Raw genomic sequence first — 57,671 nt, 5'->3', positions numbered from 1 at the left:
GAAATAAATAGTGTCCAGTCGGAACGTCCGGGCGGCATCCTGAACATCCTGCACCTTGACTGCCTCCACCTGACTCAGCAGCTCATCTACCGTCCGCTCTTTACCGGAAAGCTGTCTGTTAAAATCATAGGCGATCATTTCAAAAGCGGAATCCTGCATCTCCTTCAGCAAGTTGCGAATCATCGCCTGCGTTTGGGTCATTTCCAGCTCGGTAATCGCTCCATTTTGCGTATCTTCCAGTTGCTTGCGGATAATAGTAACCGCTTTTTCATAATTAGGAATTTCGATACCAGATTGAATCGTACCAATCCCTTTATGCCCGTCATACCGCGATGAAGCGTAATACGCCAAACTTTCCTTTTCTCTTACATTAACGAACAGCTTTGAATGCGGATACCCGCCCAAAATGCCATTGTACATCAGAGCGGAAGCATAGCGATCATCTCCATACGTAATAGGGGTGCGCAACCCCATGTTGAGCTTGCCCTGGTTCACATCAAGACGCTCTACAACGGTTTGAACCTCACGCTCTACCGATTTGGGCTGTTCAGGAACATACCCTGTTTCCGCTGAACGGTTCAATTGAAAATAGCGATCAACAAATTTCTCAACTTCTTCCAGCGTCGTATCTCCCACAACGTATAAATCCATGCTGGCATTATTCAGCCATTCTCCATAAGCCTGATACAAACTCTGTGCATCTATGCTGTCCAGATCGGATCGTTGACCAAGAGGGTGCAGACGATAAGGCTCATCTTTGCACATTTCCTCCATACAGCGCTCACCAGCATAACGTATTTTATCGTTAACTATAGATTCCAGCTTTTTACGCACATTTTCTCGTTCCTGCTGGACGTATCCCGTTTGAAATGCACCATTTTCCAATGCAGGCTTCGTCAGCACTTCTCCGAGAAAAGCAAACGAACGATCCAGCAAACTATCCGGACTGTTTACAAAGCTGTCATTAATCGTATCCATGCGAAATTGCACGATCTGATAATCTCCACGTTTGTATACATCGAATCCGAAACCCGCGCCATACAATTGTTCTAACTGTTCTCTGAATTGTGTAGTCTGCGGATACGATTCTGTACCCCGTCGCAGAACGAAAGGTACCAGCCCCACTCGGGTTACGGTTTCCTCACGTAGCGGAGTACCTACATACAACGATATGGCAAACGTCTTAAAGCGCTTGGTCGGCAGTACATGAATCCTCAGTTGTCTGCGTGTGCCACGCTCGAAACCTGTTTTGTTCAAGTCCAAAACTCCTTTGTGACGTCAATTTGCGTCTAGCCTTTGATTAGCATTAGCTGCTGTAAATCATCCTCCTGTAAAGAGGTAAAGTGTACCAATCTTTATTCTAACCATGCAAAAGCCAAGAAGCAACCGGAGACAAGCTCCCGGCTGCTTCGGCGTTTTACATGCAGAAAATATGCTCCCCGATGGTTTTCACCTGCGGACGGGACCAAATCCATTTGGAGGTAGCTGTTTTTGGGTTAAAATAATAAAGACATCCTCCGCTTGGGTCCCAGCCGTTCAGGGCTTGGCGTACCGCCTTTTGTGCAGTCTCATTCGGTGTGAGCCAGATTTGGCCGTCTGCTACAGCTGTGAAAGCTCCTGGCTGAAAGATCACTCCAGATGGTGAGTTGGGAAAGCTGGGTGACTTAACCCTGTTCAAAATAACAGCCGCGACGGCAACTTGTCCTTCAAATGGCTCGCCGCGGGATTCACCGTAGACCGCGTTGGCCATAATTTTAAGATCATTTTCAGATAGTCCCATGGTGTTGGCCGATCCCATCGTTTCATCGTTTTGATCCGCTTTATCGTTATTGTCCGCTGTCTGTCCCTGAGCAGAACCTTGATTGTTACGATGCATAGGAGTTTCCGTTGGCTTCCAGTTAGGAGTAGCGTTCACCAGCTTTAATTTCGTCTTTGCTCCGACCACTCCATCGGGACGGATGCCAAATTCCTTTTGAAAACCCTTGACAGCTTTTAGTGTACTGCTGCCAAAATGGCTGTCCACTTTCCCGCCAAAAAAGCCCAGCAACTTCAAACGTGATTGCAACTCATATACATCCTGACCGTAAGTTCCAAAATCAACTGCTCCCGAGCTGAATGTCGGCTGGGAAGGTTGCGCCGCTTGTACTTTCTGCTGTGTGCTCAGCGGCTCTGCTTGCTGCTGTGCAGAGTCATTTTTAAAAAGTCCTGTGTACGTAATAGCCGAGGCTGCGAGGATACCCGTGCAAATCCAGACCATTGTCTTTTTCATATGCTGCGCTCTACCTTTCTTTTGTGGGATTAACAGGATGGCTACGTTTATTATGACAAGCTCCGCTTAAAGCTATTCACCCTTTTAATCTTCTTTCAGCAGGTAGTCGCCACACCTCAAAAAAACATCACAAAAAAACGCTGTTTGTTCACTTGGAGTTGTCATATTAGAACAACCACCATGCGAACAAACAGCGTTTTAATGTAGTGCTGGATAGAGATAATGCTTAGGAACTAACTTTATTTTGCTGATATTGCTCCATTGAGATAAGGACCTCACGGGGCTTGCTGCCCTCGTAAGGGCCGATGACTCCGCGAGCTTCCATGGAGTCAATCAGTCGAGCAGCACGTGTATAACCGATCCGCATACGGCGCTGAAGCAGCGAAACGGAAGCTTGTTTAGCCTCTAAAATGATGTTGACAGCCTGATCGTACAGCTCATCCAGCATTTCATCTGCATCACCCGATACCTCTTCCACCTCCGGCACTAGCGTTTCATCATACTGCGCTTCACCCTGTTCACGTACATAGTTAACAATATTTTCGACTTCTTGATCGCTCATGAACGCTCCCTGAACGCGGACTGGTTTAGAAGCACCCATCGGCATGAAAAGCATATCACCACGTCCGAGTAGCTTCTCGGCTCCGCCCATGTCCAATATGGTACGGGAGTCTACCTGCGAGGAAACGCCGAAGGCAATACGTGAAGGAATATTGGCTTTAATCACCCCGGTAATTACGTCAACCGAAGGTCTTTGTGTTGCAATGATAAGGTGGATGCCTGCTGCACGTGCCATTTGGGCAAGTCGCGCAATCGCATCCTCCACATCTCCAGCAGCTACCATCATTAGATCTGCCAACTCGTCCACAATAACGACGATGTAAGGCAGAAATGCATCCGGGTTATCTTTCATCAGATTATTATAGCCCTCAATATTACGGGTTCCTGATTTGGAAAATAACTCATATCTTTTTTCCATTTCAACTACAATTTTCTTCAATGCAAGTGAGGCACGCTTTGGATCAGTCACGACCGGAGCCAACAAATGCGGGATTCCGTTGTACACGTTCAACTCCACCATTTTAGGATCGACCATCAAAAATTTGACCTCATCCGGCTTTGCTTTGTACAAAATACTCGTGATGATCCCATTGATACACACTGATTTACCCGAACCTGTTGCCCCAGCCACAAGCAGATGGGGCATCTTGGCCAAATTACCAACAATCGTCTGTCCTGCAATATCGCGTCCGAATGCAATGGATAAATTGGAAGTTGACTCCTGGAAAACGGTTGTCTCCATTACCTCACGCATCGTGACAATAGAAACTTCATTATTCGGAACCTCAATTCCGATAGCAGATTTGCCAGGAATCGGAGCCTCCATACGGATATCCTTGGCAGCAAGCGCAAGCGCAATGTCATCCGTCAGACTCACAATGCGGCTGACCTTCACTCCAATGTCCGGCTGAATTTCATAACGCGTTACGGCAGGGCCACGGACAACCTCCAGCACCTTCGCACGCACACCAAAGCTTTCCAGCGTTGCTTCCAGCTTGCGTGCTGTTTGCATGTAATCCTTTTGTCCCATACCTTTGCCTGTGTTTTGTGGTTTAGCAAGCAAACGAAACGATGGGAGCTTGTACGGTTTAGGAGGCGGCGGAGCCGGAATAGCTGTATGGGTACCTTCAGCCTCTTCGCCTGCAACCCCAGTTGCAATCGTCTGAGCTTGTCCCTGAGCACCTTCTAATGTCCCCTGGATCGTTGTCGAATCATCCATACCCGTATTGGTATTGGCATCCACAAAGTCATCATCCAGGGATTCATCAATAATGGAAGTTGTCTGCTCTACCCCTGTCAGGGACTCTCCAAATTCAGCTTCCGGTCTTCTTTCCTCATGCTTTACTTGTTCGAAGAAATCCCTAATAATGGGCGACCTCTTTACCGGAATTGCAGCTTCCTGCTCAGCGTGTTCGACTACGTCAGACAGCTCTTCACTCTGGTTTCCGTTTCTCCACTGGGCCTGCGCGTCCTCAGCTTCATATGGAAGATCATGATCATCCTTATCCGTATTGACGGAATGCTCCCCCTTGTCCGCTTTATCTGAATTTTTGAGACCAAACAACTGAAAGAAAATCGGTTGTTTGCGTGCAGGAGGCTGCATTTCGTCAAAGTCATCATCCATGTCTTCCTCATAGGCAGGAATCGGCTCAGACTTGATTTTTCTATTTCCACTACCTTTGCTAGATGCCGAAAGCGGAGTAGCTTTACCAGTCCATTTTTTGCGCACGCTTCCCCCGACTGTCAGGAGCTTGGTCTTTACAATCCGTACCAAATCCACATAGGACAGTTGGGTCATCAGCATGAAACAAATGACGAACATAACAATCATGATCAGTTTAGCTCCTGTGAGACCAAACAGCCACAACAGAACAGTAAGCTGCAATGCGCCTACATACCCCCCGCTGATATCCTTGTTCAGCATTGAGGTATGGCCCTGCTGGTCAGGCGACAGCAACTGCTCACGCATATCTATATGTATTTGGGTCATCACTCCGCCCGGCTGAAGCGCGTTGATCGGCCCCAAACGCTGCTCCATAGATGAAATAGAACTCATAAGTGTAAAGGCAAATACCAACAGGAGCAAACCCGTTTTACGCGAGTTCCACTGGTTCGGCCACTTGCGGTGAATCATCACCATCAGACCATAATAAATGCCAATGAGAGGGATAACAAAATAGAATTTCCCCAGTACGAGCCCAAACATCTTGGATAGCGACCGACCAACTGCCGCTTCACCCGACAACGCAATGACCGCTAATGTAATCAGCACAATGCCGTAAATTTCAAATTTTAGAACTCCGCCAAATGCGGCTTTCTTTTTTCTTTTTCTTCTTCTGGACATACAAGGTCACCCCCCAGAAGAATATTATACCACGTCACCCGGTATCCGCACATATGTTCTTTTTCAGCAGTAAATGACCTATTTCTATACTATTCGACACCTTCTACGACCACTCGATGACTTGACCTGGTCCATAACGCGGATTCAGGTAGGTTTCCAGCGGACAGTCCAACAACCGTACAATGATCCCCCGACGACTTTCAAGCGGCTGTACCTGCATAAGTAGACCGTCTACCCGAACCTCTGCAAGCTCCTCAGCCTCTTTCCACATCCCTTGCCATACCATTTCCATTGGCATCACAGTATATAGTGTCATTGAGGTAGCTCCCCGCTATGCTCCCCTGACAGTGTCTCTGTAGGAGCTCCTGTGGCACTGGGAGAAAAAGGAGCATACGGAGCCTGCTGTTGAATCCCAGCGATCCCGTTTTGCTGACGCCGCGTTTCAATAATGGCGTTCAGCTGTTTTAAAGCCTCTCCGATACCTCCAACCGCGTCCATCAATCCATACTTCACTGCATCGGCTCCCCCAACCGCTGTACCAATATCGCGGTTTAACTCACCGGTTTTAAACATCAGTTCCTTAAACTGCTCTTCTGTAATACGAGAATGAGAAACGACGAAGCGTACAACACGTTCCTGCATTTTTTCCATGTATTCAAAAGTTTGTGGTACTCCAATGACCAGACCGTTCATACGAATGGGATGGATAGTCATCGTCGCACTCTCCGCAATGTAGGAATAAGTGGAAGACACAGCAATCGGCACACCGATGCTATGCCCCCCACCTATGACAATAGTCACCGTTGGTTTACTCATCGATGCGATCATTTCAGCAATAGCCAGTCCTGCCTCTACATCACCACCAACTGTATTCAGCAAAATCATTAATCCTTCAATACGAGGATTTTGTTCTGCCGCTACCAACTGGGGAATAATGTGCTCATATTTTGTCGTTTTGTTTTGAGGCGGTAAAATGAGATGGCCTTCAATCTGACCGATAATCGTCATGCAAAAAATATTGGACTCGCCTCCAGGCATGGAGGTTTGACCCAGTTGCTGCAAAGCCTCCATAGCAGGTAAAGCGGGTCTTTGCCCAATTTCTGGTTGATCTGGCGCTTCCGTTTCCTCGTTGCCAGATGTTAGATTGCTGTATTGTTCCATATGGGTGATCTTCCTTTCGCTTTACGCATCTATATGACCCGTATTCACCCTATAGTATGGGATGAAAATGGAATATTTTATACCCTCCTCCATGCTTTTCCTTGTCCCGCAAAATCAAAAAAGCCTCTCCTCCCGCGGAAACCGTCCAATATTTCCTGCGGGAAGAGAGGCGACTGTGTGCCTGTGACTTAAGTTTTTAATTCAGGTTTTTGAACAAATTTCAATTGAATCACACTTCCATTATAATTGGCAGGATCATCGGTCTGCGACGAGTTTGCTCATACAAGAAGCGACCTAGTGCATCCTTGACATTTGTCTTGAGGGAAGCCCATTCATTTACATTTTCACTCATGAGCTTATGCAGTGTACTTGAGACAATACGATTCGCTTCATCCAGCAAACCTTCCGATTCACGAACATATACGAAACCGCGGGAAATGATATCTGGTCCGGATTTAATCGTTCCGTCTTGCTTGCTCAGCGTAACAACAACCACCAAAATACCGTCCTGTGACAGCAATTTGCGGTCGCGCAATACGATATTTCCTACATCTCCTACGCCTAGTCCATCGATCAGTACGTTACCTGCTGTAACTTTACCAGCTCTGCGTGCTCCACCATTTTGAATTTCAATGACTTCACCGATATCCGTGATGAAGATATTTTCAGGCTCAATACCTACGCCTTCAGCAAGAAGAGCGTGACGACGTTGCATTCTGAACTCACCATGAATTGGCAAGAAGAACTTTGGTTTCATCAGATTCAGCATCAGCTTGAGTTCTTCCTGGCTCCCGTGTCCAGAAACGTGGATGCCTGGATTAGCTGCGCTGTAATATACATTGGCACCCAGACGGAACAGTTCATCAATTGTGCGTCCAACGTATTTTTCATTACCCGGTACCGGAGTAGCTGCGATGATGACTGAATCACCTGGAAGAATGTCAACCTTTCGATGTGTGGAACGAGCCATTCTTGTCAAAGCGGACATCGGTTCACCCTGACTGCCTGTGCAGAGAATAACTACACGATCCGCTGACATTTTGCCAACTTCTTCAGGCTCAATCAGCATTCCATCTGGGATTTCCAAATAGCCCAAGTCCGAAGCAATACCTACGACATTAACCATGCTTCGACCAATTACTGTTACTTTACGTCCCGTTGCTTCAGCAGCATTAATTACCTGCTGAATACGATGTACGTTAGAAGCAAAAGTGGCTACGACCACACGCTGTCTAGACTTGCGGAAAATGTCTTCCAGGACAATACCAACGCTCTTTTCCGAAGGTGTAAATCCCGGTTTCTCGGCATTTGTACTGTCTGACAAAAGAGCCAGTACGCCACGTGTGCCAATTTCAGCCATACGCTGCAAATCTGCATATTGTCCGTTCACCGGAGTATGGTCAAATTTGAAGTCACCTGTATGAACAACAGCGCCTTCAGGAGTATCAATACATACACCTACAGAATCCGGAATACTATGGTTGGTTCTGAAGAAAGTTGCTTTTAATGTGGAACCCAGCTTGATTTCGGAATCAGCATTGATCAAAATACGTTTGGTTTCACCAAGCAGATTCGCTTCCTTCAGCTTATTTTCCACCAATCCCAGCGTCAATTTGGTACCATATACTGGTACATTCAAATGTTTCAACACGTAAGGCAAACCGCCGATATGGTCCTCGTGACCATGAGTCAGCACAATGCCTCTTACTTTGTCGCGGTTCTCTGTAAGGTAGGAAATATCAGGAATAACGATATCAATGCCCAGCATGTCCTCTTCCGGGAATTTCAGACCGGAATCCACCACGACAATGTCATTGCCGTATTGAACGACATACATATTTTTCCCGATTTCACCGACGCCGCCCAAAGCGAAAATCATCAATTTATCGTTGTTTGTTTTTTTAGACAAATGAATCTAAACCTCCTATGGTAGTTGGACGTCGTACCTTGATTTGTTTATTTAATTTTCAAAAAAATACCGCACCCAGTCACTTGACCCCATTATACATGATTAAAATAAGAAAAAACAAGTCATCCTGTTCGTTACGCTAGGTTTCCCATTGCCGTCTGAAACCATTAGTATCTGTCATTTTATCTACTGCATGGTTAAAAGCACAGCAAAAAGGACGTCCTATAAGAACGCCCTTCACGCTGGAGAACCTTGTCAGACAATAAGCCCTATCGGTTTTGTACCTACCGACTGCCCTTAACAAGGATACTCCTTAGTATTAATTAACAGCTTACATTCCTATTTCTCTTTAGCGGGTAAATAATTTCTTAATAAATTCCGCTTCATCCTCAGTTGGAGGAATGAGTGGCAACCGAACCGAACCTACCTTAATCCCCCGTAATTCCAATGCATATTTTACTGCCACCGGATTAGGCAGAGGATGAGGACAGCCAAACAAACCCTTGAAAATCGGGAACAACTGCTGATGCAACTTTGCTGCCTCCTGCGAGTGTCCTCCTACAAGTGAATCGATCATCTGCTTCATTTCAGCACCTACCACATGACTCGCTACGCTGATAATACCATAAGCACCTACAGCCATAGCAGGCAACCCAGAAGCATCATCCCCGGAATAAACCAGAAAACCTTCTGGCGCTGCCGCTGCAATCTGTGTGACCTGCGCAAGTGATGCACATTCTTTGGTTCCCACAATGTTCGGAATTTGTGCAAGACGCAGCGTTGTTTCAGCTGTTAGACTCGCTCCAGTACGGCTTGGAACATTATACAGTATAGCTGGAAGGGATGTGGAGTTTGCAATACATTCGAAATGCTGATACATCCCTTCCTGATTCGGTTTATTATAATATGGCACTACCAGTAGAACACCATCTGCTCCTGCCTGCTCCGCGGCACGGGTTAGATGAATGGAGTGACGCGTATTGTTGCTTCCAGTCCCGGCAATAATTTTACATCGTCCAGCTGCTTTTTCTACAACAAATGCAAACAACTTGATTTTTTCATCATCGCTCAGGGTAGGAGACTCCCCTGTTGTTCCAGATACAACAAGTGACTCTGAGTGCTGTTCTTCTATTAAGTAATCAATCAACGAGGACAATGCAGTCCAGTCAATCTCTCCTTGCGAATCAAAAGGTGTCACCATTGCGGTAATCAATCTGCCGAAGTTCACCATGCTGCCTCCTTTTTGCAAGTCCGAGCACGGACAATGCGCCTATTGATGGAGTTCAAATTTATTATGCAATGCGCGTACAGCCTGCACCATGTCTTCTTTTTTAACAAGTACCCAGATCGTTGTGTTGGAATCTGCGGATTGAAGGATCTGTACGTCTGATTCTGCCAATGCCTCCACAATCGTCGCCATAATGCCCGGTACCCCGTTGATACCACCGCCTATGACAGAAACTTTAGCACACCCGGCCAGTATCTTAGGTTCTAGACCCAAACCGTTCAATACTTCAACCGCTTTGCTTCCATCATGATCGAACACAGTATAAACTGCCCCCGATGGAGTTACGTTAATAAAGTCAACGCTGATTCCATGTTCAGCCATAGATTTGAATACTTGTAATTGCAAGTGCTCCAAACCCGGCTTTAATTCAACATTAATCTGAGTGACATTGCCGACATACGCAATACCGGTCACGAAACGGTCTACGATGTCTGCCTGCACGTCTTTAAAGCCTTCCGGGTGGGTAACTAACGTACCTTCTCCTTCGGAGAAGGTAGAGCGAACACGGACCGGGATATTAGCCTGCATGGCGATTTCAACAGCACGAGGATGGATAACCTTTGCTCCCTGATGAGCCATATTGCAAATCTCCGTATAGCTAACATGTGTAAGTGGCTTTGCATTTTCCACAATGCGCGGATCGGCGGTTAATATACCATTCACATCCGTATAAATATCAACCATATCCGCATGTAGAGCAGCACCCAGAGCAGTAGCTGACGTATCGCTGCCTCCCCGACCCAAGGTAGTCATATCACCGTCTGCTGTTTGTCCCTGAAAACCTGTCACAATGACAACTCTGCCTTGGTTCAACTCTTCAACAACACGGTCTGGCTTTATATCCAAAATACGAGCATTGCCGTATTGATCATCCGTAATAAAGCCCGCCTGTGCCCCAGTTAGCACCGTAGCAGGAATACCTTCCTTCTCCATCAGGCTGCATAATGTAGCAGCAGAAATGATTTCACCACAGCACAGCAGTAAATCCCGCTCGCGCTTCGGAAGACTGTCGCCGTTAGACGCCGCCCAATCCAGCAGCGTGTCGGTGGCATAAGGCTCTCCTTTTCTCCCCATGGCCGACACAACAACAACCAATTGAAGATTTTGTTCCAGCTCCCGCTTCACATGTGCCAGCACAAGTTGACGTGCTTCAGGTGTGGACAGCGAGGTTCCCCCAAATTTTTGCACCAAAATACCCATTATTCTTCCCCCATATCGGAACGTTACTCCGCGTTTGCAGCAATAATTTCCGCGATTTGCACCGCGTTCCATGCCGCTCCTTTGAGCAGATTATCGGATACAACCCACAAATTCAATCCACGGCTATTGCCCAAATCACGGCGTACACGCCCCACAAATACGTCAGGTTTTCCAGCAGCTTCGGATGCCAGTGGATAAAGCTGAGCAGCAGGATCGTCCACTAGCGTTACTCCCGGTGCCGAAGCCAGCAGATTGCGGATTTCTTCTAAATCATAATCTTTTTTAAGTTCTACATATACAGATTCCGAGTGACCGTATACAACAGGAATACGTACACACGTTGCTGTTACGTCCACAGATTCGTCACCCAGTATTTTTTTCGTTTCACGTACCATTTTCATTTCTTCCAGTGTATAACCATTGTCCTGGAATTTATCGATTTGCGGGATAGCATTGAAAGCAATCTGATGCTTTACTGGCAACGAGCCTACTGGCAACAGATCAGGCTGAACTTCATCACCGTTAAGAATCGCTGCGCTTTGACGATTCAATTCATCAATAGCTCGGCTTCCAGCCCCGGAAACGGCCTGGTATGTGGATACTATGATACGAGAAATGCCATACTGATCATATAATGGTTTCAAAGCAGCCACCATCTGAATGGTGGAGCAGTTCGGGTTCGCAATAATTCCTTGATGCTCGGCAATCTTGTCGCTATTCACCTCAGGCACTACAAGAGGAGCTGTCGGATCCATTCGGAATGCATTGGTGTTGTCAATGCAAACTGCCCCATGACGAACAGCATGCGGCGCCAATTCCTTACTTACGTCTCCACCTGCACTAAACAAAGCAATGTCGATTCCTTCAAAGCTGTCGGGGGTAGCAATCTCTACTGGAATTTGCTGACCTTTAAAGCTAATTAACGTGCCGGCAGAACGAGGCGAAGAAAGAAATTTGATTTTGTCCACAGGAAAATCCCGTTTTTCCAGCAGATTTACGATCTGTTCTCCTACAGCGCCTGTCGCTCCAACGACAGCTACATTAAACTTTCTATTGCTCATCTGGTGTATCTCCCCTTCTCGACTAAAAAACCATTTTTTATTCTGAAAGCATCCACCGCCAACAAGAAATTAGACCCGATACAATATCGAATCATTCTTCTAGGCGAGGGATGCTCAGCAGTTAACTATAGTACTTCATGGGGTCTTGCGTTCCACAATCATCGGCTGAAGCTGTTTGCCTTGCAATGCTTCATAAGCAGCCTCCGGAATCAACTCCATGTTAGCTACAAGCGAGTTCGGCTTTTTAACTGGATTGTCCTGTCCGAACGGCACAAAAAAGATATTTTTGGCTACGAGTAATTTGGCGATATTGGCAGCATTTAGACCCAGTCCATCATTAGTAGATATGGCTAAAAGAAGTGGACGACCGTTGCGCAATTGCGCCTTGGCAGCCATCAAAACCGGACTGTCTGTCATCGCATTCGCTAACTTACTCATCGAATTCCCCGTCAAAGGTGCAATCACTAGCACATCAAGTAGTTGGGAGGGACCCAGTGGCTCAGCCTCCACAATTGTAGAAATGATATCATTCCCTGTTATATCTTTCAACTGTTTTTGCCAACTTTGCGAAGTACCAAAGCGAGTATCCGTTGTTAGTACTGTATTGGATATAATAGGAACGACCTTCGCACCCTCATCAACAAAGCGCTGTATAACAGGCATTACCTCTTCAAATGTGCAATGTGAGCCTGTAATTGCATAACCTACTGTTTTCCCTTGCCAACTCATTGTGCATCCCCCCGATCAGGATTATCTTCCATTAACAACTGCACCAGCGTATTCGCTATAATGGCACCAGCAGTTTTGGGAGCAACAATACCGGGAAGACCAGGGGCAAGCATAGCCTTGATTCCACGCTTTTCCGCATAACGGAAATCACATCCGCCCGGGGCGGAAGCAAGATCTATAATCACGGTGCTCAATGGCAATTTAGACAGGATTTGCGCTGTGATAATCATAGAGGGTATTGTATTAAAAATCAAGTCAACTCCCTTTGTCTCATGCGCTAAATCCCTTGTCATAAAAGGCTTCCAACCCATTTCCACGGCTCTCGCTGCATCCTCTACCCGCCGTACTCCAACCTTCACTCTGGCTCCCAACCCCTGTAGTGCCCTTGCCATGGTAAATCCAGTCCGTCCCATGCCTAGAACCATACAATCTGCACCGTGAATCGTAAAATCGGTATGCTGAATGGCCATCATCAGTGCGCCTTCGGCCGTAGGTATAGAGTTGTATATGGCCACATCATCTCTCTCCAGCAGCTCTACCAGCTTCAACTCATGTCTGGTACAAATTTCTTTTAAGTACGCCCGCGCCATCCCTGTATATACAACACAATGCGGTGGAAGAGCAGCAGCATGCTCATTCAGAAACTGGAGCTTCTGTGCTCCAAAAAGTGCATTTACGTTGCCTTCCTCATCGCATCCCACCACCGGCAAAATCAGTGCGTCTGACGATTCCAGCAGCTTGACAGACATTGGTTCTAGTGTCACTCCTTTGAGTGGTACTTCAAGCTTGTCAAAACCGACCACACTGACGGTAGCATCCATGTCCACACATTTGCGGATTACCTCAAGCTGCCTCGCATCGCCACCCAAAACAACGACGCGTATTCCTGTTAGCATCCGGATCACTCCTTTCCGAGACACGATATGCTTTTAGTCTATGCGAGTGCCCGGAGAGGGGTGAAAAAACACAAAAAAAAGCCGCCCCTTTATGAGGCGACCTTTATTTGCATGCTTACTCTTAAGCAAGTAAATTTGAAGATTTTACAAAATAGACATTCGTACATCGCAAACTAACCATAGCCTCAGCGTCCTGTATGGCCAAAGCCTCCAGCACCACGCACTGTTTCAGATAATTGGTCTACTTGTTTCAGCTCTACCTCAGGTATAACCTGAAATACCATTTGTGCAATTCGCTCATTGCGCGTAATCGTGAACGATTCCTCGCCCAAATTAATAAGAAGTACCTTAATCTCCCCACGATAATCCGCATCAATCGTTCCCGGTGTATTGAGACAAGTAATACCATGTTTAAGAGCCAGTCCACTTCGCGGACGGATTTGTGCCTCAAATCCCGCTGGCATAGCTATTGCAAATCCAGTTGGAACAAGGCAACGTTTGCCGGGTTCCAGTACCAAATTTTCCTGTACTGCTGCATACAAGTCAAACCCTGATGCAAGCTCTGACATTTTGTGGGGCAGCTCAATATCTTCATTGCCCGCGAGTCTGTTAATTTCCACGTAAGTTAACAAAATAGTCCCTCCTCATATCCTTTACCGCTGAATCACTCGCTCCCACCATCGACAGGGCAAACGGCTCCGAGAACATACGATCCAGCACTTTGTTCACATCATTTGCCGTCACTTGTTCGATATGTTCGATCATTTGATCCAACGTATAATGCTGACCAAGCATCAATTCATTTTTTCCAAGCCGATTCATCCGGCTACCTGTACTTTCAAGGCTTAAAATCAAACTTCCTTTTAATTGTTCCTTACCTTTACGAAGCTCATTAGCGTCCAAACCGTTGACAGCCACATCTCTTAAAAGCTCCAGCGTCAAATCCAGTACGTCCTTTGTTTGCTTAGGAGCCGTACCTGCATAGATCGTGAACATACCACTGTCCGCATGGGAGCTATGATAGGAATAGACCGAATAAGCCAGTCCACGCTTTTCCCGAATTTCTTGAAACAAACGTGAACTCATGCCGCCGCCGATCGCGTTATTCAGCAAAACCATAGCATACTGGAGTTCGTCACCCGTTGCAAATCCAGGCAGGGATAAACAAATATGATTTTGCTCCGTTGCTTTCTCATGATACAACAGCTCACCGTTAAACGCAGGTACTGTCAGCGGCGAAACGGTTCCATGATTATCAAAATGTCCAAAATGTCGTTCCAACAATTCTACCAAGCGATCATCAACATTACCAGCCACACTGATAACTGTATTGTCAATTGTATAATGCTCCCTCATATAATGGCTGAGATGTGAGCTATTCATAGCAAGCAGGTGATCTTCGGTTCCGAGAATCGGATAAGCCAGTGGATGTTCACCATAGGCCGCGCGAGATACAAGATCATGCACCATATCATCCGGTGTATCCTCGTACATGGAGATTTCCTCCAAAATCACATTCTTCTCTTTTGCCAATTCTTCCTGATCTAGTTTGGAATTAAAAAACATATCAGACAGCACATCAACTGCAATCGGTAGATGCTCATCCAACACCTTGGCATAATAGCATGTATATTCCTTCGAAGTGAAAGCATTAACATTGCCTCCGATGGCATCGAATTGCTCCGCGATTTCCTTAGCGTTAAAACGCTCTGTTCCTTTGAAAAGCATGTGTTCGATAAAATGAGAAATACCGCTATTGTCCGGCGTTTCATTCCGGGAGCCGGTTTTAACCCAGATACCGAAAGAAACAGAACGCACGGTTGGAATTTTTTCAATGACCACTCTTAGGCCGTTTTTGAGTTGAATTCTTTCCACGATTGGCCCTCCTAAACTGAATTGCATACTTAGCCATAATGTTCAATCCTAACAGAAAAAAGACGTTCACTCAACCGGAGCAGGTAGCTGTCGATCAGGGGAAAGTGTCTGACTGACAGTTCCGAGCACAAGTCCCTTACTACGAATGGCATGGATCATGCCTTTGAGAGCAGCCGCTGAGGAATCTGTTGGGTGCATCAATATCAGTGTGCCTGATTCAACCTTACTAGCGATTTTGTTAATCACCGATTCTGGTGACGGATGTTTCCAATCTACAGTGTCCAATGTCCACAACACTGTTTTGAGCCCACGTTCTGCTGCTATATCCACCGTCTGCTGATTAAAATCGCCCGATGGAGGGGCAAACCAGTTATTTTTGACGCTCAAAGTTTCTTGAAGAAGCTCTTGTGTCTTTTCAATTTCTTGTATAGCTCTGGCCCGACTCAGACGGCTCATATTCGGATGAGAGTAAGCATGATTCGAAAGCTCATGTCCTCTTTTTTGAATCTCCTTGGCGAGTTCAGGATTTTTTTTCAGCCAACTTCCATCAAGAAAAAATGTGGCCTTGACCTTTTCCTGATCCAGCGTGTTCAGTATCGGCAGGATAAATTCATTCCCCCATGCTACATTGATCATGAAGGATACCATTGGCTTTTCGGGATTACCCCTGTAAATTGGAACATTACCAAGCTGATTTAAATGTATTTTAGGTGCCAATTGCCGATATACATATTGAATGGGTCGATCCGGAGATGCAATCGCTTTGCGATAGGTAGCATCCAAATCCACCTCCAGTCCGTTATAGCCTGGAATAGCCTTCCATACCCTGTCGATCTTGGCATCAACTGGTTCCCGCCGCTGACGGGCTGCTTCTGTTCTTAGTCGCTGCATAAGCGCATTATCGGGTAAAGCCGCCATCGCCATCGTTGTTTCAGCTTTAGGCTCCCCAACTCCTGTAGCGTCTCCATTGCGTAATTGATTAGCGAAGTCACGAACCCCGCTAAACTGTCCGATTACCAGTGTGATGGCTAAACTGGCTACCACCCACACTGCTCTTTTTGCCCTACTCATGATTCCTTCATCCTCCCGACCGTTTGTCCACATTGTATGCGGGGAGGACAAGAACTATGACGCAGTAGCCTCTAGAAGCCTACTTTGGCGCAGCTTGTGCATATGTATGAAAAAAGAGCCAGAAACGTAGCTCTGCCTCTTTCCAAAAGCTTAAACAATGCTATTCAAATCCCTTGTACTGTTAATACGAAAAGCTACTCCTGCCTTTCTAGTCTGCAACATGCAGGTACCTAGGATTTTGCAGGTGCTTCTGCAGTCAGAACAGCCTTACGGGACAGATTGACACGACCTTGTTGATCAATTTCGGTTACTTTCACCGTAATTGTATCCCCAATAGCAATTACATCTTCAACTTTGGCTACACGTTCAGTAGACAGTTGAGAAATATGAACCAGACCATCTTTGCCCGGTAAAATTTCAACAAATGCACCGAATTTCTCAATCCGTTTTACTGTACCGATGTAAATCTCACCGACCACGACTTCCTTTACGATACCCTCAATAATGGAACGTGCCTTTTCATTCATCTCTTGATTTGTGGAAGCGATGAACACACGACCATCTTGTTCAATATCGATTTTTACGCCGGTTTCTTCGATGATTTTGTTGATGATTTTACCACCAGCTCCAATAACATCACGGATTTTGTCCGGGTTAATGTGCATCGTCATAATTTTTGGAGCATACTGAGACAACTGCTCACGTGGCTTCTGGATCGCTTCCATCATTTTGCTAAGAATGAACAAGCGTCCTTCTTTAGCTTGCTTGAGCGCATCCTGTAAAATCTGGCGGTCAATACCGTTAATTTTAATATCCATTTGAATGGCAGTTACGCCTTCCGCGGTACCAGCAACTTTAAAGTCCATATCGCCCAGGTGGTCTTCCATCCCTTGGATATCAGTCAATACGGAAACATGGTCTCCATCCTTGATCAATCCCATCGCTACACCTGCAACCGGAGCTTTAATCGGTACACCTGCATCCATCATAGCCAGTGTACTTGCACAAATACTAGCTTGTGAAGTCGAACCATTTGATTCCAGTACCTCGGAAACCAAACGGATGGTGTATGGAAATTCAGTTTCGGAAGGAATTACTTTGGAAAGTGCACGTTCACCAAGAGCACCATGTCCGATTTCACGACGGCCTGGCGCACGCAAAGGACGAGCCTCACCTACGCTGAATGGCGGGAAATTGTAATGATGCATAAAGCGTTTTGTTTCTTCCAGATCAATACCGTCCAAAATTTGTACATCACCCAATGCACCAAGTGTACAAATGCTAAGCGCTTGCGTTTGACCGCGTGTAAATAAGCCCGAACCATGAGTACGCGGCAAAATACTAGTGTCGCTTTCAATCGGACGAATTTCGTCAAGCTTACGACCATCAGGACGCACTTTATCATGCGTGATCAAACGACGTACTTCTTCCTTGACGATATCATAGAGAACTTCGCTCACGTCGCTCAAAAGCTCAGGTGTCTCTATGTATTGTGCTTCAAAATGGGCAACTGTCTCTTCGTTGACTGCATCAATCGCCTCTTGACGTGCATGTTTTTCTGCAATTTTAACAGCTTCCATTAAACGTTGAGCTGCATAAGCACGTACTTCACTGTTCACTTTTTCATCAACAGCATGCAGTTTAACCTGCATTTTCTCTTTACCTGCTACTTGCACCAATTGTTCAATGACTGCCACAATGTTCTTAATCTCATCATGACCGAACATAATAGCTTCCAGCATAACTTCCTCTGGAATCTCATTGCCTTCGGCTTCTACCATCATGATGGCATCTTTCGTTCCGGCTACAACCAGGTACAGATCGCTTACATTCTGCTGTGCAATATCCGGGTTAATCACAAATTGCCCGTCTACACGTCCTACAGCGACTCCACCGATTGGCCCATTAAAAGGTACATCCGAAATGCTAAGTGCTGCCGAGGTTCCGATCATTGCTGCAATTTCAGGTTCGCAATCCTGATCGACACTCATAACCAGGTTCAACACCTGTACATCATTCCGAAAACCTTCCGGGAACAATGGACGAATTGGACGGTCTGTCAAACGGCTCGACAAAATCGCTTTTTGACTCGGACGTCCTTCACGTTTAATAAATCCGCCAGGAATTTTCCCTACAGCATACAATCTTTCCTCATAGTTTACGGTCAGGGGAAAAAAGTCCAAATCTTTCGGTTCACGGGAAGCGGTCACGGTACAAAGCACAACTGTTTCTCCGTAGCTCACTTTAACTGCCGCATTGGCTTGTTTCGCAAGACGTCCTGTTTCCAGCACCAGCTTTCTTCCGCCGAGCTGCATTTCTACGCGTTGCTCCATGGTATCCCTCCATTTCATTTCATTGTAAAAGTTCTATACATATCCAGTATTTCCTGCGCAGGGCTTATTCATAAGAAGCTAGCAGATAAATCAGGATATGTAATTCAAAAAAAGATTCCTCATTTCAAAAAAGAACCCGGCTGCTGTCCGCCGTCGCCTTAGCAGGGACAAGCGGTGAACAACCAGGCTTCTTTTCTCATTACATGTCTGAAAATTAACGACGCAGTCCGAGACGCTCGATCAACGCACTGTAACGTTTAACATCAGTCTTCTTCAGGTAAGCCAAAAGTTTACGACGCTGACCGACCATTTTCAACAACCCGCGGCGGGAGTGATGGTCTTTCTTGTGCGAACGAAAGTGACTTTGCAAGTTGACGATGTTTTCAGTAAGGATAGCGATTTGTACCTCTGGTGATCCTGTATCGGATTCATGAGTTTTGTACTCCTCGATCAATTGCTGTTTACGCTCTTGAGTCAATGCCATCCTGTTCACCTCCTTCATTATAATCGCCATTAGCCTCGTAGCCGCCGGTGAAAGCGGACAACCAAGCTAAGGTTCATCGTTGTTTACACAACATAAGTCAGTATAACACAGCGCCTGTCTTATGTAAATAAATTAGCCTAACAGCTTTTTAGCCGTTTGTGCGTCATTGCCAATTTGGCTGATCAGCTCATCCACCGAAGAAAATTTGCGTTCAGGGCGGATGTAATGGTGAAGCTCCACAAGCACAGAATCCCCATAAATTTGCTGATTAAAATCAAATAGGTGTACTTCAAACGACGGATTCAGCACACCTTCATGAAAAGTAGGCTTAACCCCTACATTCATTACACCATTTATCCAACGATCGCCTACAAACGCCCGTACAGCGTATACACCCTTGATCGGAATAACGTAGGTATCATCCAGTTTGAGATTAGCGGTCGGAAAACCGATCGTACGTCCGCGCTTCTCTCCATCCATTACAGTACCTTGGATACGATAAGGACGTCCCAACCAGCGAGAGGCATGTGCTAGATCCCCGTTCTGTAAAGCACGGCGAATGCCAGAACTGCTCACCTTGTCCCCATCCAGTTCGAACGGTGATACGGTGTGTACAGACATCAGCTCTCCTCCCAGCTTCCGAAGGGTATCCTCATGCCCGGCTCCCCGGTGGCCAAACCGAAAATCAAAGCCTACTACCGCTGTTCGAATTTGCAATGGAAGCAGCACGTCGCTCATAAACGACTCAGGGCTGACCTTGGAAAATTCTTCGTTAAAACTCAAAATATAAAGTACGTCCACACCCATATCAGCCAGAATAGTCTGCTTGTCCGCCAGCGGTGTTAAATAACCTTCATAATCGCCTTTTTTCATGACTTCCTTTGGGTGAGGATGAAATGTCATGACAGATACCGGCACTTGCTGTTCACGAGCCAGCGCAACGGCCTTACGTATCACGCTTGCGTGTCCCAGATGAAGACCATCAAACTGACCGATCGCCGTGACCTGTGGATGTCCCCATTGCTGCAAAAGCTCATCACTCAATGGATAAGATAACGATACGGTAATCATTATTAATTCACCTGCATTTCACATCATTTGACTAACTTCGTCAAAATTATAGCACAATTCAAGGTAAAAAAACTTTAATGGGAGCGATCGCGTCTGATTCATCCCGACCATATATGCCTAAAAACGTTTTATCCTCTTTATACAAACGGAAGGGCTGGTTGTCCGTCACAGGTGGTGAAATCATATTCAGCGACAGGCGTTGGCCTTGCAGAGCCGCAGTTACCTTGGCTTCAGCCACTATATGCTCAGGCATATAGTCAATCGCCTGATCAGTTGTAATAAGTCGCTCTCCAAGACTACCATCCGCTACGAAACGCTCTATCTCTTCGAAAGTCAGACAACGTTCCGCAGGAATTCCCGCAGACATGGTTCGCTCCAGCTTAACCATCGTTGAAGGATATCCTAATTCACGGCCAATATCAACACATAGTGTACGAATATAAGTACCTTTGGAGCATAAGGCACGAAAAGAAATATCCACATACACCCCCGTCTCCGCGAATCCCGTCATTTCCAACTCGTAAATGCTCACTTCACGACTTTTGCGTTCCACGGTTTTGCCTTCTCGAGCCAGTTCATATAGACGTTTTCCATCCACTTTTAGCGCGGAGTACATTGGAGGTACTTGGGAAATCGTACCAACAAAACGCTTCAAAACCGCTTTGACTTCCACTTCCGTCACCTCTACTTGACGTTCACTCTCTTCCGTGATTTTCCCAGTCAGGTCTTCGGTATCCGTGGCAATTCCTAATCGCAGTGTAGCCCGATATTCTTTGGGCCGCTCTTGCATGTATTCCACCACACGGGTGGCACGTCCCAGACACAAAGGCAAAACACCAGTTACTTGCGGATCAAGCGTTCCAGTGTGTCCGATTCGCTTCATACCTAATAAACGGCGAGCCTTGGCCACCACATCATGAGAGGTAAATCCAGCAGGTTTATAGACAGGTAGAACGCCTTCCCAAGTTGCCTGTTCTTTCTTTATCGAATTCATAGCTCAGACTTCACCCGCCCTACAACTGTCTCAATGATATCTCCCAGCTTACCCTCTAGCCGGCAGCCAGCCGCACGTACATGTCCACCGCCCCCAAATGATTGAGCCAGCGCAGCTACATCAACATTCCCTGCCGATCTCAAGCTGGCCTTGACCGCTTGATCATTAATAACCTTAAAGAAAATACCTACCTCAACTCCACGAATATTTCTTGGATAATTCACAATGCCTTCCAAGTCCTCATTTACAGCACCACATTCCGTCATGTCGTCAGGTGATACTACGACCCAAGCAACTTTTCCATCCTCCGACATCGTGAGCGTTTGCAATGCTTTTGTCAGCACCTTCATTTGTGGAAAAGTCATTTCCTCGAGCAATTTCTCGGATAAAGATGGACCATCTACACCGTAAGCAAGTAGCTGTGACACAGTAGACATCACTTTCGGTGAAGTGTTGGAGTAACGGAAACCTCCTGTATCCGTTAACAACCCTGTATACAAAGCCGTAGCTATTTCGACATCCCAGGTTACTGCAAACTCTTTCAGTAGGTCGAAAAGAATTTCTGCTGTTGCCGCAGCATCCGACTTAATCACATTAACTGTACCATACGCATCATTCGTTGGATGATGATCAATATTCAGGATAATGGCATCTTCCGTAAAAAACTGCTCTGTCAAACCAACACGACGGTAATCCGCACAATCTACACAAATGATCCGGTTGTATTTCCGTTCTGGCGGTTGCTGGCTCATATCCATAATCTCATCGGCATGCCATAAAAAATCCATACGCTTGGGAATAGGTCCCTCATTTAGCATGGTAAATTTCTTCCCCAGACATGAGAGAAGCCAGCCCACCGTTACGGTGGAGCTGACTGCGTCTCCGTCCGGCTGTACATGCGATACGATCAGGTAATCATCATGCTCCAGAATAAATTCCTTCGCTTGTTGAAGCGCCTGTTCATAGGTATGCATTGCCTTCTCCTTTACATTCAGTTCATGGTTCCTTCAGACAAACTAAAAGTTTTATTTTTCATCCTTGTCGATATCACTCAGCAGTTTTTCAATTCGACTGCCGTAAGCAATAGATTCGTCAATTTTGAAAATCAACTCAGGAATATGGCGCAGCCGTATCCGTTTGCCGAGTTCAGAACGAAGATAACCGTTCGCTTTGTCCAATGCCTTCAGGGAAGAATTTTTTTGTTCTTCATCCCCGAGCACGCTCAAGTATATTTTCGCTTGGGACAAATCATTTGTAAGATCGACACCCGTTACCGTGATAAAACCGATGCGGGGGTCTTTTAATTCAGTTTGTATGAGTTGGCTTAGCTCCTTCTTGATCTGCTCGCCAACCCGACCTGTACGTATTTTAGCCATGGATGCTCACCTCTCTGCCGTTAGCGCTCCACTGTTTCCATGACGAACGCTTCAATAATGTCGAGTTCCTTAACATCATTATAGCCATCAAGGGTAATACCGCATTCGTAACCTTGGGCAACTTCTTTTGCGTCGTCCTTAAAGCGTTTCAGTGAGTCGATTTTACCTTCAAAAATGACGATGCCATCACGAATCAGGCGTGCTTCTGCTGAACGGGTAATTTTACCGGATGTCACCATACAACCAGCGATCGTACCGACTTTAGTAACTTTGAATACGTTACGTACTTCAGCATGCCCAATCACATTTTCTTTATATTCAGGATCCAGCATGCCCTTCATGGCTTGCTCTATTTCTTCAATGACATTGTAAATGACACGGTGTAGACGAATATCCACTTTTTCAGCTTCCGCTGTAGATTTCGCCTGGTTATCCGGACGAACATTAAAGCCAATGACAATAGCATTGGAAGCTGCTGCCAAAATAATATCGGATTCAGTGATTGCTCCTGCACCACTGTGAAGAATTTTAACGCGCACACCTTCAACTTCAATCTTGTTCAAGGAACCTTTCAACGCTTCGACGGAACCTTGTACGTCACCTTTAATAATGACGTTCAGATCCTTCATTTCGCCATCCTTGATGTGTTGGAACAGGTCATCCAGTGTTACACGGGTATTACTGCCCAGATCAGATTGGCGTTGCGTGATCGCACGTCTATCAGCAATAGCACGAGCTTTGCGCTCATCCTCAAACACCATGAATGGATCGCCAGCAAGTGGAACTTCTGTCAAACCAGTAATTTCAACTGGAGTGGAAGGACCTGCTTCCTTAAGACGACGACCTTTATCGTTGACCATGGCACGCACACGTCCGAAGCAGTTACCCGCTACGAAAGCATCGCCGACTTTCAGTGTACCGTTCTGAACGAGGATACGGGCTACAGAACCGCGACCTTTATCCAGTTCTGCCTCGATGATGGTACCACGTGCCCGTTTGTTCGGGTTCGCTTTGTACTCATTCACTTCAGCTACGAGCAGAATCATCTCGAGCAGGTCTTCCAGACCCATTCTTTGTTTCGCGGAAACGTTGACGAAAATTGTATCGCCGCCCCACTCTTCAGGTACCAATTCATATTCAGTGAGTTCTTGCTTCACTTTATCCGGGTTGGCATCCGGTTTGTCGATCTTGTTCACAGCTACGATAATTGGCAGACCTGCCGCCTTCGCATGGTTAATAGCTTCGACCGTCTGTGGCATAACACCGTCGTCAGCTGCAACCACGATAATCGTCATATCTGTCACTTGGGCACCACGTGCACGCATAGCAGTAAAGGCTTCGTGACCCGGTGTATCCAGGAAAGTGATTTTTTTGCTGTTAATTTCAACTTGGTATGCACCAATATGCTGTGTAATACCGCCAGCTTCGCCACCGGTTACATTAGTCGAGCGAATGGCATCCAGCAAAGTTGTTTTACCATGATCGACGTGACCCATAATCGTTACAACCGGTGGACGTGTTTTGAGATCTGCAGGATCATCATTTTCTTCCACGGTTTCAAAACGATCTTCTTCGACAGGAATTTTCACTTCTACCTCGACACCAAAGTCTCCGGCAAGCAAGAGGATGGTATCCATATCCAGTTCCTGGTTGATGGTCGCCATTGTTCCGAGCACAATCAGCTTTTTGATGACTTCTGACGCATCCTTGTGAAGAAGCTTGGCTGTTTCGCCTACAGTCATCTCACCACGCACAATAATTTTCTTAGGCGTGTTGTCGATTTTCTCGCGACGCTCCTGTTGTTGACCTTTACCACGATTGTTGAATTTCCCGCCACGATTGCTGCCGCCGCGATTATTGCCTCCACGACCACCGTTACCACCACGTCCGCCGCCTTGACGGTTATCGTCAAAACGTCCTTGACCGGAACGGTTACCACCGTTGTTGGAGTTACTACCTGTACGGTTGCCACCACTACGGTTTGCATTGTTGCTTCCTGTGGAGGATGACGTTCTTACTGCCGTACCACCCTGACTACTTCCCTGAGGGCGTGAGTTAGTGCTCTGGTTGCCTTGAGGACGCGAACCTGTGTTACCGCCGGGACGCTGTTGTCCTCCCTGTTGTTGACCGTTACTGCGGTTCTGTGTACTTTGCTGACCGGTTGGTCTGCTAGTACTTTGTTGGCTGCGGTTTTGACCGCCCTGCTGGCTGCTTTGCGCTTTTGGAGCGCTACTTCGGTTACTGTTTTGGTTGTTGTTTGTCCTATTCATACTTACCTGCTTTTCCTGTTGATTTTTGGTTTGCTCAGTTGAATGATTACTATTCTGGCTTGAACCGGCCTGATTCGAGCTTACTTGCGCCGTACCTGCTCCGCCTTGCTTGGCCGCAGCATTGGATTTAATATTCTTAAAAAAACTTTCCACTTTACCTACGGCATCATGTTCCATGACGCTCATATGGTTGTTCACGGGAATATCCAGCCGTTTAAGAATGGTGATAATTTCTTTGCTGCTCATGTTCAACGATTTGGCGTATTCGTATACCCGCACTTTGTCTTTGCTTTCTTGTTTACTCAATATACTCCACCTCCGACATTATCCCCGCATGTTTCTTGATCAATTTCGCGAATCCTTGATCCGTCACAGCCAGCACAACCCGTTCAGGTTTGCCGATACTGCTTCCCAAGCTTTCCCGGTCAAATCCTATCAATAAGGGGATTTTGTACGTCCCGCATTTGTCGCGGAATTTCTTTTGAGTATTCATTGAAGCATCTTTCGCAAGAATGACCAGCTTGGCTTCTGAAGACCTGATCGCTTTATAAACGATCTCATCACCTGTTAGCAGCTTGCCAGCTCTCATGGCAAGACCCAATCCAGACAGCGCCTTATTCATCCTGCACGCTGCCTTGTGCCGCCAGGAATTCTTCCTCGACGGCAGCAAAATCACGACTTAGCTGCTCATAAATTTCAGGATGAACCGAGTGCTTCAATGCTCGATCCAGTGCCTTGCTCTTTTGAGCCAGCTTGAAGCAGGCGGCTTTGCCGCACAAGTAAGCGCCGCGTCCCGACTTTTTGCCAGTCAAGTCAATCAACACTTCGTCTTCAGGGGTTTTGACGACACGGATCAACTGCTTCTTTGGCATCATTTCATGACAGGCCACACATTTGCGCAAAGGTATCTTTCTCTGTTTCATGCATTAACCCCCCTACACTCCGCTTAATCTACAGAAACGGAATCCTGATGCATTTCATCGGTGGATGTTCTCGGTCTCCCGAGTTCTTCCTCCGCCTGTGTTTCACTCTTAATATCAATTTTCCAACCCGTAAGCTTAGCAGCTAGGCGAGCATTTTGCCCTTTGATACCAATAGCAAGAGAAAGCTGATAATCAGGCACAATAACACGCGCCATTTTTTCTTCTTCAAATACCTGCACTTCAAGCACCTTGGACGGACTCAGCGCATTAGCCACGTATTCATCAACATTATCGGAATAGCGTACAATGTCGATTTTTTCGCCACGCAGCTCGTTCACAATGGTCTGTACACGTGTTCCTCTCGGACCCACACAAGAACCGACCGGATCAACCTCGGCGTTACGGGAATGAACCGCGATTTTAGAACGGAAGCCTGCTTCACGCGCTACAGAACGAATCTCTACAACACCATCAAAAATTTCAGGCACTTCGAGTTCGAACAAACGCTTAAGCAGACCCGGATGTGATCGGGACAACATAATTTGCGGTCCTTTGGTTGTGTTCTCTACCTTGGTAATATAAGCCTTAATCCGATCCAGATGGCTAAATTTCTCATTAGGCATCAGTTCACCCAACGGAAGAACCGCTTCCACCTTACCAAGATCAATATAAATATTACGTGGGTCTTGGCGCTGTACAGTTCCTGTTACAATATCTTCTTCCTTGTCCACAAACTTGTTGTAGATCAGTCCCCGTTCCGCTTCGCGGATACGCTGGGTCACGACCTGCTTCGCAGTTTGTGCAGCAATCCGTCCAAAATCACGTGGTGTGACTTCAATTTCAGCGATATCTTCCAACTGAAAATGCGGGTTAATCTCACGGGCCGCAGGCAACGAAATCTCGGTGCGAGGATCCAATACCTCCTCAACGATCAGCTTGCGGGCATATACCTTAATGACTCCCGAGTTGCGGTTCATATCAACACGCACGTTTTGTGCGGTGTTGAAATTCCGTTTGTAACTGGAAATCAAGGCTGCTTCAATGGCCTCAAACAGCACATCCTTGCTGATCCCCTTTTCTCTTTCCAACTCGTTCATTGCTTCAATAAAATCCATACTCATGGATCACTGCTCCCCCTTTCAAATGATGCACCTGCGTACTGGTCGGCACACGAGGTAAAAAAAACATGTAGTACATGTCAAACAGCAACAGTCAAATCTGAATTAAAATATGATCGCGAGCCTTGCACCAGCTACCTTGTCATAAGGTATAACATGCTTCTTTTGTCCGCTTTGAACGGTGAGTTCCCCATCTTCAAAAGAAAGCAAACGACCTTCGAATTCCTTCAGGCCGTTGATCGGCTCGTATGTAGTAACGAATACGTTTTTGCCTACCGCTTTAGTAACGTCCTCCGCCTTTTTCAGCGGTCTTTCGGCGCCTGGTGAAGACACTTCCAGAAAATATGCTGTAGAAACAGGGTCATTTTCATCCAACTTTTGACCCAGATATTCACTGATCATACTGCAGTCGTCCAGATCAATTCCTCCGTCTTTGTCTACAAAAACGCGAAGAAACCAATTGCTGCCCTCTTTGACATACTCGACATCGACCAGTTCAAAACCATGCTCATCGAGGTAAGGTTGGGCCATTTCTTCTACTACTGATTTGATCTTTGGTGTGCTCAAAGATTATAACCTCCAAAAGTGAACTTTCCTGTGGTGAAAAAAAGACGCCCTATTGCCATGGACAATGCTTCTCCATCACCGGCATTTTCATTTTCATTTGATGTAATGTTCATTTCGGGCTCACTGCAAATAAACCGGCGTACCGGTTTCGTGCCCAAAAATAACCTTTTCACGTTGTAACTGTATATCAAACAGTAAAGAGTGGGTTTCCCCACTCTTTTAGCAACGGTTTTATCTCCATGATTACCAAAAAAATTATAACATAACCATAGTTATGTGACAAGTGCCAGAGCTTGACTACTCTAGTTCGGATTAAAACAGAGACAGCTGATTACTCTCTGGCAGACCTCGAAAGCATCCCAACTGGGATAGCATTTCGACAATGGTTTTACTTGCCTTCGATTTTTGTTGAAAATCCTCGACAGACAAAAATTCACCCTGTTCACGGGAGGCTGCGATGTTACGTGCTGCATTGTCTCCAATTCCCTGAAGAGCTCCGAATGGCGGAATGAGTGAATCTCCATCGACCTTGAAGCGTGTAGCTTCGGAACGGTACAAATCAATGGATTTAAAACTAAACCCGCGAGCCGTCATTTCTAGGGCCATTTCCAAGATCGGAAGCATCCCTTTTTCTTTGGGCGGTGCCTGAAAGCCGAGCTGCTCGATTTCGACAATCTTCCGCGCGATTGCATCATATCCCTGACAGCACAGCTCAATATCAAAATCAGCTGCACGTACTGAAAAGTAAGTCGCATAATATTCAATCGGATGATACAGCTTAAAGTACGCTGTGCGCACTGCTGAAATAACATAGGCTGCAGCATGCGCCTTCGGAAACATGTACTGGATTTTCAGACAGGAATCAATGTACCACTGTGGCACCTTGCATTTTTTCATTTCCTCAATCCATTCGGCACTAAGCCCCTTACCTTTACGTACGCTCTCCGTAATTTTAAAGGCCAGACCTGCGTCCATCCCTGCCTTGTAAATCAGAAACAACATGATATCATCACGGCAACCAATTACAGTCTTGATGTTGCAGGTATTATTCTTAATCAGTTCCTGTGCATTCCCCAACCATACGCCCGTGCCGTGAGACAGTCCGGAAATTTGCAGTAAATCAGCAAAAGAACTTGGCTGCGACTCTACTAGCATTTGGCGTACAAACTTCGTTCCCATCTCCGGTACACCATAGGTTGCAACAGGCGTGCGGATTTGCTGGGGTGTTACACCGAGCGCCTCCGTGGAGTTGAACATGCTCATCACTTTAGGATCATTCATTGGAATGGTCGTAGGATCGACACCGGTCAAATCCTGAAGCATCCTCATCATGGTCGGATCATCATGACCCAGAATATCGAGTTTGAGTAAATTCGCATCAAAAGCGTGATAATCAAAATGCGTTGTTTTCCATTCCGAGCTCGTATCATCGGCCGGGTACTGTACCGGCGTAATATCCTCGACCTCAATATAATCGGGAACAACGACAATTCCGCCTGGATGTTGCCCTGTACTACGTTTGACCCCTGTACAGCCCGAAGCCAGCCTGTTCAGCTCAGCCCCACGCCATTTTTTATGATGCGCCTCTTCATATTTCTTTGCAAAGCCAAAGGCAGTTTTTTCGGCAACTGTACCTATGGTTCCAGCACGGAATACACTTTTCTCACCAAACAATACTTTCGTATAGTTATGTGCGACAGGCTGATATTCGCCAGAGAAGTTCAAGTCAATATCGGGAACTTTATCTCCCTTAAACCCAAGAAACGTTTCAAACGGAATATCCTGTCCCTCACCCTTCAATTTGCCACCACAGTTCGGACAGTTTTTGTCCGGCAAGTCAAATCCGCTCGGCACACTACCGTCCAAAATCCATTCGCTATGTCTGCAATCAGGATTATTGCAAATATAATGTGCAGGCAGTGGATTAACCTCGGAAATTCCGAGAAAGGTAGCGACCACAGAAGATCCAACAGAACCCCGTGAACCTACCAGATATCCATCCTTATTAGACTTTTTAACCAGACGCTCGGAAATGAGATAGTTGGCAGAGAAACCGTATTTAATAATCGGCTCCAGTTCTTTTTCAAGGCGGGCTACAACCACCTCGGGCAATTCCTCACCATAGATGGATTTAGCCGTCTCGTAGCAAGTGTTGCGGATTTCCTCGTCCGCTCCATCCAGCAAAGGTGTAAACAGCTTGTCAGGGAACAGCTCCAGCTCCTCAAACCGATCCGCCAGCTCAATGGTATTCTTCACAACGACTTCATAGGCTTTCTCCTCGCCCAAAAACTCGAATTCTGCCAGCATTTCGTCTGTGGTGCGTAAATGCGCATCTGGCTTACGAATATCTTTTAGCGGGCTAAATCCCGTAATGCCGTGTATTGTAATATCACGGTACAGCTTATCTCGAGTTTCCAAATAGTGAACATTACCTGTGGCAATTACGGGCTTATCAAGTCGCCGTCCAATTTCGCATACTTTGCGTATCGCCGTTTTCAGAGCATCAGGACCGCTTACCAGTTGCTTTTCCACTAGATGCATATACATTGTCAAAGGCTGAATCTCCAACACATCATAAAACTGTGCAATTTCCTCAGCCTCTTCCTCGGACTTGTTCAACACAGCCTCGAAGAACTCTCCTTTTTCACAGCCAGAAATAATAAGCAATCCGTCTCTCATTTCTGACAATTTTGATTTAGGAATACAAGGCACACGCTTGAAATATTCGGTATGAGACATCGAAACCAGCTTGTACAGATTTTTTTTACCAATCGGGTTGAGGGCATAAATACAGCAGTGAAAAGGACGAACGGTCGATAAATCCTTACCCACATAATCATTCAGACGATCGAGCATTTTTAAACCCTTAATTTGTTCCGCATCATTCAGCAAGCCATTCAGCACTTCAGTCAGTGCGACTGTATCGTCAATGGCCCGGTGATGGCTTTCGAGCGCCACCTTATATTTGGTCGTCAGCGTATTCAGACGGTGGTTTTTCATCGTTGGAAACAGTAAACGAGCCAGTTCGAGCGTATCCAGTACCGGATTGGTCATTTCAGGCAAACCCATATTTCGAAGGGTGGCCTGGATAAAGCCGACATCAAATCGCGCATTATGGGCAACCAATACAGCATCGCCAGCAAAAGCTACAAACTCCTTCATAACAGGTTCTACATCCGGCGCATCCTTGACCATTTCATCGTTAATGTTGGTCAGTTGCTGGATATTATATGGTATACGCTCATGCGGATTGACAAAGGTAGCATAACGATCAACTTCTTTGCCATCATGCATTTTTACAGCCGCAATCTCAATAATTTTATTCTGTGTAACCGATAAACCGGTGGTTTCAATATCAAAAACGACATAAGTCGCTGTTTTCAAATTTAATGGTTGTGCCTGCATTACAACCTCAACGGCATCATTAACCACGTTGGCCTCAATACCGTAGATCATTTTAATTCCGTTTTTCTTTGCTGCTTTTGCTGCGTCAGGATAGCATTGCACACCACCGTGATCGGTGACCGCAATCGCTTTGTGCCCCCATTTGGCGGCTGTTTTGACGTATTGATCAATCGAGGCGACAGCATCCATTGCACTCATCTTTGTGTGTAGATGGAACTCAACCCGTTTTTCCTCTGCCTTATCCTTACGTGTGGGTGGAGCCTGTACTTCAACTAGATCGGAAGGAATCATAACCAGCTCGGGAATTTGCATAAAACGATCATATTCAACTCGCCCCCGCACTTTGACCCATTTCCCGTTAGCCAACAAACTGAGGATCTTCAGATCTTCTTTAGTTTTAGCAAACATTTTCATTTGCAGGGAATCACTAAAGTCGGTCAAATAATACGTAAACAACGTACTGCCATTGCGCAATTCTTTACTATCCAAACCGAAGATTGTCCCTTGTAAGGTGACTTTCTTTTCTTCGTCCTGAATATCTTGCATCGGAACAGCGGGTTCTTTGATGTCATAACCAAATTGAAGCCGTACGTCTCCTTCTTCTTCATCCAAAGGCGGCATTTCGGATTCCATACTTTCCATCATCTGCTGAATAACTTCGCGTTCTTCCTGCATCTTCTTCTCTTGGAATTGCTGTAATGCCTCCTGGTTACTTTCACCCACCTGGACTTTAATGCGCATAGAGAGCCCGAAATATTTATTGTAAAATTTGATGATAGCTTGATCTATCTGCTTTTTACGCGCCAGTTCCAATGACATACTGTCGCTCATCGTTAGCAATAATAGACCGTCTTCCCACTCATGCACAGCCCGATTTAACCAACCGTTAACAGAAGGAATCTCACGATGTACCCACTCTAGAAAAAGTTTCCAGTATTCACTAATGATATCACTCGGCTGAACCTGCTCACTATACTGAAACCGGAACGTAATTTTTGCGATGTGACTCATTTTTTCCTGTACTTGAATACAGAACGTACGATACACCTGAGCGGGGACCAGTGTCTCCTTGGCAATAGTGATATTCCAATCCTTATTAGTACGGCTAATCTCCACTTGTTCAATCCAACCGTCCAAAAAATAAGGTTCAACCACTCCCGTTGGCATCACAACCTGCTTCATCAGCAGTTCCAGCCGCTTTCTCTTTTCTTCAGCTCCGCCCATGGCTCTCCCCCCAATTTCAAATCTACCATTCTGAAAACATGAAAAGCTTCTGCGTCAAAAACATCTCCGACCGCAAAAGCTTTTCGTAACCCTCTTTAATCCTCCTCACAACGACATAGATCCTTCGGAACATTGTCCCGTAACAGCTACCATGTCAGCGAAAAGAATGAAGTGAGTATAGTGATATTGCCCTACTTCTATATTAGTACGCCCGTGCGAACACTACTGTATGCTTGGCAGGTTTGCCACAGCACAAACATGTGGACTTTTGCTCAGTTGTTTTAAACGGTATGTTACGGCTTGTAGCACCTGTTACTTCTTTAACTTTGTCTTCACATTCTTCGGATCCGCACCAACCTGCCAAAGTAAAACCGCGTTTTTCTTCCATGAGAGTCTTCATTTCGTCCAACGTATCGACGGAATAGAAATTTTCTTCCATGAAATTTTTCGCACGATCAAACATTTCCTGCTGTACCTGTGCGAGCATCGCGTGTACTTCCTCAACCAGATTATCCTGCTGCACGATTTTTTTCTCACCGCTGATACGGGATACGAGCACACAGACGCCGTTTTCCATATCACGAGGCCCGATTTCCATACGAACCGGAACACCGCGCATTTCATATTCATTAAATTTCCAGCCTGGGCTTACATCACTGCGGTCGTCCATTTTAACACGCACTCCCGCTTGTTTCAACTCAGCAAATAGTTCATCTGCACGAGCGATAACCGCATCACGCTTCTTAGGTGGTCCAATTGGAACCATAATAACCTGCGTAGGCGCAACTTTAGGAGGCAATGCTAGACCACGGTCATCTCCATGGACCATAATCAGTGCGCCGATCAAACGTGTACTTGTTCCCCATGAAGTCGTATGCGCGAATTCCAGGTTGTTTTCACGACTCAAATATTTAATGTCAAATGCAACGGCAAAATTAGTCCCCATGTAATGGGAAGTCCCAGCTTGTACCGCCCGTCCATCCTTCATCATCGCTTCCAGTGAAAATGTATCCTTCGCACCTGCAAACTTTTCAGAAGGTGTTTTCTGTCCAGTAATAACTGGAATAGCTAGAACTTCCTCAATAACCTCACGGTATACTTCCAGCATTTTCATCGTTTCTTCACGTGCTTCTTCTTCTGTTTCATGGGCCGTGTGACCTTCTTGCCACAAAAATTCACTTGTGCGCAAGAAAGGAAGCGTGCGTTTTTCCCAACGCACTACGTTAGCCCATTGGTTAATAAGCACCGGCAGATCACGATAGGATTGAATCCATTTAGAGTACATATGACCTATCATGGTTTCCGAAGTCGGACGTATTGCAAGACGCTCTTCCAGCTTTTCTCCACCAGCTTCGGTTACCCAAGGTAGTTCAGGATTAAACCCTTCGACATGCTCTTTTTCCTTTTGAAAAAAGCTTTCGGGAATGAACATTGGAAAATAGGCATTACGATGGCCTGTTTCTCTGAAGCGCACGTCCATTGCTTCCTTGATATGCTCCCAAATTTCAAAACCATCGGGTCGGAATACAATACACCCGCGAACAGGGGAATAATCCATCAGTTCTGCTTTTTTAATAACATCAATATACCATCGGGAAAAATCTTCGCTCTGCGGCGTAATTTCCTCGACAAACTGTTTATCATTCGACATAGAAATGCATGTCCTCCCATATAGACCATTTTTATACAAGTCCGTCTCTAATTAACCATTAATTAAGCGTAAAATATCGTTATACGTGACCGCAATCATAAGCAGGAATAGCATAGCAAAACCAACGAAATGGACCATTCCTTCCCTGCTCGGATCAACGGGACGTCCTCTTACCGCCTCCACACCAAGGAAAACAAGTCTGCTTCCATCCAGCGCCGGAATAGGCAATAAATTAAATATCCCCAGATAAAGACTCATTATAGCAGTCCAATACGTCAACTGCTCAATCCCCTGCTTAGCAATTTGCCCCGTCACTTCAAAAGTACGTACCGGGCCTCCCAAGTCATTGATAGAAAAACGTTGAATGAGCTGGCTAAATCCTTGGAAAATAATATCGGTCGTTCTGACCATAGATTGTCCGGCAAATTTGAACGTTTCACCCACACCTGCTTGGCGTTTTGGAAGTTCAGGCACAATGCCCACCTTGCCACCCTTTTGTCCTTCCATTGCACGAGGTGTAATAGTAAGATCAAAGGTCTCATTATCACGGCGAACCGTCCACTTCATCGGCTTGTCTTGAGAATCCGCAATCAGTTTGATCATGTTTTCAACATTCGCACCAATGGCTATTCCATTCACCGATTCGATGATATCTCCCTTATGCAAATCAGCTTCAGCAGCGGGCATACCTGCTGTAATTTCACTAATTTGGACATAAGTCGGGTTGTCCACTTGTATGCCGACCATCTGAATATGAAGACCAAACAGAATAAAGGCAAGTATAAAATTCATCAGTGGTCCAGCAAAAATAGCCATCGCACGCTGTCCTACTGTTTTACTCCCATACTGCCGATCCTTTGGTGCAATCTGAATGGATTGTCCTTTGGTTACCATCATCGCTTGCGGGTGTACAGTGTATTGCTGATCTTCGCCATCTACATCCAATTTTAAAGTTAACGACTGTTCCAAATCAATATCCAACACTTCGCCGCGTACCACATTCTTGCGATTATCTAGTTGATCTAGATAGATGGTTTTAACGACGTCATCCGTTACGCGTACAGCAATCGTTTGTCCGGTCTCAATTTCATTGACCTCCGGATCCTCTCCCGCCATGCGGGCAAAGCCACCGAACGGCAACAAACGCAGCGTAAATCGCGTCTCGTTTCTTTTATAAGAAAACAGTTTCGGACCGAAACCGATCGCAAACTCCCGTACCAGAATCCCGGCGCGTTTGGCAAAATAATAATGCCCCCATTCATGCACCGTCACTATGACGAAAAACATGAGCACCGTCATCAACACTATTTGAATCGTTTCCAATCGTTTCCGTTCCCCTTTCAATGAGATCGAGTTTGTCTTCCTAGATTATCATTATTCTCCGATCCCGCACAAGAGAATCACATTTCATTTCTAACCCAACATTAGCCTACAACCCCGCAGCTATGCTACGAGTCTCTCCGTCGCAGGCTTCAATCGCAGAAAGATCAGGATTAGCCACATTGACATGCCGCTCCAGCACACGTTCAATAATAGCTTCAATATGCAGAAAAGAAATTTCTCCACGCAGGAAACGGGCAACAGCAATCTCATTAGCAGCATTAAATGCGGTCGGTGCTGTACCACCCATTTTACCACATTCGAAGGCAAGCCTTAAACAAGGAAAACGATTATAATCCATTTCCTTAAAATGGAGTCTACCCACTTCAGCCAGTGACAACGGCTTCGCCGGGGACTTCATACGCTCAGGGTAAGTCAATGCATATTGAATGGGTACTCTCATGTCCGGATTCCCAAGTTGAGCAACAATGCTTGTATCCTGAAACTCAACATAGGAATGAATAATGCTTTCTGGATGAAGCAACACATGAATCTGCTCATAATCAAGTCCGAATAACCAATGCGCCTCAATGACTTCCAGCCCCTTGTTTACCATCGTTGCTGAATCAATCGTAATTTTGGCCCCCATTGACCAATTGGGATGCTTGAGTGCATCTTCCACTGTAACTTCAAGCAACTGTTCTCTTGTCAAATCTCGAAAAGAACCCCCTGATGCTGTGAGGGTAATATGTGCCACATCTTTCATACGCTCACCATTCAAGCATTGGAAAATAGCTGAATGCTCACTGTCAATCGGCAGCAACGGCACTCCTTTCGCCCGAGCCCGCGCTGTGACCAGATGACCAGCAGTAACCAGTGTTTCCTTATTGGCCAAACCGATCTGTTTTCCAGCCTCAATCGCGGCCAGCGTGGAGTGCAATCCGACACTGCCCATTACAGCCGTCACAACCATATCCGCCTCTGTGTTCGCAGCAAGCTCAACGAGTCCTTCATTTCCCCAATACAGTTCCATTCCAGAAGGCAGTAAAGGACGAATTTCATCCGCCAACTGCCGAGTACCCACAGACACTTTTTTGGGTTTATAGAGATGCGCCTGCTCAGCAAGTAACTTTATATTAGAACCACCTGCTAAAGCCTCAACAGTAAACTGATCCGGGTGCATGGACACTACATCCAGCGTTTGAGTTCCAATAGATCCGGTTGAACCAAGTACCGTAATTCTTTTCATGATGCACCTTCCTATCCTGAAAATCACTTTTATCCAGGAGCTCATTGTTTGTTATTCAGGCAACTATGCTACTGGTTCCATCCTTCTAGTAGCGCAGAGTGAGCAGCATAGAGATTAAGCCTGAGCATAAACTGTAATCAACAGACTCATGGAAGCAGCATCAGCATATGTACAAATGGAAAAACGACAATCCAGCTGTCGCAGCGGTCTAGTATACCACCGTGCCCTGGCAGCAGATTACCGGAATCTTTAATGCCGTACACTCGTTTGTATGCAGATTGTACCAAATCGCCCAGTTGTCCCACAACTGCACATGACAAACCGATGCCGATGGCTTTGCCCCATGGCAGCAGTCCATCTGATAATCCAGCGAATACAAGAGCTATAACCAACGCTAAAACAATGCCGCCAATGGATCCTTCGACCGTTTTGTTTGGACTGATCGCAGGCCATAGTTTCGTCTTCCCTGCCATTTTGCCTACAAAATACGCCCCTGCATCACTTGCCCAAATACAAGCCAACAATAAAAAAGTCCATAACAGTCCATGTTCCATATGACGTGATTCCGCTATATACGAAAATCCAAACCCTATATAAACGGTACCGAGGAATAGTATAGCTACCGTTTGAATTGGGATTTTATTTTTCGTTCCTACCGTGATGATCATAAAAGCTATCATTACCAGCCAAAACATACTGGCAATGGGTAAGGGTGAGTGCAAACCAAAAGGTTCATATGGGAATACAAAAGCAAATATGCTTACGTATCCAAGTATTGCTGTACCTCCAAAAGGAGATACCTGCGCCATTCGTGCGAACTCATAAAATCCGATTAGGGCCATCGCCAATATAAGCAAATGGTAGGCCAAGCCGCCCCACAGGACCATCGCCAAAAAGAATATGCCTGCCAGAATACCGGTAATTAATCTCTGTCTCAACGGCTTTCATCCTCCATTTACTTCAGTCCGCCATACCGCCGTGTTCTTTGCTGATATTCGATCACTGCTTCGTATAAGTGTTCTTTCTTAAACTCAGGCCAATAAATATCAGTAAACCACAACTCACTGTAGGCAAGCTGCCAGAGCATAAAATTACTAAGTCTAAGCTCACCGCTTGTTCGAATCAGTAAATCAGGGTCTGGCATACCACTAGAAAGCAACGTATTACCGATCAGCTCAGATGTTATATCTTCTGCTTTAAGCTTCCCATCCGCAATTTGACGGCCCAATGTTTGCATGCATTCTGTGATTTCCAACCGACTACCATAATTTAATGCAAAATTAAGAACAAGTCCGGTATTATTTTCAGTTCGTCGAGTCGCTTCAGTCAGCGCCTCAACGGTATGGGAAGGTAAATGTTCCTTATTTCCCATCATACGCACTTGCACATTTTTTTCAATCAGCTCATCTAGCTCAATAGCCAGAAATTCCTGCGGTAAGCGCATTAGAAAATCAACTTCGTCCTTTGGACGCGTCCAATTTTCAGTTGAAAATGCAAACAAAGTCAAATACTTAATACCCAGTTCATCCGCCGCAATTGCTGTGCGTTTCACTGCCTTCATTCCATTTTGGTGCCCTACAATCCGCGGCATTCCAATCCGTTTGGCCCATCTGCCGTTCCCATCCATGATGACAGCAACATGCTGCGGAATATTATCTTTTGAAATGGCCGGTGTTTGCTGTTTTTGTTCCCCGTTCCACCAAGACCGAACCCGTTTGATCATTCCAGTTCCTCCAGCATTCTCTGAAAATGTGCCTCAGGCTTGAAAAGAGACAAACCCCACCGTAAGGGAGGGGCTGCCAATCTTTTAAACTTCCATAATTTCTTTTTCTTTTGCAGCTAAAACTTTATCCACTTCAGCAATAAATTTATCAGTTGTTTTCTGGATATCTTCCTGATATTTACGAGATTCGTCCTCGGAAATATCACTTTTCTCCATTTTTTTGATGTCATCATTTGCATCACGACGAATGTTACGAATAGCGACCTTCGCTTCTTCACCGTTCTTTTTCGTCAACTTCACCAAGTCAGTTCTGCGCTCCTCCGTCAAAGCAGGAATGCTCAGACGAATGGTGTTGCCATCATTCGAAGGTGTCAAACCTAAATCGGATTTTTGTATAGCGCGCTCGATATCGGCCAAGGAAGATTTGTCCCAAGGCTGAATCATCAAGGTCCGGCTGTCAGGTGTATTGACATTCGCCAGCTGGTTGACTGGAGTCATTGCACCATAATACTCTACCTGCACACGGTCCAGTAAAGCTGGTGTCGCCCGTCCTGCACGCAAAGATGCAAGATCACGTTGCAATGCTTGGATTGCTTTTTGCATGCGCTCCTCAGCACTCTTTTTCACAGATTGTGGCATTAATTTACACTCCCTTTGACGATCGTACCAATTTTCTCACCCAGCACGACACGTTTAATGTTACCTTGCTCTGTAATAGCAAAGACAATCAACGGAATATTGTTATCCATGCACAACGAGGAAGCAGTAGAATCCATGACACCGAGATTTTTGTTGAGCACATCCAAATACGTAAGCTGCTCATACTTCTCAGCTGTGCTATCTTTAAATGGATCAGCAGAATATACGCCATCCACTTTATTTTTAGCCATCAGAATCACTTCCGCTTCAATCTCAGCGGCACGCAGTGCAGCAGTAGTATCAGTCGAGAAGAAAGGATTACCTGTACCTGCTGCAAAAATTACAACCCGACCTTTTTCCAAATGACGGATAGCTCTACGGCGGATGTAAGGTTCTGCAATCTGTTGCATTGCAATGGATGTTTGTACACGCGTAGGTACTTCAATCTGTTCCAAAGCATCCTGTAAGGCCAGTGAGTTCATCACTGTTGCCAGCATACCCATGTAATCTGCCGTGGCCCGGTCAATTCCGTTGGCACTTCCAGCAATACCACGCCAGATGTTACCGCCACCACACACGATAGCAACTTCTACTCCCAGTTCCACCACATCTTTGACTTGTTCGGCAATGGACGCAATCGTATCCGCATCAATACCGTAACCGTTAGGACCTGACAGCGATTCACCACTAACTTTCAGAACAACACGCTTAAACACAGGTTTTTCCAAATGATCACCCTCCAATATCATTTATACTTTATGTAACAGGATAGGTGTCCTGTTGCAAGAAAAGGAACACTGATGTGTTCCATTTCCGTTTCTTCCATATGCAATTACCGTTCGTTGGTAATTATTGTTTCACTTGAGACATAACTTCTTCGTAGAAGTTGTCTTCTTTTTTCTCCAGACCTTCACCCAGTTCAAAACGAACAAAGCGACGCAGGGAGATGTTTTCGCCAATTGTACTGATTTTTTCGTTGATAAGCGTAGAGATTGTTTTGTCCGGATCTTTGATGAAAGATTGCTCCAACAAACAGAACTCTTCATAGAACTTACCAATGCGGCCTTCAACCATTTTCTCAACGATTTTCTCTGGTTTACCTTCGTTCAGAGCTTGTGCTTTCAGGATTTCTTTTTCTTTTTCGATTTCTTCCTGTGGCACTTCTTCACGACGAACATAACGAGGGTTCGATGCAGCGATATGCATTGCAATGTCGCGTACAAAATCTCTGAACTGGTCTGTTTTAGCTACGAAGTCTGTTTCGCAGTTTACTTCTACCAGTACGCCGATACGGCCACCAGCATGAATGTAGGATTCAACAACACCTTCAGTAGCAATACGACCTGCTTTGTTGGCTGCAGCTGCAAGTCCTTTTTCGCGCAGAACTTCAACCGCTTTTGTCAAATCACCGTTTGCTTCTTCAAGCGCTTTTTTACAATCCAGCATTCCTGCGCCTGTTTTTTCACGAAGCTCTTTTACTGCGCTAGCATTAACTGCCATATTATTTCCCTCCAAATTTGATTTTCAGTGGTATACCGTGCTTTATTCCTTAAAAAAAGGGTAGTGAGAGGTTATACACCTGCCAACCACCCTTTTCATTTAATTCATATAGGTATTTCCTAATGGAAATATTATGCTGTAGTTTCTTCGCCTTGGTTTGCTTCCATAACTGCATCAGCCATTTTACCTGTCAGCAATTTAACAGCGCGGATTGCGTCGTCATTACCTGGGATAACATAGTCGATTTCGTCTGGATCGCAGTTTGTATCAACGATACCTACGATTGGGATACCCAATTTGCGAGCTTCAGCAACCGCGATACGTTCTTTACGTGGATCAATGATGAACAGAGCACTTGGAAGGCCCTTCATGTTTTTGATACCGCCCAAGAATTTTTCAAGACGATCTTTTTCTTTGCGAAGAATGATAACTTCTTTTTTAGGAAGAACTGCGAATGTACCGTCTTCTTCCCAAGCTTCCAGTTGTTTCAAACGGTCAATACGTTTTTGAATCGTTTGGAAGTTAGTCAGCGTACCACCCAACCAACGTTGGTTAATGTAGAATTGACCAGCGCGTGCTGCTTCTTCTTTAACGGAATCTTGTGCTTGTTTCTTCGTGCCTACGAACAGAATTGTACCATTCTCAGCTGCAATGCTTTTTACGAAGTTGTAAGCTTCCTCAACCTTTTTCACTGTCTTTTGCAAGTCAATGATGTAAATACCGTTTCTTTCAGTGAAGATATAACGATCCATTTTCGGGTTCCAGCGACGTGTTTGGTGACCAAAGTGAACCCCAGCTTCCAAAAGCTGTTTCATGGAGATTACTGCCATCTTCACGCACCTCCTAAGTTTGGTTTTTTGTGTGTCCTCCGTCGACATCATTTTTCATAAAGACTTTCCATTGGAAAGCACCCTCTACAAAATTAACCGACGTGCGTTTTTAACACCGTCAATTAATATACCATAACACTTGCATCGTTGCAACCAACTTTTCGACATTAGTTGGAACAACGCAAAATGTGACGTTTTACGCCTCTCATCGAACTTGTCAGCAAGAATAAAAGCCGCCCACTTCCCAGTTTGGTCAGTTGGACGGCTTTTTCGTAATTTTAGTAATGATAGAACTGAAATCCTCACCCTTAGCAAATTGATAGGTACCGGTACGAATTTTGGTATTGATTTTTTGAGCCTTAGCTGCTGCCTCAAATGCACTAGCATCAGATACGACCCCTGCCCGTTGCAATCCTGATGCCACACTTCTCAAATTGCTTCCCGATGCAATGCTATACTGCACTTGTGGGGTGGCAGGCTGCTTGGGGATATTGGGAGTCGTTGTAGTGCCAGCTCTTTGAGTTTGCGGCTTATTCGGACTTTGTGGAACCAATGTGCTAGTCGAAGGTTTAGACGCAGCCGAGGATGTGCTGTTTACAGGTGCCTTTGGTGTTGCCGGCGTTTGAGCTGGTTTAGCCTTTTGGGGTGCAACCGGAGTTTTATTACCTTCCTTGATCACCTTATTACGCCATTCCTCTTCTGTCATTTTCGGATCAGAGCTGTCACTGATCTGAAGATTTAATTCGGCTGCTGCCTTTTCTAATTGCTCTCGCGTCATGTTTTTCGGGTCTGTGGAAGATTGCTGCGATTGTCCCTGACCAATCATTGCCAGTTGCAACAGCAATGCCCCCGTTATCAGACCAGTACCCATGCCTAGCATAAATGAACGGTTTTTGATCACGTTACATCCTCCCGCTCCGCGAGTTGCAATATGAGCTGTACTTCACCCCGTTGAATGCCTGATTGCTTGGCTATATAGTCCACCGACTTGCCTTGCTCATGCAGCGCAAACAACTCTTGATAACGATCACGGATGGACTCTGCTTCCTGCTCAGTTTCAGGGTCTTGTAATACCGTCTGCTCCTCCATAGTTATGAGGGGAGCTTCTGAAGCAGAGTAGCCTTCCTGCACAGACATTCCAGATTGCGGACTTTGAAATTGACCGTATGCAACCGCTGCCTGATGAGAAGTAGCTGTATGTTGTATTTCCTTAGATACAGACTCGGTTTGCATAGAGACAGTAGCAAACATAGCCTGGCGCTCAAGCTCCACGATACGGCTCCGAAGCTCAGCTAATTGCTCCTGTAATGCCGCCTGTTTAACTGTATGCTCCTGCTTCATACCCGAAACGAGCTCAATCAACTCGTCATTATCGTTTTCAATATCGGCCATATATTGCTCCAATGTGGCCTCGACCTTTTGGACGACGGCCTCTTCTGTTCCCCGGCCTGGCTGACGCTTAGGCAGAAGCCAGGCGTAGACAACAGCTGCGGCGCCCAGCAGAACAATATAAATCCATGGTTGATCCACTGCCCATCGTCTCCTTTAATAACGCTTCTCCACCTGTCGGATCAGAGCGAAAAATCAATATGATGTCCCTTGAACGGATGCTCTGCCGGATGCTCCTTAGGTAGCTCAGATTCATCTGAGCGGGAGCGGCTCTGCTGGGAAGAATCTCTGCTCTGCCCTCCTGTTTGCCGCTCACCGACGAATGTTTCCGCAGACTGGTCTACGGCACTGCTTCGCTGACGCATGTTTTCCGTCTCCAACGCGGCCTTTTGTCCAAGCAATGCTTGATCATTCATCGGCCGCTGCTGGGACTCACTTTGGTATTTTCCTGCTTCGCTGGTGCGAGGTACGGCAATTTGCAATTCAACAGCCTTCAAGCTCATTGGACCACACCCTTTCCGATTGGGCATCCGTTCTGTCTTCCAAGGAATACAATGTTGAATGTTGTTTTTCAGTGTGCCGAATTACACGTAGGAGGACATGCTGATGTCTCCTTCGTGATAATAAAACGCCATTCTTTCCACTGAATCTTTAATAAATTTTGTATATCTGCCGATAACTATTTTAGAGCCACCGTAAATTACATTTTTCACTTCTACCCGTGCGCGGCTTGTATCCTCTAATGTTCGTTCAATTTCAAGCATTCTGGACTTGGTTTCCAAAAGCTCCTGTTCATTAGATTTTTTAGTAGATGTCAGCTTGATTCGCATAGCCATTCTTTCAGGTGCAAGCTGTCCGGCGGCGGCAAGCTGATCCAATATGGTAAGGGCCTTATTCGTTTTATCCTGACTGTCTGTCTGCTGCTTCAAACGTGCGCGGAGTTCTGTCAGTTCATCGCGCAGTTCGGGAAGCACACCCACTTCGATAACAGTAGCTGTGGACATCGTATTACCGATGGTACGAGCCACTACCTTTTTACCAGCTTGTACACTGCCACCTACGATAAGCCCTTTAGTCCCCTCGCAGAGTACATTTACACTCGCTTTAATCTGGGAATGCATGATGCTCTGGGATACAAGTATATCGCCTCCGGCAATCACGTTACCATCTTGTATGAATGAGCATTTGACATTTTGTGCAGCTTTCACGAACCCCTTATGATATCCGATAATACCGCCACTGATTTCCACTGAACCTTCCGCCTCAATTTCAGCGCCTTCCACACCACCGATGACACGAATGTCGCCAGCCGCCCGAACTCGAAAACCAGTCAAGACATTCCCACGAATGACGACGGTTCCAACAAAATCAATGTTACCGACACTATAATCGACGTCCCCATTCACTTCATATACAGGGAATACATTAAGTTTGCCCTTTTCAGTCGTAGTCACCAGTCCATCAATAGCCGCATACATCGCAACACCTTCTGGATGGATCACTACATTTTTTCCGACTTTAAAACGCGCCTCTTTACCTGGAAGAAAAGGAATTTCTTCTCCGGTTACAGCAATCCCCGGTACACCCGGCACAGGATCAACCCGTTCGGCAATCAGTTGACCACGTTTCACATTTCTTAAACGAGTTAATTCTTTATAATCCACCCGTCCATCCACGGTTTCAAGCGGTTTATGTGCATCTTCGCCAGTCACAATATCAGCCAGATTAATTTTTCCGTCTGTGCCATGGATCGGCTGCTTTCCCTGAGCAATCAGTAATTTTCCAAAGAAATGATCTTCCGGACTTGCCGCAAATACACGAATTGCATCGGTCATTAAACCGTAGGATATTTTTTGGTTGCTTAGAAAACGCTCTAATTCTTCCACAGAACAGGCAAAGCCTTCTTCACGTTTGGCAAACTCCAAGTAGGCGGTTTGTTTGTCAGGTGAGACAACCACTTTTAAAAACTGGTCCAAAGCATATTGCTTCTCCACAAGGGTGCTCCTTCCGTCTAACTGTTACTGTAACCTCCCGTACGTTAATCTTTACGCATTAGCAAATCCCGTTGTTTGTCCAATGTCGCTCTCAGACGTAATATTGCTTTGGAATGCAACTGTGAAATTCGCGATGGAGATAGCGACATGACCTCAGCGATTTCGCTGAGTGACAAATCCTCGTAATACAATAAAGAAACAACGATACGTTCTTTTTCAGTCAATTTATCAATGCCTTGTGCAAGGGCATCACGAAGTGTAAATTCATTGACCTTATGATCCGGATTTTTCGCCTTCTCATCTACCAAAAGGGAAAGCCGTGTTTCCGATTCCTCTTCGCGGATCGGGTCCTCCAGTGAGACAATCGACATAACGGCGACCTCCTGGATCATATTTTGAAACTCTTTCTCAGAAACGTCCAAATAATGACTCATCTCTTCGTCGCTTACCGTGCGTAGATATCTTTGTTCCAAATGCTGGTAGGCATCCTCGATTTTTTTCGCTTTTTCCCTAACTGAACGAGGAACCCAATCCCCTTGACGAAGACCATCCAAAATCGCTCCACGAACACGCCAAGAAGCATAGGTCTCAAACTGCAAACCACGCTCATAGTCAAATTTCTCTAAAGCGTCAATCAAACCCATAACGCCGTTACTCGCCAGATCATCCTTGGATACATTTTTAGGCAAGCCTACTGCAAGACGGCCTGACACATATTCCACAATATGGAGATACTTTTCAATTAACTGTTTTTTTGCTTCCTTGTCACCGTGTTCTTTCCATTGTTCCCATAGTTCGGAATGGTTTAAGTGAGCGGCTTTTCGCTCGTTCATCGGCTTCACCCTCCTTATTTGTCTGTCAGGTGACGAACGGCCTTGGCCAATTCTTCAGGGTCCTTGTTGGAAACCAGCTTAGGTGGGTTTAAAGGTGCGAAACCATTATTCCCCTCGTCCGTCTGCTCTGGTTTCGGTTTCAGCAATTCATTCAGGTCTTCATTTTCGTCTGGTGTCGTCAGGTCCAGATTCCCCCCTACGCCATCAACCTGAGAGCTTGCCCGGCTTTGGGCATTCCCCAGATCTGGCCGCGCCACAACACCTAGTGTCCAGCGCAGCACAAATGCAAGTAGGAACCAAAAAACGAAGGCGATCAAGCCACGAATTAAGCTCGTGGTCAGCAGATTGCTGCCAACGGACAACACAAAAGTCAGAATAAATCCGACTACTCCAGACCAAAGATTAATGCGTAAGCTGCCAAATAACATGTTTATAATTCCTTTACACCTTTTTGTACGCTTCGAATATTCAAAACGCCAGTTTCAGAGTCCAACTCAATCGTTCGTCCATAATTGCCACCTGTGTCCTCCGCAATCAAAGGAATGCCGAGATCTACGAGCATTTCCTTGCATGATTCTACATTACGTGGACCAATCCGCATGGTGTCTCCACTACCAGCAAAGGCGAACATCTGCGCTCCCCCTGCCATTTTGGCAATCAGTCTGCGTCGTTCAGCACCCAATTTCAGCATCCGCTCAAATAACTCGGGCAGCGCCGTATCGGCGTATTTAGCAATATTCAGTTGCCCTTCACGTGCAATATCCGAGGATGGTAGCATCACATGTGCCATACCTGCCAGTTTCAAATGAGGATCGTAGAGAGTCAATCCGACGCAGGAGCCAAGTCCTGTAGTACGAATTGAGTTCGGGTTACTGGTAACATTTAAGTCAGCCATACCGACTTTAATGATGCTTTTATCCTCAATCATCGTTCATCGGGACTCCTAACGACCTAAAGATTTTCCCGAACGATTCTGGATCAGGAATCAGGAAAAATTGACCCTCTATCTGATTCTGCCCTTCCAGAAACGATGTGTCAATCAATAATGCAGCATCCCCCATCTGCCCAAACTGCAGCAGTCCGTAGCTAAGAATTGCTCCTGCCATGTCCAACGCCAGCGCAGGGACTGTTGGATACATGGATAAACGTGTAAAATCGGCCAGCGAAGACAGGTATGAACCTGCTAAAATGTTTCCGATCTCCGACAGGGCTGAGTGCTCCATTTCATTAAAACTGTCCTCGTCATCTGAAGGAATATTTGCCAAACGGGAAAGTAAGCCTTTTGCCGCCTGAGGCTGCAATATGAAGAATAGATTGCCTGGGGCTTCCCCTTCTACCCTAAAAAATATTGCAACAACAAGTTGCTCATATCCGCCCACTTTGTCCGCAATTTCCTCAAAGGGCAGCATTTGTACTTTGGGGACACCCATATCGACCGGTTTATTGAGAAGCCGGGAGAGCGCTGTAGCAGCGTTCCCCGAGCCAATGTTGCCGACTTCTTTCAACACATCCAACTTGAAGTCTTCGAGATTTCCAAGATTCTCCATATATTAATCCTCTAAGCCTTCCAGCTGGTTCATTTCGCTACGATTCAGGACTTCCGACAAGTTCAGCATAATCAACAAGCGCTCTTCGCCAATTTTAGCAACTCCGCGAAGGTATTTAGCCTTAACTCCGCCAATCACTTCCGGTGGTGTCTCGATATTGTCAGTATTCAGGTCAATAACATCATTCGCTGAATCAACGATAAAGCCGACTTGCATTTCGCCCACTGCAACGATAATGATGCGAGTTTGATCGGTATATTCAGCTTCAGGCAATCCAAATCGGCCACGAAGATCAATAACCGGAATGACTACGCCTCTCATGTTGAATACGCCTTTAACAAAATCATAGGTTCTTGGAACCCGTGTAATCGGCACCATGCGTTCAATAGATTGGACTTTTTCTACTTCAACACCGTATTCCTCTTCACCAAGCTTAAATACGATAACTTTAATTTCTTCTCCCATGTCTAAAAACCCTCCTTATTGATGTCAGCAACTTCACATTTCTTTCATTTCTGATGAAGACATTATTTAATGAAAACATTCGGGTCAATGATCAAAGCAACCTGACCGTCACCCAGAATCGTGGCGCCTGAAATTCCTTGGATGTTTGGAAGATATTTGCCCAGATTTTTAAGGACAATTTCACTTTGTCCCAAAAAGTCCTGTACGGAAAGAGCTGCCAGACGGTCTCCCTTGCGGATGACCACGACCTCTGTCTCTTCTTCTTCATCTTCATTGAAGTCCGGTACCTCAAACAGCTGACTCAAGGAGATGAGCGGGATATGAGAATCGCGGAAAGCAATCATTTTATTGCCATGTACAGAACGAATTTGCGTCCGTTTGACGATCGCAGTTTCCACAATGGAGGACAATGGAATCGCATATTTTTCAGAACCGATCTGTATCATCATGGCTGCAATAATGGATAGGGTCAGCGGCAATTGCACAGAGAAATTAGTGCCTTGGCCCAGTGTAGAGTGAACCGTAACATTGCCACCCAAAGCGGTGATTTTGGATTTAACAACGTCCAAACCGACACCGCGTCCTGATACGTCTGAAATGACTGCAGCTGTGCTAAAGCCCGGAGCAAACAATACCTGATAGGCTTCCTCGTCGGTCATGACCGCTGCTTGCTCTGCCGTCAAAACCCCTTTAGAAATAGCACTATTTAGTACCTTATCGCGATTAATACCATTTCCGTCATCTTCAATCTCGATGAATACGTTATTTCCGCTATGGAAAGCACGCAAGTTAACCGTTCCTGTCTCAGGTTTACCAGCTGCTATCCGATCGGCTACCGACTCAATGCCATGATCCACGGAGTTACGAAGCAAATGCACCAGAGGATCGCCAATTTCGTCGATAACAGTGCGGTCCATTTCAGTTTCTGCTCCAGTAATAACCAAATCAAGTTTTTTATCCAGCGATTTGGCCAGATCGCGCACCATACGCGGAAAACGATTGAAAACAGTATCTACTGGTACCATCCGCAATTTAAGAACGACGTTTTGCAAATCGCTGCTCACACGACTCATGTGCTCTACCGTTTCTGTCAGTGCTGGATTGGAAGCTTCACTTGCCAACTGCTCTAACCGCACACGGTCAATGAGCAACTCGCTAAATAAGTTCATAAGCACATCCAGACGTTCAATATCTACACGAATCGTACGGTTATGCGTAGGCGCAGCTGCCTTAGCTGCTGGCGCCTTACCTGCAGCTGGCTTAGCCACAGAGGCCGCAGCTGGAGACTGCGGCTGCGAAGGAGCAGGTGGTTGCACGGCAACAGGAGCTTCCTGTACCGCAGCAGTCTCAGCCAGTCCAGCAGTAACTTCGCTCATTTGTTTAAGCGATTCCTGATCTAGTTGTACCACTGAGACAGTCTCAATTTCAGAGATACCCGCGATTTCCTTTTCCAGCTCCCCAACTTCTTTCTGCGTTATGTAATATAACGAGAAGCTTTGCTCGAATTTCTCCTGCTCAATATCCTGTACCGACGGATAGGCCTTGACGATTTCACCAGAGTTTTCCAGCGTATTGAACACCATAAAAGCACGTGCCGCTTTCAACTGGCTATCTGAGCTGATTGTTACCTGTATATAGTGAACACGATGTCCTTCAGAAATAGATTGCTCCAGTACAGAATACTGGAACTGATCCAAGACAAGCCCAGCACTGTCATTTTTGTCCACTTTTTTAGATGGAGACTCCTCAGTCGCGGCATTTGCGCCGGACTTTTGGAAATCTCCGCTCACGATGGATTGTAGTGAAGATACAATAGAGGAGACATCCGCTTTTCCGTCGCCTCCCTCTGTAATGTGCTGCACCATGGACTCCAAAGCATCCAATCCTTTAAATAAGGTATCGAATATAAATTCATGCATCGCCAGCTTGTTGTTACGTACCAGATCAAGAACGTTTTCCATTTGGTGAGTCAGCGATGCTAGGTCTTCAAATCCCATCGTAGCAGCCATTCCTTTGAGGGTATGGGCAGAACGGAAAATCACCTGAACGATGCCTAGATCGGTTGGATTGCTTTCCAGTTGTAGCATTTTTTCGTTAAGAGATTGCAGATGATCATTCGACTCATCAATAAACATGTTTAAATATTGGTTCATGTCCATTGTGAGACACCTCCTCCATGAGTTACACTCCGATTATTTCACAACTTGTACAAGCTTGGGGGCGATCTCCTGCATTGGCAGAAGGTGACGCACACATTTTAACTCTACTGCTGAGCGGGGCATTCCGTACACTACACAAGTTTCCTCATTTTCAGCAAATGTGGATTGCACCCCAGCATCGTAAAGCTTTTTCATCATTTTGGCCCCGTCGCTCCCCATTCCAGTGAGCAATACTAGATGCCGCTCCAACGAGGTTAACGAGAGCAACGATTCAAACATCGTATCTACGGAAGGACGGTGACCATTGCGAGCTTCCTCCATCTTCAGTGACACAGTGTATTTACCACCGGCTCCTGGCACAATTCTTAGTTGATATCCCCCTGGGGCAATGTAGGCCGTTCCAGTCTCCAGCGTCATTCCCTGCTCAGCCTCCACAACTCGGAGTGGACTTAACGTGTTTAAGCGTTGTGCCAGCGAACGAGTGAAGTTTGGCGGCATATGCTGAACGATAACGATTGGAGCAGGAAAATCACCAGGAATGCGTTCCAACAGCGTCTTAAGCGCCCGCGGGCCGCCCGTAGAACATCCCACCGCCACCAGTTTGCGAAAGCTGGACGTGTGCACACCTTTTTTAAGAGAAAATCCCTTAGATGTGGCAGGAACTGTAGGTGCCGTTACTGGAGGCGTAGCAGCCGCAGGAGTAGGCATAGCTGATGAAATCACCGTCTTACGGGGCTCCGGCTTAACCAGCCCTGCTTTATCCTTACCATGCAGCGATTTGCCAGCGGCCGTATTAGAACTGTTTAGTTGCCCTGGTGTTCGTCCCGTCCCCTTGGACAAGTCTTCCTTCTTCTGAACAGAAGATGCTTGGACTGACTTGCTTGGCTGAGCAGCTGGCTGTTCTATGCGCCCCGCTGAAACTGATGTTCCAGACTGTTGTCGTTTAGTTTCCTGCTTGGCTGTTGCAGGGACGGACTTGCCAGCATCACGCTTCGGCTGAGCTGCTACAGCAGGTGAAGGAGCAAGCGGAACAACAGAAGGCTTGTCTGTCGAAGCTTGACTGCTTGTTCGTTTCTCAGTCACAGCCTGTCCTGGAGGCTTTTCCTGTGGCGTTTTTTTCGCTTGTTCCAATGCAGCTTTGCGCTCATTAGCTTCCTTGCGTTCCAGGCGGCTCCGCACTGCTTGCATAGCAGTGTGCATCTGTTCCAGCAGCGCCTTGCTCACTTGCTCAATATCTTGCGCATGAGCAATGGAAGGCTTTCTTATAAAATCGAAAGCTCCTGCCTCCAGAGCCATGATGGTCTCCTTCATACCTTGTTCATTAATGCCTGACAGCATAATAACAGGTAGCGGATGGGCTGCCATAATCAATGGCAATGCTTCAAGACCATTCATTTCAGGCATCTCAACATCCATGGTGACCAAATCGGGCTGCAATTCTTTCACTTTCTCTACAGCCTCTTTGCCATTGGCGGCTGTACCTACGATGTTGAACGACTCATCCCTTACAATTAAATCTGTAATAATTTTGCGCATAAAGGCCGAATCATCTACAACCAGCACCCGGTAAGCACACATGTTAAACACCTCTGTTTCCTCTCATCAAAATCAATGTACAGAACGCCGCAACCATTTTTGCATAAACCCTTTAATTCCACTCAATGCACCTGATTGCGGAATCTGTGGCATTGCTGCAAAACGGTGTGCCAGACTCAATACATCTCTTGAAGCCGCACATCCCGGAAAAGCAACCATAAAAGGTACTTGCCTTTTGACTGCTTGCATGACATGAGTATCATCACTGATATGTCCAAGCAACGGGATTTCGATCTCCAAAAAGCGTTTCGCAACCAGTGCGATCTTATCGGCAACTTGACGGGCCTCATTATCGTTATCGGCACGATTGACTATAATTTTGAATACCGTATCCTTTTGTAACCCGCTGACGACTTTAATTAGCGCATACGCATCTGTTAAGGACGTCGGTTCCGGTGTGGTTACGACCAGGCATTCGTCAGCTGAAGTGATGAATTTAAGGTTTTCTTTGGATAAACCTGCACCTGTATCAAATAGAATGTAATCCATATCTGTCGCCATTTTCTCTACTTCTTCTGCAAAATAATTCAGATCGTTATCCGATAACGTAAACAATTCGCTCAAGCCCGATCCTCCAGCAATATAAGGCAAACCACCTACACCCGTTTGAATAATTTCATCAATTGATTTCTCACGTTTTAGCAGGTGAAGAAGATTGTATTGTGAATTGGCTCCCATTAATACATCAATATTGGCCATACCTATATCAGCATCAAACACAAGTACCTTTCGACCAAGGGATTGCAAAGCCAGAGCAAAGTTCAGCGTAAAATTGGATTTGCCCACCCCGCCTTTACCACTGGTGATCGTTATAATTTTTGCTTGACGATTACGTGGAGGCAATCGATATTTATCCAATGAAGAAGCCATTTGTCTAAGTGATTGGGCTTGGTCACTCATATGGAATCTCCGTTAACTCCTGTTGCTGCTTTGGGTCCAAGCAGCATGCTTGTCACCATTTCTGCATCGGGATGAAGCAGGTCGTCAGGAACATTTTGTCCATTGGTAATATAAGCCAGCTGCATCGGAAAATGATGCAAAAGGTTAAACATCCCACCACAGCTACCTGTCTCGTCCATCTTAGTAAATACAACCTTACCAAGACCAAACTTACTGAAATGTCCAGTTATATTGAGCATATCTTTACTTTTGGATGTCAGACTGAGTACCAGATACGTCTCACTTTCATTAATAGGCGAAAGCAGACTTTGCAGTTCCGAAACAAGTAATTCATTACGATAATTTCGTCCTGCGGTATCCATGAGGATCAGGTCACAATGTTCCAGACGTTGAATGGCTCTGTGGACGTCACCAGGAGATTGCACAACTTCAAGCGGTACATTCAAAATCGTAGCATATGTACGCAGTTGCTCGACGGCTGAAATCCGGTACGTGTCAGAAGTAATAAATCCCACTTTGCGATGATGCTTGAACAACTGCTCTGCTGCTAACTTGGCAATGGTTGTCGTTTTCCCTACTCCGGTAGGACCTGCTACATACACAATTTTGGTATCTTTGGAGATCCCTTTGTCCAGTCTTGTTTGAATAAAACTGGCCACTTCCTCACGAAAGGCTTGTTCCCAATCAAAAGTTTCAGGCGCAAAAGGGTGCTCACTCCGACGCACATATACCTGTTCGAGCCAATACTCCAGTAAATCTCGTTCCACTTCCTGCTCCAGCACACGCTCACAAATCTCTTGCAGCGGCTCCGGCCAAGTACTTTCCAATGAAGAATTTCGGGAAAACCGAGTCATCATGGCTTTCATTTCCCGCAATTCATTAAGCAGAGCCTGATTTTCCTCTACTCCGCTCTTATCTGGAGCACTTACTTCAATGGGCTGTTTAAACAGTTCGCTGGATGATTTCATGTTCGAAAGCAATGCTTCATGATCAAGTGCTTGAGATATAGTCTCCAGATTATTAGCAGACCTAGATGACAAATGCTCAGTTGCTGAAGCAGCTTGTTCTTCATTAATCGTTAATTCAGCTTGTTCTTCTTTGGAACCACCCGTCATCTGCGTTACCCGACGATAAGCTTCTGGAGCAGCTTGTCTGGGAACCACAGGCATAAATGATTTTTCTGGCTGTTCAGGAGCGTTCATTAGAGGTGAAGCCGCCTGGGCAAGTTCTTGTGAAGAGGTTCCAAACCGTCGTGGCTTTTGAGGTTGCTTCTCCTCTACCGCAGCAACCACTTCGATTTTCTTTTTACTGAACATTCCCATGAAACCGCCGACCTTCATTTCCTTTGTACTTAAAATGACGGCGTCTGTTCCTAAGTCACCCCTGATTTGCAGCATAGCTTCTGGCATGGTATCCACTACATAGCGTTTCACTCTCATAAGTTCACCACCCCGACACTTTGAATTTCAACGTTCGGCTCCAGCTCACTATACGACAGCACCGGGACATCCTGCATCGTCCGCTCCATCACTTGCCGCAAATACATACGAATTGTCGGTGACGTTAACACAATAGGCTGCTGTCCAGATTGAATAAGGCGGTTGATTTGCTCCATCATTCTTTGATACACCGTTTGCGTAGACACCGGATCAAGAGCCAAATAGCTACCTTGCTCCGACTGTTGCACGCTTTCAGCAATTTTCTTTTCTAATCCTGGTCCCACTGTAATAACGCGTAACGTCTCCCCTTGTTGGGCAAATTGCTGCGTAATCTGGCGGGACAACGCCTGACGGACATATTCAGTCAGCACGTCGGGATCTTTTGTATAAGTACCATAGTCAGCTAGCGTTTCGAAAATAGTCACCATATCGCGAATGGAGATTTTTTCTTTCAACAGCTTGGCTAGCACTTTTTGTACATCCCCAATCGCAAGCACAGAAGGAATAAGGTCGTCCACCAGCACTGGATAATTCTCTTTGAGATTGTCGACCAGCGACCGTGTTTCCTGTCTGCCAAGCAACTCATGAGCATGTTTCTTGATCGTCTCCGTAAGATGAGTAGCTACAACTGAAGGTGGATCAACTACGGTATAACCAGATAATTCCGCAACATCCTTGGTGTTCTCATCAATCCAGAGCGCAGGCAATCCGAAGGCTGGTTCCGTCGTTTCGATTCCTGTAATAGAATCATCATCGTATCCTGGACTCATAGCCAGGTAATGATTTAACAGAAGCTCTCCGCCGCCCACGGTATTACCTTTAATTTTAATTACATACTCGTTAGGCTTGAGCTGAATGTTGTCCCGAATACGAATGACCGGCACAACCAAACCCAGCTCCAAAGCACATTGACGACGGATCATAATAATCCGATCCAATAAATCCCCGCCCTGCTGTGTATCCGCCAGCGGAATTAACCCGTATCCAAATTCAAATTCAATTGGATCTACCTGAAGCAGATTAATGACACTTTCCGGGCTACGGACTTCTTCAATTTGTTGCTCCTCTTCCAGCTGTTCATCAGCTATCTGCTTGCGCTCCATATTGCCCTGCATTCTTCGAGCCGCGAAAAACAGCAGAATCGCCAGTGGAAGAGTTGTAATGATATGAATAGGTGTGAAAAGCCCCAATAATGCAATTGTGGCAGCCACAATGTAGATCAGTTTTGGATAAGAAAAAAGCTGTCCAGTTAAATCCTCTGCCAAGTTGCCATCCGACGTAGCCCGCGTAACAATCAAACCTGACGCCGTGGATATGAGCAGTGCGGGAATCTGGCTGACCAGTCCGTCACCGATGGTGAGGACAGAATAAGTCGACAGCGCCTCTTGAAATCCTTTTCCCTGAACGGCCATACCGATAATAAAGCCACCGACCAAGTTAATGATCAAAATGATAATACTAGCAATGGCATCACCTTTAACGAATTTACTCGCACCATCCATCGCTCCGTAAAAATCAGCTTCTCGTTCAATTTTACTGCGTCGTTCACGGGCTTGCTGCTCATTGATCAAACCTGCATTTAGATCAGCATCAATACTCATTTGTTTACCTGGCATCGCATCCAATGTAAACCGTGCGCCTACCTCAGCAACCCGCTCAGATCCCTTGGTGATAACAATGAACTGTACGACCACGAGAATGAGAAAGACAACAAAACCGACGGCAATTTGCCCTCCTGCAATCCAACTACCAAACGTAGCAACTACTTCCCCTGCATGGCCCTCACCTAAAATAAGTTTGGTTGTAGAAATATTAAGTGCCAAACGAAACAACGTTGTAATGAGCAGCAATGAAGGGAAAATAGAGAACTGTAATGCTTCCTTCGTATTCATAGAAACGAGTAGAATCATCAAAGCAATAGAAATATTAATGACGAGTAGGATATCCAGCAGCCATGATGGGATCGGGAGAATCATCATAAGAACGATACCGATGACGCCTGCAAGGACAGTTATTTCTTTTATTTTCACGGGTCTCTAGCCCTCCGATCCCTTTATTTCACTTTACCTTTTAATTTATATACATACGCCAGCACTTCGGCAACGGCCTGGAACAGATCAGCTGGTATCGCATCCCCGATTTCGGCTCGTTGAAACAGCGCCCGCGCCAGCGGCTTGTTTTCCATCGTTATCACGCCGTTTTGCTTGGCAATTTCTTTAATTCGGAGTGCAACGTAATCTTGCCCTTTCGCAATAATCTGCGGCGCTTCCATCTCCGAACCGTCATATTTCAAAGCCACAGCAAAGTGCGTAGGGTTGGTGATGATGACATCTGCATTAGGAACCTCCTGCATCATACGCTGCATAGCCATACGGCGCTGACGCTCGCGAATTTTCCCCTTGATCAGCGGGTCACCCTCCATTTTCTTGTATTCATCCTTAATGTCCTGTTTGGACATTTTCAGGTTTTTCTCATGCTCGTAACGTTGATACATATAATCCAACACCGCTAAAACGAACAGCACCACACCAATTTTGAGCCCCAGTTCCATTGTTAATGAAGCTGTAAAGCTCAACATCTGATCGCCGGACATTTCAGCTAGTTTGGGTAGGTCAGCCTTCGTTTTCCAGAGTACGCTGTACACCAGATAACCAATTACGGTCATCTTTAAAACAGATTTCAGGAATTCAACCAATGACCTCATGGAAAAAATATTTTTGAATCCTTTAATCGGATCAATCTTGCTAAACTTGGGCGTAATGCCCTCTCCGGTTAATAAAAAACCGATCTGCATGTAATTTGCTACTATCCCGATGACAATAGCCCCAATAAAAATAGGTGCCAGCATAATCAAGATTTGCACGCCGTACTCGCCCATCATCAGCAGCGTTGTGTTCGGCGTTACCTCCATAGAGAGCCGATTCACAAAAATATCTCGAAATAGTCGAACAGCATGCTCCTTAAAATACCCGCCGAAAATCATGAGGCAAAAAAACGTAACCAGCAGGACACCAGCGGCGGGCAACTCCATGCTTTTGGCAACCTGCCCCTTTTGTCTTGCATCCTGTTTCTTTTTGGGTGTAGCTTTTTCCGTTTTTTCCCCTGAGAACAACTGCAGGTTCATAGCATATTTAAATGACAAACTACGTTCCTCCAGACCAGACATTAAGGACGATTACCCATAATATCCAACAAGTTGCGCATGGATTCGAACATCACAGAAAACAATCTTTCGAATATAAAAGCAAAACTTGGCATGAGAAGCAGTAACATGAACAGTCCCACAATAATTTTAAGAGGTACACCAATAACAAAAATGTTGAATTGTGGCGCTGTTTTAGCTAAAAAACCGAGTCCCACATCTGTTAAAAAGGTAGCCACTACAATGGGAGCAGCAATTTGAAAAGCAAGCATAAATGATTCCGCAAAAGAACGTACCAGGAATTCAGTTACACTGCCACCATACAGCTTTACAAAAAAATCATTTGTCAACGGTACCCAATCATAGCTGTATAAGATAGCATTTAGCAGATGATGGTGCCCATTTATACTTAAAAAGAATAATACAGCTATGGCAAACTTAAAATTCCCCGTTAAAGGCGTTGAAGCCCCTGTCATGGGATCAAACACACTCGCCATTCCGAAACCTACCTGAAGGTCTATAAATGAACCTGCGGTTTGGATCGCTGTCATGAACAGATATGCAGTAAACCCCAATAACAACCCAATCAGCACTTCACGGCCCACTAAGAGCACATACGCTACATCGGTCGGTACCTGTTGATGCGTACCATATGTAAGATACACGACCAAAGCTAGAAATCCTGAAATTCCGACCTTAAAGATATTAGGTACCCCTCGGGTTGAAAAAATAGGCGCTACTACAAAAAACGAGGTAATCCGACAAAAAATCAGCAAAAAAACAGGAAAACTCTGTAACAATATGTTCATAACATTCAGCCTAACCTATATATTTGTACAAATTGTCCAGAATGTTATACGTAAAGTCCACTAATGTGGTCAATATCCAGGGCCCGAACAAAAGCAATGCCAGCAATACGGCGACAATCTTCGGAACAAAGGCCAGTGTTTGCTCCTGAATTTGGGTTGTCGCCTGAAAAATGCTGATAATCAAACCCACGACTAGCCCCAAAATCAGCATCGGAGCGCTCACCTTGAGTACAATGTACACCGCTTGCCCAGCCAGGGAAATAATAAACTCCGAAGTCATTGCCGTCCTCCTTGATTGCTGTCCTTGCATGAAGTATTCATGTGTTAAAACTCAGAAGCAATGATTTGACAACCAAA

Annotated in this window: 53 protein-coding genes (2 of these 53 running past the window's edge); all 53 read right to left on the bottom strand. The window is 45.8% G+C overall.

Going from position 1 to position 57,671, the window contains the following annotated elements:
- Positions 1-1,257: the 5' portion of an EF-P 5-aminopentanol modification-associated protein YfmF gene (yfmF, locus tag KAI37_RS09900; protein ID WP_025720884.1), read on the bottom strand. Its footprint begins 24 nt before the window's first position; the window shows 1,257 of its 1,281 coding nt (coding positions 1-1,257); its start codon is at positions 1,255-1,257; its stop codon lies off the left edge, out of view.
- 160 nt (positions 1,258-1,417) lie between these two features.
- A complete protein-coding gene (gene sleB, locus KAI37_RS09895; RefSeq protein ID WP_076292668.1) occupies positions 1,418-2,269 on the bottom strand; it encodes a spore cortex-lytic enzyme in 852 nt (283 codons plus the stop codon).
- A gap of 226 nt (positions 2,270-2,495) precedes the next feature.
- Entirely contained in the window at positions 2,496-5,174 is a 2,679-nt protein-coding gene (locus KAI37_RS09890; RefSeq protein ID WP_220031145.1) for an FtsK/SpoIIIE family DNA translocase, read from the bottom strand.
- Positions 5,175-5,277: 103 nt separating this feature from the next.
- The gene (locus KAI37_RS09885) at positions 5,278-5,490 is read right to left on the bottom strand and encodes a YlzJ-like family protein (protein ID WP_220031144.1); all 213 of its coding nucleotides are present in this window, start codon (positions 5,488-5,490) and stop codon (positions 5,278-5,280) included.
- Positions 5,487-6,335, bottom strand: a complete 849-nt coding sequence (locus KAI37_RS09880; RefSeq protein ID WP_071640538.1) for a ClpP family protease — start codon at positions 6,333-6,335, stop codon at positions 5,487-5,489. The genes KAI37_RS09885 and KAI37_RS09880 overlap by 4 nt, the downstream gene beginning before the upstream one ends.
- A 229-nt stretch (positions 6,336-6,564) precedes the next feature.
- Positions 6,565-8,244: a ribonuclease J gene (locus KAI37_RS09875; protein WP_013309942.1), complete on the bottom strand. Its 1,680-nt coding sequence runs from the start codon at positions 8,242-8,244 to the stop codon at positions 6,565-6,567.
- A gap of 349 nt (positions 8,245-8,593) precedes the next feature.
- Complete coding sequence (gene dapA / locus KAI37_RS09870; RefSeq protein WP_220031143.1) at positions 8,594-9,475, bottom strand: 4-hydroxy-tetrahydrodipicolinate synthase; 882 nt, start codon at positions 9,473-9,475, stop codon at positions 8,594-8,596.
- Positions 9,476-9,514: 39 nt separating this feature from the next.
- Entirely contained in the window at positions 9,515-10,732 is a 1,218-nt protein-coding gene (dapG, locus tag KAI37_RS09865; RefSeq protein ID WP_013309940.1) for an aspartate kinase, read from the bottom strand.
- Positions 10,733-10,755: 23 nt separating this feature from the next.
- On the bottom strand, positions 10,756-11,793 hold the full coding sequence (locus KAI37_RS09860) for an aspartate-semialdehyde dehydrogenase (RefSeq protein WP_013309939.1): 1,038 nt from the start codon (positions 11,791-11,793) through the stop codon (positions 10,756-10,758).
- A gap of 135 nt (positions 11,794-11,928) precedes the next feature.
- Positions 11,929-12,522, bottom strand: a complete 594-nt coding sequence (locus KAI37_RS09855; protein ID WP_025720896.1) for a dipicolinate synthase subunit B — start codon at positions 12,520-12,522, stop codon at positions 11,929-11,931.
- Positions 12,519-13,418 (bottom strand): dipicolinate synthase subunit DpsA, encoded by a 900-nt coding sequence (dpsA, locus tag KAI37_RS09850; protein WP_025720898.1) that lies wholly within the window; start codon positions 13,416-13,418, stop codon positions 12,519-12,521. Before dpsA ends, KAI37_RS09855 begins: the two co-directional genes overlap by 4 nt.
- Before the next feature lie 185 nt (positions 13,419-13,603).
- Complete coding sequence (gene dut, locus KAI37_RS09845; protein ID WP_220031142.1) at positions 13,604-14,050, bottom strand: dUTP diphosphatase; 447 nt, start codon at positions 14,048-14,050, stop codon at positions 13,604-13,606.
- Entirely contained in the window at positions 14,028-15,293 is a 1,266-nt protein-coding gene (locus KAI37_RS09840; protein ID WP_071640532.1) for a M16 family metallopeptidase, read from the bottom strand. The genes dut and KAI37_RS09840 overlap by 23 nt, the downstream gene beginning before the upstream one ends.
- 66 nt (positions 15,294-15,359) lie before the next feature.
- The gene (locus KAI37_RS09835) at positions 15,360-16,364 is read right to left on the bottom strand and encodes a polysaccharide deacetylase family protein (RefSeq protein ID WP_220031141.1); all 1,005 of its coding nucleotides are present in this window, start codon (positions 16,362-16,364) and stop codon (positions 15,360-15,362) included.
- Between the two features lie 230 nt (positions 16,365-16,594).
- Positions 16,595-18,697 (bottom strand): polyribonucleotide nucleotidyltransferase, encoded by a 2,103-nt coding sequence (pnp, locus tag KAI37_RS09830; protein ID WP_025720905.1) that lies wholly within the window; start codon positions 18,695-18,697, stop codon positions 16,595-16,597.
- Positions 18,698-18,911: 214 nt separating this feature from the next.
- Entirely contained in the window at positions 18,912-19,181 is a 270-nt protein-coding gene (gene rpsO, locus KAI37_RS09825; protein WP_007430074.1) for a 30S ribosomal protein S15, read from the bottom strand.
- Between the two features lie 132 nt (positions 19,182-19,313).
- Complete coding sequence (locus KAI37_RS09820) at positions 19,314-20,252, bottom strand: bifunctional riboflavin kinase/FAD synthetase (RefSeq protein ID WP_076292662.1); 939 nt, start codon at positions 20,250-20,252, stop codon at positions 19,314-19,316.
- A gap of 58 nt (positions 20,253-20,310) precedes the next feature.
- Positions 20,311-21,246: a tRNA pseudouridine(55) synthase TruB gene (gene truB, locus KAI37_RS09815; RefSeq protein WP_071640530.1), complete on the bottom strand. Its 936-nt coding sequence runs from the start codon at positions 21,244-21,246 to the stop codon at positions 20,311-20,313.
- The gene (locus KAI37_RS09810; protein ID WP_023988218.1) at positions 21,243-22,220 is read right to left on the bottom strand and encodes a DHH family phosphoesterase; all 978 of its coding nucleotides are present in this window, start codon (positions 22,218-22,220) and stop codon (positions 21,243-21,245) included. The genes truB and KAI37_RS09810 overlap by 4 nt, the downstream gene beginning before the upstream one ends.
- Before the next feature lie 51 nt (positions 22,221-22,271).
- Positions 22,272-22,622, bottom strand: a complete 351-nt coding sequence (gene rbfA, locus KAI37_RS09805) for a 30S ribosome-binding factor RbfA (RefSeq protein ID WP_010346342.1) — start codon at positions 22,620-22,622, stop codon at positions 22,272-22,274.
- 20 nt (positions 22,623-22,642) lie between these two features.
- A complete protein-coding gene (infB, locus tag KAI37_RS09800) occupies positions 22,643-25,198 on the bottom strand; it encodes a translation initiation factor IF-2 (RefSeq protein WP_220027655.1) in 2,556 nt (851 codons plus the stop codon).
- Positions 25,191-25,514 carry a L7Ae/L30e/S12e/Gadd45 family ribosomal protein gene (locus tag KAI37_RS09795; protein WP_013309928.1) on the bottom strand — a complete coding sequence of 108 codons (324 nt, stop codon included), beginning with the start codon at positions 25,512-25,514 and terminating at the stop codon, positions 25,191-25,193. Before KAI37_RS09795 ends, infB begins: the two co-directional genes overlap by 8 nt.
- Positions 25,507-25,815: an RNase P modulator RnpM gene (gene rnpM / locus KAI37_RS09790; RefSeq protein ID WP_071640527.1), complete on the bottom strand. Its 309-nt coding sequence runs from the start codon at positions 25,813-25,815 to the stop codon at positions 25,507-25,509. Before rnpM ends, KAI37_RS09795 begins: the two co-directional genes overlap by 8 nt.
- Positions 25,816-25,838: 23 nt before the next feature.
- Positions 25,839-26,936 carry a transcription termination factor NusA gene (nusA, locus tag KAI37_RS09785; protein ID WP_013309927.1) on the bottom strand — a complete coding sequence of 366 codons (1,098 nt, stop codon included), beginning with the start codon at positions 26,934-26,936 and terminating at the stop codon, positions 25,839-25,841.
- 102 nt (positions 26,937-27,038) lie between these two features.
- Positions 27,039-27,500, bottom strand: coding sequence for a ribosome maturation factor RimP (gene rimP, locus KAI37_RS09780; RefSeq protein ID WP_013309926.1), 462 nt, complete (start codon positions 27,498-27,500; stop codon positions 27,039-27,041).
- Positions 27,501-27,812: 312 nt separating this feature from the next.
- Positions 27,813-32,129, bottom strand: coding sequence for a PolC-type DNA polymerase III (locus KAI37_RS09775; protein ID WP_220031140.1), 4,317 nt, complete (start codon positions 32,127-32,129; stop codon positions 27,813-27,815).
- Positions 32,130-32,331: 202 nt separating this feature from the next.
- Positions 32,332-33,780: a proline--tRNA ligase gene (gene proS / locus KAI37_RS09770; RefSeq protein ID WP_013309924.1), complete on the bottom strand. Its 1,449-nt coding sequence runs from the start codon at positions 33,778-33,780 to the stop codon at positions 32,332-32,334.
- Between the two features lie 51 nt (positions 33,781-33,831).
- On the bottom strand, positions 33,832-35,103 hold the full coding sequence (rseP, locus tag KAI37_RS09765; protein WP_220031139.1) for an RIP metalloprotease RseP: 1,272 nt from the start codon (positions 35,101-35,103) through the stop codon (positions 33,832-33,834).
- 106 nt (positions 35,104-35,209) lie between these two features.
- Positions 35,210-36,349 (bottom strand): 1-deoxy-D-xylulose-5-phosphate reductoisomerase, encoded by a 1,140-nt coding sequence (locus tag KAI37_RS09760; protein ID WP_023988212.1) that lies wholly within the window; start codon positions 36,347-36,349, stop codon positions 35,210-35,212.
- A gap of 146 nt (positions 36,350-36,495) precedes the next feature.
- Positions 36,496-37,287 (bottom strand): phosphatidate cytidylyltransferase, encoded by a 792-nt coding sequence (locus KAI37_RS09755; RefSeq protein ID WP_076292659.1) that lies wholly within the window; start codon positions 37,285-37,287, stop codon positions 36,496-36,498.
- A 17-nt stretch (positions 37,288-37,304) separates the two neighbouring features.
- Complete coding sequence (locus KAI37_RS09750) at positions 37,305-38,072, bottom strand: undecaprenyl pyrophosphate synthase (RefSeq protein WP_071640519.1); 768 nt, start codon at positions 38,070-38,072, stop codon at positions 37,305-37,307.
- An 84-nt stretch (positions 38,073-38,156) separates the two neighbouring features.
- Positions 38,157-38,711, bottom strand: a complete 555-nt coding sequence (gene frr, locus KAI37_RS09745) for a ribosome recycling factor (protein WP_023988209.1) — start codon at positions 38,709-38,711, stop codon at positions 38,157-38,159.
- Complete coding sequence (pyrH, locus tag KAI37_RS09740) at positions 38,711-39,439, bottom strand: UMP kinase (protein ID WP_013309918.1); 729 nt, start codon at positions 39,437-39,439, stop codon at positions 38,711-38,713. Before pyrH ends, frr begins: the two co-directional genes overlap by 1 nt.
- 121 nt (positions 39,440-39,560) lie before the next feature.
- A complete protein-coding gene (gene tsf, locus KAI37_RS09735; protein WP_013309917.1) occupies positions 39,561-40,211 on the bottom strand; it encodes a translation elongation factor Ts in 651 nt (216 codons plus the stop codon).
- A 131-nt stretch (positions 40,212-40,342) separates the two neighbouring features.
- On the bottom strand, positions 40,343-41,041 hold the full coding sequence (gene rpsB, locus KAI37_RS09730) for a 30S ribosomal protein S2 (RefSeq protein ID WP_013309916.1): 699 nt from the start codon (positions 41,039-41,041) through the stop codon (positions 40,343-40,345).
- Between the two features lie 253 nt (positions 41,042-41,294).
- Positions 41,295-41,942 carry an endolytic transglycosylase MltG gene (locus KAI37_RS09725; protein WP_220031138.1) on the bottom strand — a complete coding sequence of 216 codons (648 nt, stop codon included), beginning with the start codon at positions 41,940-41,942 and terminating at the stop codon, positions 41,295-41,297.
- Positions 41,939-42,571 (bottom strand): hypothetical protein, encoded by a 633-nt coding sequence (locus KAI37_RS09720; RefSeq protein WP_220031137.1) that lies wholly within the window; start codon positions 42,569-42,571, stop codon positions 41,939-41,941. Before KAI37_RS09720 ends, KAI37_RS09725 begins: the two co-directional genes overlap by 4 nt.
- Positions 42,572-42,612: 41 nt before the next feature.
- Positions 42,613-42,933 carry a hypothetical protein gene (locus tag KAI37_RS09715; protein WP_023988206.1) on the bottom strand — a complete coding sequence of 107 codons (321 nt, stop codon included), beginning with the start codon at positions 42,931-42,933 and terminating at the stop codon, positions 42,613-42,615.
- An 81-nt stretch (positions 42,934-43,014) separates the two neighbouring features.
- Positions 43,015-44,424 (bottom strand): flagellar assembly protein A, encoded by a 1,410-nt coding sequence (locus tag KAI37_RS09710; RefSeq protein ID WP_023988205.1) that lies wholly within the window; start codon positions 44,422-44,424, stop codon positions 43,015-43,017.
- Positions 44,425-44,468: 44 nt separating this feature from the next.
- Positions 44,469-45,257: a FliA/WhiG family RNA polymerase sigma factor gene (locus KAI37_RS09705; protein ID WP_013309911.1), complete on the bottom strand. Its 789-nt coding sequence runs from the start codon at positions 45,255-45,257 to the stop codon at positions 44,469-44,471.
- Between the two features lie 14 nt (positions 45,258-45,271).
- Positions 45,272-45,685 carry a hypothetical protein gene (locus tag KAI37_RS09700; RefSeq protein ID WP_013309910.1) on the bottom strand — a complete coding sequence of 138 codons (414 nt, stop codon included), beginning with the start codon at positions 45,683-45,685 and terminating at the stop codon, positions 45,272-45,274.
- 2 nt (positions 45,686-45,687) lie between these two features.
- Positions 45,688-46,185 (bottom strand): chemotaxis protein CheD, encoded by a 498-nt coding sequence (locus KAI37_RS09695; RefSeq protein ID WP_010346358.1) that lies wholly within the window; start codon positions 46,183-46,185, stop codon positions 45,688-45,690.
- Positions 46,178-46,804 carry a chemotaxis protein CheC gene (locus KAI37_RS09690; protein WP_071640509.1) on the bottom strand — a complete coding sequence of 209 codons (627 nt, stop codon included), beginning with the start codon at positions 46,802-46,804 and terminating at the stop codon, positions 46,178-46,180. The genes KAI37_RS09695 and KAI37_RS09690 overlap by 8 nt, the downstream gene beginning before the upstream one ends.
- Positions 46,805-46,807: 3 nt before the next feature.
- Complete coding sequence (locus KAI37_RS09685) at positions 46,808-47,269, bottom strand: chemotaxis protein CheW (RefSeq protein ID WP_007430046.1); 462 nt, start codon at positions 47,267-47,269, stop codon at positions 46,808-46,810.
- Between the two features lie 62 nt (positions 47,270-47,331).
- Complete coding sequence (locus tag KAI37_RS09680) at positions 47,332-49,428, bottom strand: chemotaxis protein CheA (RefSeq protein WP_071640507.1); 2,097 nt, start codon at positions 49,426-49,428, stop codon at positions 47,332-47,334.
- 33 nt (positions 49,429-49,461) lie between these two features.
- On the bottom strand, positions 49,462-51,006 hold the full coding sequence (locus tag KAI37_RS09675; protein WP_076292654.1) for a chemotaxis protein CheB: 1,545 nt from the start codon (positions 51,004-51,006) through the stop codon (positions 49,462-49,464).
- A gap of 30 nt (positions 51,007-51,036) precedes the next feature.
- Positions 51,037-51,924 (bottom strand): MinD/ParA family protein, encoded by an 888-nt coding sequence (locus KAI37_RS09670; protein ID WP_220031136.1) that lies wholly within the window; start codon positions 51,922-51,924, stop codon positions 51,037-51,039.
- Positions 51,921-53,363 carry a flagellar biosynthesis GTPase FlhF gene (flhF, locus tag KAI37_RS09665; protein WP_071640501.1) on the bottom strand — a complete coding sequence of 481 codons (1,443 nt, stop codon included), beginning with the start codon at positions 53,361-53,363 and terminating at the stop codon, positions 51,921-51,923. The genes KAI37_RS09670 and flhF overlap by 4 nt, the downstream gene beginning before the upstream one ends.
- Positions 53,360-55,393, bottom strand: coding sequence for a flagellar biosynthesis protein FlhA (flhA, locus tag KAI37_RS09660; RefSeq protein ID WP_016820963.1), 2,034 nt, complete (start codon positions 55,391-55,393; stop codon positions 53,360-53,362). The genes flhF and flhA overlap by 4 nt, the downstream gene beginning before the upstream one ends.
- A 23-nt stretch (positions 55,394-55,416) precedes the next feature.
- Complete coding sequence (gene flhB / locus KAI37_RS09655; protein ID WP_220031135.1) at positions 55,417-56,529, bottom strand: flagellar biosynthesis protein FlhB; 1,113 nt, start codon at positions 56,527-56,529, stop codon at positions 55,417-55,419.
- Entirely contained in the window at positions 56,529-57,314 is a 786-nt protein-coding gene (gene fliR / locus KAI37_RS09650) for a flagellar biosynthetic protein FliR (protein WP_023988198.1), read from the bottom strand. Before fliR ends, flhB begins: the two co-directional genes overlap by 1 nt.
- Positions 57,315-57,324: 10 nt before the next feature.
- Complete coding sequence (gene fliQ / locus KAI37_RS09645; protein WP_007430038.1) at positions 57,325-57,594, bottom strand: flagellar biosynthesis protein FliQ; 270 nt, start codon at positions 57,592-57,594, stop codon at positions 57,325-57,327.
- A 37-nt stretch (positions 57,595-57,631) separates the two neighbouring features.
- Positions 57,632-57,671, bottom strand: the final stretch of a protein-coding gene (fliP, locus tag KAI37_RS09640; protein WP_013309901.1) for a flagellar type III secretion system pore protein FliP. Its footprint extends 716 nt past the window's final position; 40 of the gene's 756 nt are visible here — the last part of the coding sequence; its start codon lies off the right edge, out of view; the stop codon is at positions 57,632-57,634.

The organism is Paenibacillus sp. S25, from assembly GCF_019454085.1.
Lineage (GTDB): Bacteria > Bacillota > Bacilli > Paenibacillales > Paenibacillaceae > Paenibacillus > Paenibacillus polymyxa_B.
The sequence above is the reverse complement of the archived record's forward strand: the minus strand, read 5'-3'. Positions and strand labels throughout refer to the sequence as shown.

Excerpts from the sequence above, each read along its gene's own strand:
- sleB (WP_076292668.1), bottom strand. The coding sequence starts at position 2,269 with ATGAAAAAGACAATGGTCTGGATTTGCACGGGTATCCTCGCAGCCTCG.
- KAI37_RS09890 (WP_220031145.1), bottom strand. The coding sequence starts at position 5,174 with ATGTCCAGAAGAAGAAAAAGAAAAAAGAAAGCCGCATTTGGCGGAGTT.
- KAI37_RS09885 (WP_220031144.1), bottom strand. The coding sequence starts at position 5,490 with ATGACACTATATACTGTGATGCCAATGGAAATGGTATGGCAAGGGATG.
- KAI37_RS09880 (WP_071640538.1), bottom strand. The coding sequence starts at position 6,335 with ATGGAACAATACAGCAATCTAACATCTGGCAACGAGGAAACGGAAGCG.
- dapA (WP_220031143.1), bottom strand. The coding sequence starts at position 9,475 with ATGGTGAACTTCGGCAGATTGATTACCGCAATGGTGACACCTTTTGAT.
- dapG (WP_013309940.1), bottom strand. The coding sequence starts at position 10,732 with ATGGGTATTTTGGTGCAAAAATTTGGGGGAACCTCGCTGTCCACACCT.
- KAI37_RS09860 (WP_013309939.1), bottom strand. The coding sequence starts at position 11,793 with ATGAGCAATAGAAAGTTTAATGTAGCTGTCGTTGGAGCGACAGGCGCT.
- KAI37_RS09855 (WP_025720896.1), bottom strand. The coding sequence starts at position 12,522 with ATGAGTTGGCAAGGGAAAACAGTAGGTTATGCAATTACAGGCTCACAT.
- dpsA (WP_025720898.1), bottom strand. The coding sequence starts at position 13,418 with ATGCTAACAGGAATACGCGTCGTTGTTTTGGGTGGCGATGCGAGGCAG.
- KAI37_RS09835 (WP_220031141.1), bottom strand. The coding sequence starts at position 16,364 with ATGAGTAGGGCAAAAAGAGCAGTGTGGGTGGTAGCCAGTTTAGCCATC.
- pnp (WP_025720905.1), bottom strand. The coding sequence starts at position 18,697 with ATGGAGCAACGCGTAGAAATGCAGCTCGGCGGAAGAAAGCTGGTGCTG.
- rpsO (WP_007430074.1), bottom strand. The coding sequence starts at position 19,181 with ATGGCATTGACTCAAGAGCGTAAACAGCAATTGATCGAGGAGTACAAA.
- KAI37_RS09820 (WP_076292662.1), bottom strand. The coding sequence starts at position 20,252 with ATGATTACCGTATCGTTATCTTATCCATTGAGTGATGAGCTTTTGCAG.
- truB (WP_071640530.1), bottom strand. The coding sequence starts at position 21,246 with ATGAATTCGATAAAGAAAGAACAGGCAACTTGGGAAGGCGTTCTACCT.
- KAI37_RS09810 (WP_023988218.1), bottom strand. The coding sequence starts at position 22,220 with ATGCATACCTATGAACAGGCGCTTCAACAAGCGAAGGAATTTATTCTG.
- rbfA (WP_010346342.1), bottom strand. The coding sequence starts at position 22,622 with ATGGCTAAAATACGTACAGGTCGGGTTGGCGAGCAGATCAAGAAGGAG.
- KAI37_RS09795 (WP_013309928.1), bottom strand. The coding sequence starts at position 25,514 with ATGAATAAGGCGCTGTCTGGATTGGGTCTTGCCATGAGAGCTGGCAAG.
- rnpM (WP_071640527.1), bottom strand. The coding sequence starts at position 25,815 with ATGAAACAGAGAAAGATACCTTTGCGCAAATGTGTGGCCTGTCATGAA.
- nusA (WP_013309927.1), bottom strand. The coding sequence starts at position 26,936 with ATGAGTATGGATTTTATTGAAGCAATGAACGAGTTGGAAAGAGAAAAG.
- KAI37_RS09775 (WP_220031140.1), bottom strand. The coding sequence starts at position 32,129 with ATGGGCGGAGCTGAAGAAAAGAGAAAGCGGCTGGAACTGCTGATGAAG.
- proS (WP_013309924.1), bottom strand. The coding sequence starts at position 33,780 with ATGTCGAATGATAAACAGTTTGTCGAGGAAATTACGCCGCAGAGCGAA.
- KAI37_RS09760 (WP_023988212.1), bottom strand. The coding sequence starts at position 36,349 with ATGAAAAGAATTACGGTACTTGGTTCAACCGGATCTATTGGAACTCAA.
- KAI37_RS09750 (WP_071640519.1), bottom strand. The coding sequence starts at position 38,072 with ATGATCAAACGGGTTCGGTCTTGGTGGAACGGGGAACAAAAACAGCAA.
- frr (WP_023988209.1), bottom strand. The coding sequence starts at position 38,711 with ATGCCACAATCTGTGAAAAAGAGTGCTGAGGAGCGCATGCAAAAAGCA.
- tsf (WP_013309917.1), bottom strand. The coding sequence starts at position 40,211 with ATGGCAGTTAATGCTAGCGCAGTAAAAGAGCTTCGTGAAAAAACAGGC.
- rpsB (WP_013309916.1), bottom strand. The coding sequence starts at position 41,041 with ATGGCAGTAATCTCCATGAAACAGCTTTTGGAAGCTGGGGTTCACTTT.
- KAI37_RS09715 (WP_023988206.1), bottom strand. The coding sequence starts at position 42,933 with ATGAGCTTGAAGGCTGTTGAATTGCAAATTGCCGTACCTCGCACCAGC.
- KAI37_RS09705 (WP_013309911.1), bottom strand. The coding sequence starts at position 45,257 with ATGAACGAGCGAAAAGCCGCTCACTTAAACCATTCCGAACTATGGGAA.
- KAI37_RS09700 (WP_013309910.1), bottom strand. The coding sequence starts at position 45,685 with ATGTTATTTGGCAGCTTACGCATTAATCTTTGGTCTGGAGTAGTCGGA.
- KAI37_RS09695 (WP_010346358.1), bottom strand. The coding sequence starts at position 46,185 with ATGATTGAGGATAAAAGCATCATTAAAGTCGGTATGGCTGACTTAAAT.
- KAI37_RS09690 (WP_071640509.1), bottom strand. The coding sequence starts at position 46,804 with ATGGAGAATCTTGGAAATCTCGAAGACTTCAAGTTGGATGTGTTGAAA.
- KAI37_RS09685 (WP_007430046.1), bottom strand. The coding sequence starts at position 47,269 with ATGGGAGAAGAAATTAAAGTTATCGTATTTAAGCTTGGTGAAGAGGAA.
- KAI37_RS09680 (WP_071640507.1), bottom strand. The coding sequence starts at position 49,428 with ATGGACATGAACCAATATTTAAACATGTTTATTGATGAGTCGAATGAT.
- KAI37_RS09675 (WP_076292654.1), bottom strand. The coding sequence starts at position 51,006 with ATGTGTGCTTACCGGGTGCTGGTTGTAGATGATTCGGCCTTTATGCGC.
- KAI37_RS09670 (WP_220031136.1), bottom strand. The coding sequence starts at position 51,924 with ATGAGTGACCAAGCCCAATCACTTAGACAAATGGCTTCTTCATTGGAT.
- flhF (WP_071640501.1), bottom strand. The coding sequence starts at position 53,363 with ATGAGAGTGAAACGCTATGTAGTGGATACCATGCCAGAAGCTATGCTG.
- flhB (WP_220031135.1), bottom strand. The coding sequence starts at position 56,529 with ATGTCTGGTCTGGAGGAACGTAGTTTGTCATTTAAATATGCTATGAAC.
- fliR (WP_023988198.1), bottom strand. The coding sequence starts at position 57,314 with ATGAACATATTGTTACAGAGTTTTCCTGTTTTTTTGCTGATTTTTTGT.
- fliQ (WP_007430038.1), bottom strand. The coding sequence starts at position 57,594 with ATGACTTCGGAGTTTATTATTTCCCTGGCTGGGCAAGCGGTGTACATT.